Raw genomic sequence first — 56,674 nt, forward strand, 5'->3', positions numbered from 1 at the left:
GCCTCGTTTACGTTGCGCTGGTACACGCTGTTCGAGTTTCGTGCTGATTGGGACGGGCCATGGTGGGAGCAAATGACCTGGCGCCACATCAAGTCCTGGGACGTGGCGAAGCTATGAACCGCCGGGATGGACAGCCCTGGCTCAACAGAGCCACGTCAAAGGCCACCGGCCGGAGACGCATGGATACGAGCATCTGGTCTAAGGAGAACGCGACGTGAGCGACATCAGGTATGGAATCTTTCTCCGCCCTGACCCTGCCACCTGTTGGGCTGTCACCCAGATCACCTTGGCCCTAAAACACCAGTACGGGCTGGTCTCGGCGGCAGCATTCGCGCCCCACGCAACCCTCATCGGGAACCTCAAAACAGAAGCGAGTGAAGCAGAACTCACCTCCACGCTCGAGGAGGTCTTCAAGAAGCAGAAACCACTACCCGTGTACAACCGGGGTGTGGAACGCAGGGAAAGCGATGCGTTCGTCTACAACATCGACTGCGATGCAACGGGCGGTAACCGGAACGAACCACTGGCTGAAGTCGCTGCCAAAGTAAAAGCCGCGGTCCTTTCCTCTCTCGGTTCCGCACTCTGACTACCTGGTGCCGTCCGTAGTGGAATACGAGTTCGCCGCACATCTAAGCCTGGCCAACTTTGAGCTGACAATGGATAACCGCCTGGCCGACGAGGTCGGCGAGTTCATTGCAGGACTGCCCATCACGCCTCCGGCGTCCTTCGCCGCCCGTATCGAATTCGTCGACGGCGACCTGTCCGCAAGCCCGCAACGGGTAAGCACGGCCCTGGAGCGGGACATGGCCGGCCTCCACTCGGCCAGACGCGGCCCCTACCGCATCCTGTACTCCATCGACGAGGAACACCACAGCATCAGCATCCTGAGGGACGACCACCGCTCCGATGTGTACCGCCCCAGGTAGCTCCATCAGGACCCGCGTGCAAGCGCGGCCGGTAGGACCTCGATAACTCTGGAAGACAGAAACACCGGAGCCGCTGCCTTTGCTTTCTGGTGCAAAGCCCCGTTAGCGGCGTAGGTCATGAGCAGCAAGGCCTATTGGCAGACCGCGAAATCACCCATTCTTAGCAGGGCCTTAGCCAACGAGTACTGGGAACCCTCGGTCAAGTGTTTCTTCACCCGGGCACACGCATGAGGCGGGCACCCTGTGCGCGGTCGCATTCCGCCTGTCGACCCCGATGTTTTGTACGAGCATCCCGCATTGGGAGGGAATCCCTGCTTCTATTGCGATGGCACGGGGTGCGCGATGGCTGGTGCCCCAGCGGTCCGGCCGGGCACGAGGCTGCCGCGCAGGGCAACCAGCCGGTCTTGGTCGGTAAGGCCCTCGATCCGATCTACCAGAAGGCCGATCGCGGTTCGTCCTATCTCGCGCACGGGCTGTTCGAACGTGGTCAGCCCCAGGAATGGGACCGCCAGGGGCCCGAAGCCGTCGTACCCGGTCACGGCCATCTCGCTGCTGGAGATCCCTCTCTGGCGGAGCCGCTCAAGGAGGTTGACGGCGGAGGGGTCCGTCGGGCACATGATCGCTGTTACGTCGGCGCCGTCGAGGCGCGCGTCCACGTCGTCTGCTGCGACGAAGTCGCTTTCGACTTCCCAGACGACCGGGTTTCCTCCGGAAGCGCGGATGCGTTCGATCATGGCCTGGCCCCGCGCGTTCTGGCTGAGCGAGTATTCCCGGTTGACCAGGATGACCGCGATCTGCCTGTGGCCCAGCCCGAAGACGTGATCGGCCAGAATCTGGCCACCGTCGATGTCGTCGCAAAAGACGCTTGTGATGCCCCGGCTGGTCTCCCGCCGACCTGCTACGACGATGGGCACCCGCTCGATGAAGGGCACGATCTCTTCGGATGGCAACCGTGCCGAGGCGATGACAAGGCCGTCGACTTGCAGCGACACCAGGCTCCGTAGGGCGCGAAGAGCGTCGGCGACTTCGAGCTCGCCGGCGCTGGTCATGCTGATGACCTGATAGCCGCGGTTCTCGGCCTCCTGTTGCATCGCCGCCTGAAGCAAGGCATAGAACGGTCTGCTGACATCGCGCAGGACGACCCCGATCGTCTTCGTGCGCGAGTTCGCAAGGCCACGGGCCATGGCATTGGCGACGTAGCCGAGTTCGCGGGCCGCCTGTTCGATACGTTGGCGGGTGTCGGGGTTGACATCGCCTTGGCCAAGCAGGGCGCGGGACACCGCGGACTTCGAGACACCTGCTGCCTTGGCGACGTCGAGAATCGTCGGTGCCTTGCGCGGCTTAACCATCTGCTACTGCCTCCTTCTGCGGGAACCCGGCTGGGATGCCGTCACTCCGGGATCGTTCCTCCAATGACTATAGTTGGCCGCCACCGGGTGGCCTCCGGGTACGCGCGTCCAGCTTGACTGCCCTCCTTGCGCGGTCGCGGCGGCACTCGGGGGCGACGCCCGCGACGAACGCTCTGAAGGCAGATCACGTAGAACGCGCGGATCCGCCCCAAGAGCTCGTTCCGAAGGCAATCAGCGGGTGAACCTAGGGTGAACAAACCGGGAAGGTTCCCGGGTATCTCAGTAAACATTTTACCCTCCGTTGGAGCGAATACTCAAGAAAATCCCGAATATCCGGGGCCTATGGTGGCAGATTTTCTTAATTTTGGGGTCTTGCCGACGCCGCAGCCTCTTGTTACCTTGAGAAAGAACCGGGAACGCTCCCGCCAATGGCTCGTCCGAGAGTTGTGAGCCCTGTCATGGATTGTTTTCGCCGGTCACGTCCCTGCCTTGCGTCTAAATGCAAAGCAGGCGACCCACCCCATGAGAATCGTAAGGAAACCCAGAGATGTTTTCGATCAAGCCCGCAAGACGCACCTTCCTGGTTGCCGCCGTTGGCGCAGCACTGATCGCCGGCGCCGCTGGCTGCAGCACGGGCACAAGCTCGTCAGACAGCGCCGGTTCCGCCAACCTGAGTCTGATGATCTGGGACCCTGCCCAGAAAGCCGGTGTCCAGAAGGCTGTGGATGGATTCCAGGCCGCCAACCCCAACATCCATGTCACGCTCGAGCAGGTACCGGAAGACCAGTACTACACGAAACTCGATGCTTCCCTGGGCGCCGGCCAGGGGCCGGATGTCATGTGGCAGAGCTCAAAGGCTCCCACCTACGTCAACGGTGGCGCTCTCGAGCCGCTGGATGACTACATCAAGAAGGACAACGTGTCGATGGACGCGTACCCGAAGAAGCTAGCCGATCTGTACAAGATCAACGGCAAACAGTACGGCATGCCGAAAGACCAGGACGTCTGGAGCTTCATCTACAACGCCGATGTGTTCAAGAAGCTGGGCGTGACCGACCTGCCCACGGCCACCTGGACGTGGGATGACATGGTCCGGATCGCCGGAGAGATCAAGGCGAAGCAGGCTTCCTCCAAAGACTTCCCTATGTTCTACACCTATAGCTTCAACAACGGCGCGGCGAGCATCATCCACCAGCTCGGGGGGACCGTCGTCCAGGACAACAAGGGCACTGTGTCCTCCTCCGTGGCGACGGAGGCGCTGACAAGGATCAAGAGCCTGCAGGACCAGAAGCTCATTCCGGCCGTCAAGGACTCCACCGACTTCAACGCCGCGTCCTCGCTGATCTCCGGGACCATCGCGATGGCGAAGATCCCTTCATACCAGCTGTCGCTGCTGTCCAAGTCCAGCCTTCCCAGCGGAACGCTGCATGCTGTCCCGCAGCCTTCGATCAACGGCTCGCACGCCACGGACACCAACGGGTTATCGTACGTGATGAACTCGAACTCCACGCACAAGGACGCAGCATGGAAGCTGATCAAGTTCCTTACTTCGGATGAGGGCGCCAAGCTGCATGTCCAAGGCGGCGCGAGCCCTGCAGCCAACGTGTCAACCGACGTACAGGCGGCCTACTACCAGGCGAACGGCTCGATCGCCAGCCTGAAGGAGGCTTTCGCGCCGATGCTCGCCGAGAGCTACCTCCGCACCACCACCCAGTACCCGCCGGTCCGGGCGAACAACCCGCAGATCGAAAGCGCCGTGGGCGACTACTACGCCGGATCCATTTCCGCCGCCGACGTGGAGAAGAAGATAGACACGCTCCTGACAGGTTCATTCAAGTGACCCAAACCACCATCTCGCGCTCTGAGGGCGTCGAGTCGAGCCCGCGTCGCCGCCCGGGGCGGCGGCGCGGCCTCGGGCGGCGGGACGCCCGGACGGGCCTGCTGTTTCTGCTTCCCCTGTTCGCAGGCCTTCTGGTCTTCCGGTTCTACGGGTTTGGCTACAACGTCTGGCTTTCGTTCACCAAGGCCGGGGCCTTCGGGGCTCCGAAGTTCCTCGGCGTTGACAACTACGTGCGACTGTTCGCGGATGATCAGCTCGGTGTCGCCCTGATCAACACGTTCAAGTTCTGCGCTTTCATCGTTCCCGGCGTGGTCATCGTGTCGTTGCTGTGTGCCACACTCATGCAGCACCGGTTCCGGGGAGCGTCGGCGTTCCGGGCCGTCGTGTTCCTGCCCGCGGTGGCTCTCCCAACGGCCGCGATCATGCTTTTCGGGTGGCTGTTCCAGACCCAGTACGGGCTGATCAACGCCGCGATACAAGCGCTCGGCGGGCAGCCTGTCAGCTGGTTCGGCAGCGCGACCGGCGTCACGGCCGTCGTCACCGTCATCGTCGTGTTCCTGTCCTTCAGCGTTCCGACGATCATCTTGTACGCCGGGATGAAGGATATCCCCTCCGAGGTCTACGAAGCAGCCTCCATCGACGGGGCTGGCCCGGTGCGCCGGTTCTTCTCGATCACGCTCCCGCTCCTGAGCCCGTCGCTGTTCTTCGTCGTGCTCACGACAACCATCAGCACCCTCAAACTCTTCGACGTGGTCTACATCCTGCTTCCGCCGGAGTTGCCCGCGTCCGCCAAATACGGGCTCACAGCTGTCTACTACTACTACCAGCTCGCCTTCCTCAACACCGGCGACCGGGGCTACGCGTCTGCAGTCTCGATGTTGCTCTTCGTGATCATCCTGGCTGTCTCGCTCGTTTTGTTCCGGCTGCAACGACGATTCGTCCACTATGGAGAGGACGGCTGATGCTCAACCAATATCGGTCCCGTTGGTGGACCTATATCGCCATCGTGGCGGTAGGGCTCGTGATCCTGGCGCCATTCGCCTGGATGCTTGCCACCGCCTTGATGTCCGCGGGTCAGGCCCTTCAGGTTCCGCCGAACGTGATCCCGTCACCGGCGACCCTGGACGGCGTGAAGCAGGTATTCGACCGGCTGCCGTTCTTTACGCTGCTGGGCAACACGGTCCTGGCCTCGTTGGGGCGGGCGATCGGTACCTTGGTCGTGGCAACGCTCGGCGCCTACGCACTCGCCATCATCAAGGTGCCTGGCGCCCGGATCATCCTCGTCGTCGTCCTGACCTTGATCATGGTTCCCGGGGACATCTTCATCATCCCGAACTACGCGATCATTTCGGCGTTCCACCTCACCGACACCCTCGTGGCGCTGGTCCTTCCGTCGATCTTCGATGTGTTCAGCGTGTTCTTGATGTATCAGTTCTTCCGGGGTATCCCGCGGGAATTGATCGAGGCCGCGCGCATCGACGGCGCATCCCACATGCGCATTTTGGCGACGATCGTCGTTCCCATCGCGCGGAGCGGGCTCGTCACTGTGTCGCTCCTGGCGGTGCTCGCGGAGTGGAAGGAACTACTGTGGCCGATCGTCGTCAACAGGTCGGTCGAGAGACTCACTCTAGGGCCCGGGATCGCCTTGCTTCGCGGCGCCTACACCACGGACTGGAACGTCCTGATGTCCGCCGGCGTCCTTGCCGCTCTCCCGATGGTCCTGATCTTCCTCCTCCTTCAGAAGCAGTTCATCACCAGCGTCGCCCGGAGCGGGATGAAATAGGCGTCACAAGAACTAGGTGAGGCGCGCCACCAACCGTCGCGCTGTGCCTGAGCGTGAAGCCCACCGAGCACGGCTCGATTCGGCTTCGATCCAGCGTCAGATCTCACAGCACGCGGCGACTCATCGATCTGACATCACGGACCAAGAAAGAAAGAAAGTTTGAGGTCAAATTGACAACCATTGATCCCCTAAAGTTGCTGGCGATCGCTCGCGACATCGCTGTGGAGGCCGGCGGATTAGCTGCTACCATGCGTAACGCCGGAATCAGCGTGCAGTCGACAAAATCCAGCCAACTGGACATCGTCACGCAAGCTGACATCAGAGTGGAGGCGCTGATCCGGGAACGACTGAGGGCGCTCCGGCCCGAGGATGGGTTTCTCGGCGAAGAGAGCGGTGATGATGAGGCGGGAACGAGCGGTATCACCTGGGTTGTGGATCCCATCGACGGAACCGTCAACTACCTGTACGGCTCGCCGAACTACGCGGTGTCGATCGCAGCGACCGTCCTGGAGGAAAACGGAGTGCGCAAGGCCGTCGCCGGCTGTGTTTACGCGCCGGCACTTGGCGCTCAATACACTGCAGCCGTCGGCCACCACGCATACCTGAACGGTACGCAGATTCGCGTCAACAGCAATGTTCCGCTGGACCGTGCGTTGGTGGCGACCGGTTTCACCTACGATCTGGCCAAGCGTGAGCGGCAGAAGCAGACTGTCGCCGCGCTCGTACCGTACATCCGTGACTTCCGGATGGTCGGCACCGCGTCCTTGGACATTTGCGCGGTCGCGTCCGGAACCGTGGACGCCCATTACATGCGCGGGCTGCCGATCTGGGACTACGCCGCGGCGGCGCTGATCGCCGCCCAGGCCGGAGCCAAAGTGGGAGGTCTGGCCGAAGACCCGCCCAGCGCGGAACTCATCCTTGTCGCCGATCCGGAACTTACCCAGGCCCTTGAACCATTTTTGCGCTAGCCCCGGTACTTGCTTTTGCACTCTCACCATCAAAAAGGGACAGACAACATGACTACTGAACGCCGTTTCGTCCTCTGCGGACACCGCGGAAACATGGCGGACGCGCCAGAGAACACCCTGTCCTCGTTTGCCAGCGCAGAACGTGCCGGCGTCGACGAGATCGAGCTGGACATCAAGATGACCCGGGACGGTGTTCTCGTCGTCATCCACGATAGGACCGTTGCCCGAACCGCAGCGACGTCAACGCCGCATTTGCACACTCCCGTCGAAGAGCTGACGTTCGATGAGCTAAGGAGCGTGGACCTGGGCTCGGGGGAACGTGTCCCCACGTTCGAAGAAGTTCTCGACGCGACAACCGTCCTCCTTCAGGTCGAGATCAAGGATCCCGCTGCCGCACGACCACTCGCGGAGATGCTCCTCAACCGGCCCGAGCACGATCAGGCCAGATGCCTGGTGACGAGCTTCGACCCGCTGTCGCTGGCCGATTACACGGACGTCTGGGCCGACTCTCCTCGCGGAACTGCTTTGCACGTTCCGGATCTGGACAGCAACTGGCGCGAACACGCAAAGCGGCTTCGCGTCTCGACCATCCTGATTTCCCTGGCGATTCTGGAGCGTCCCTTGGTCGATGAACTGCACGATGCAGGCTACATCGTGGGCGCCTCGCTCATCGTGGGGCCAGGCCAGGTTCGAAAGATTCTCGAACTCAACGTCGACACGTCGGCGTCGGACACTCCGGAATACGCCCGCCGCATGCTGGTGGAAAGCGAGGAATTCACCTCTCGATTCCCTTCCTTCGCCCTGAACGACGCAGCTTTGGCCCCAGGAGCGGCCTGATCTGTCTTGCTTGACGCCGGCCCATCACGGCGTCAAGCAAGACAGCACACTGCCACGGCTGCAGCCGACGCCTGAAGCGATGTCCGGCCATCGGCGGCAGGGCGCTCACGAGCCGCGGCCGTCGGCATGTCGCGGCAGGCCGCCCCCGACGCCGTTCGCGGGGCCCCATCCAAACCGAGTAAGAAATGCAGGTGCCTGTCATCGCGAAGGTATCTGGCACCCCCGGAACCGTGGGCCTGGAACGGCTGGGAGTGGGCCACCGACGGACGGTTCCCGGGACCGTGGGATGACCTTCACGGCAACTTCCGAGTCGCCCTTTCAGCGAGCCTGCAGGACCAGAAAACGTTCCCGATCCGCCAAACTGGGCGCAGAGTCGCGCCAACCTCACCGGAAGCCTTGGCATCGCTCCGGCTGTAGAAGTCCACCGCGCGGCATTCGATCACACAGGTCGCTGGAACGCGGCGGGCCCGAACGCTAAACCGACGCACAAATACAGTGACGGACGATCCACCTCGGCATATTCCTTCCTATACAAGCGCCGACGGTCATCTTCCGCAAGGACCACGCTGCGCGCCTATCCAACAACGGTCATGGCGGGCGCAGGCTTCAACTGCCCAGCCCTTCGTGGCTGCTCATCAGATTAGATGGAAGACTTCTCACCAGTCCTGGGGTTTACCTTGTATGCGCGGATTTCGTCGTCCTCGCCGTCCCCTGGACAAAGGTCCGAGAGGCGGTGGCTAACTTACCTGCCCGCAAAGGGCGGATCGTCATTGATGCCACCAACCAATGGGCGAGTCTGACTCCCACGTTTGTCGCGGACAAGCTCGACATCGGAGGCAGTGAACTCGTCGCCTCACTGATCCCCGGGGCGCACGTCATCAAGGCCTTCGATAACATGTATGGCCCCTATATTGCTGCCGACCCCATCACCGCAGCCGGCCGCCGGATCCTTTTTTACGCTGGCGACGACCGGAACTCGAAGAAGCTCTTCCGCTCCGTCGTCGAGGGCTTCGGGTTCGCCCCCGTCGACCTCGGCCCGCTGCCGATGGGCCGCCTCATGCAAGTGGACGGCGGACCCCTGACCGGCCTGCACGCCATCCGGGAGGGTTGACAGCGAGTACGACACCCTCTCCGGAACGCCTCACATTCCGAAGCGGGTCAAGTATTCTCCGGCAGGAATTTGCCGAAATCAACCATCCCTGGGCCGATTCCGAATTCCTTGCCCGGATTGAGGTTACTTGTTGATGCGGGTCCGCTCGCAGCCGGACGGGTCTTCCAGTTGGGCACCGAGATTTTCAACGGCCTATATGAAAGAGCGTAGGTCGGCAGACGTGTGAGGGCCGGAGTTCAGAATGAAGTTGTGATGCTACATCCCTACTGCATCTAGGGTTTTGATCGAACACCAGGAAAGGCCCCTGCACGTGCTGAAGTGATCAGGCGTTGCAGAGCCCGTATGCCTTAGCAAGGGAGAGTATTTTTTGTGCCCGGAGGAGCCGCGGAAGATATGAACCGTCTCCAGGAGCAACGCCCGATTCGTGAGCCGCGAGCAGCTCCGTCGCCCATTGACGTTCAGCTTCGCTGGGGGAAAGCCCCTTGTTGATCGTTTCGGCCGCTGCAGGCGCCAAACAGAGCTTGCCTGTCATGCCCATTTCTGCGCTGAGTCGGCCCGCCTCGAACAGCTCACGTTCGGAGGCGTCGACGCTGGGGCCGTCTATCGGGCCAGGGAGACCCCCCACTCGGGACGCAATCACAAGGCGTGAGCGCGCGTATGCGAGGGCAGCCGGGGTATCTGCCGTCCCGGTGTCCCGACGAAAGTCTCCGACGCCAAAGGCCAGGCGGAACGTGCTGGGTGCGGTGGCGATCATGGCCGCATTTTCTATGCCTATCGCGGACTCAATCAAGGCGATGATCGGCGTTCCGGCGGGGAGCCTTGAGGCGGTAGCGGCGATTTGGTCGGCCGTTTCCGTCATGGCCAGCATGATGCCCCGCAGTCCTGGTGCCTGGGACAGCGCCGCCAAGTCATCGGCCCAGTACTCGGATTCCGGTCCGTTGACGCGCACCCAGGTGCTCGTTCCGGTGGACAGTGCCTCGGCCACTATTTGTCGTGCATGGGCTTTTTCCGTTGCCGGGACTGCGTCTTCCAGATCCAATATGACGGAGTCTGCTTCGGATGTAAGCGCAGCAGCGAAGGCAGTCTTTTTGGCGGCGGCGGTCAGCAGCCAGGATCGGGAGAGGTTGGCGGGAAGCTGCAGTGCTCTCCCGTTTCGATGGGGCAGGGGTGGTCCGCTCAGCTGTCTGCCGGGTTGTGGGGTGTTCGTCATAGTCGGCATGGGCTACTGCTCAACGTCGATTTGGGCTGAGGCCGCCTGAGGGTTGGCTAGGTGCTCCGGTCGAAGGATCGCGTCGAGTTCTGCGGCGTTGAGGAGCCCGCGCTCCAGGACGAGATCGGTGACACTCCGGCCGGTGGCGAGGGCCTGCCTGGCGATTGATGTCGAGGCGTCATAACCGATCAAGGGGTTGAGGATCGTTACCACCCCGATGCTGGCATCGACCTGAGCACGGAGGAATGCCTTATTGGCCGTGATCCCGTCAATGCAGTGATCTGCGAGAGTGGTGCAGGCAGCGGTCAAATGGGCCAGGCTGGCAAACATGGACCGGCCGATAATGGGTTCAAAGGCGTTGAGCTGTAGCTGTCCTGCTTCCGCAGCGATGGTGATTGTAAGGTCGTTTCCTATGACCTCGAAGGCCACCTGGTTGACGACTTCGGGGATGACGGGGTTGACCTTGCCGGGCATGATGCTGGAGCCGGCCTGCCGCGGGGGCAGATTGATCTCGGCAAATCCGGCGCGGGGTCCGGAGGAGAGAAGCCTCAGGTCGTTGCAGATCTTAGAGAGCTTGACGGCAACCCGCTTGAGTGTCCCTGAGAACAGGACGAAGGAACCGCAGTCTTGGGTCGCTTCCACGAGGTTCGCCGCGGTTGCCAGTGGCAGTCCCGTGATTCGCTGCAGATGTGCGCAGGAGGCAGCGGCGTAGTTCGGATGCGTATTGATGCCCGTTCCGATGGCTGTAGCTCCGAGGTTGATTTCGTGCAGGTGCACCATGGCCTCTTTGATCCTGAGCTCGTCTTCGCCCACCATGACGGCGTAGGTGCCGAACTCCTGTCCGAGGGTCATGGGCACGGCGTCCTGCAGCTGGGTCCTGCCTACCTTGACGACATCTTCGAACTCTTTGGCTTTGCGTGCGAAGGAGGCACGAAGGTAGGCCATTGCCTCGAGCAACTGGCCAGCGCCATTAATGGTCGCGATTTTCAGAGCGCTGGGATAAACGTCGTTCGTTGATTGTCCGAGATTGACGTCCCCATTCGGGTGAATCGCCGCGTAGTCACCCTTGTCGAGGCCAAGGTACTCCAGCGCCCTGTTGGCGATCACTTCGTTGGCGTTCATGTTCGTGGAGGTTCCCGCACCACCCTGGATCACGTCCACGACGAACTGATCCAGCAGTTGACCATCTTCAATGTGCTTGCAGGCCTGGACGATGGCATTCTTTTTGGTTTCGCTGATCAGCCCGAGGTCGTAGTTTGCGAGAACGGCGGCGTGCTTGACCTGCGCCAGAGCCTTGATCAGGACGGGGTAGGACGAGATCGGGACGCCCGTGATTGGGAAATTCTCCTTGGCCCGAAGAGTCTGAATACCCCAGTAGGCGGTGTCCGGAACCTGCCGGGTGCCCAAGAAGTCGGTCTCCGTGCGGCTAGCTGCTGCGACGGCGGGGGTAGTTGAAAACGTGGTGTGGTTCATTCCATGCTCAGTTCGGTTGTAAGCGGTGGCCGGTGAATTTGTGCTTTAGCGGCGGCTCGTGCTCGGGGCTACCGACAGAACTACGTTCTTAAGCACATGTAGTTCGCCAAAGTATTTATTCACGCCTTCGAACACGATCAACGGTTCGTTGCCGCGACGCAGGACAGACATGGGACACCTGGGCAGTCATTCAGTGGACGAGGTAGAAGACGGATGGCTGTGGTTTGCGTCCCATTCTATCTCAGTGTCCAATATATTGGATATCAGCGTCAAGAGTCCGGAGCTGGATACACCAAGCGGCTCAAACAACGCTCGAACCCCCCTTTACCCAATACGCAGTGTGCAATATATTGGAAGGAGGATAGAAATCCTTCCTCGTTACGAAACGACGCACATGAACACGCAGATTGAAAGGCCCGCCATCTTTTCCAGCGGTGCCAGCATTCACACACTTTCAAAAGCTAGGGCACTCCCGGGGGGCAGCCCGGACAGGAAGCGCAGCGTCGTCGGTATCCTCGGGGGGATGGGTCCGGCGGCTACAGCCGATTTCTATCTCAAGCTGGTGCAGGCGACGCCGGCCTCGTCGGACCAGGAGCACCTCCAAGTCCTCATCTGGTCCGATCCGACCATTCCTGACAGAACCGATGCGCTCCTGACCCACGGGGCCGATCCGACGCCAGCGTTGATTGCTGGCGCCCAACTGCTCCAGCAATCCGGAGCGGCGATGCTGGCGGTGCCATGCAACACGGCTCATGCATTCCTTGCTGCGGTCCAAGCAGCGGTCGATATCCCGATCGTTCACATGATTGAGGAGACGGCGAACCACGTACAGCTGCTCACACCCCATGTACACCGCGTAGGGCTGCTCTCGACCACCGGCACGCAGAAGGCCGGTCTTTACCAGGCATGGTTGGACAAGAAGGGTATTGAGGTTTTGTCTCCGGACGCTGAATCCCAAGAACATCTGGTCATGGCATCCATCCGGGACATTAAGGCTGGGAAAAGCGGAACTGCCGTAAGACCCCAATTCATAACCGCTGCCCGGAAGCTGATTGATGTCGGCGCCCAGGCCATCATTGCCGGATGCACGGAGGTTCCCGTGGGCCTGGCGGCGGGGGACATCGAAGTGCCGCTTATCGACCCAGCCCGAATACTGGCGGAATCGCTTGTACAACGGGTGCTCGCGTCCGGATGATGCAGAGTACAGTATCCAATATGCCACTAGCCCGCCAAAGCACAGTCGACCGCCCCAAAATGAGCGATGCCGCCTACGAGCGGCTGCGCGACGCAATTGTCCGCGGCGACCTGGCTCCCGGAGAAAAGATCAAAGACGCTGACCTGGCGGAAATGCTCGGGCTCAGCAGAACGCCCGTCCGTGAAGCGCTAACCCGGCTTGTTGAAAGCGGGCTCGTTGAATCCAAGCCCGGCGTCTACACCCGGGTCTCCACCCTTAACCAGCATGACGTTGCGGCCAATCTCTCCGTTCTGAAAGTCTTGGACTCCCTGGCAATGGAGTCGGCCGTTCCGCGATTGACCGAGCGGGACTTCCATTCCATGCGGCAGGCGAACAGGAACTTTGCCGCTGCAGTGCAAAGGCAGAACGTTTCGAAGGCTTTGGCCGCGGACGACGCCTTTCACCGCGTCATCATTGAGGCGGCGGGAAATCCCGTCATCGCCCGCGTCATCGAACAATTGCATCCCCAGTTGCACCGCATCCTTTACCGTAAGTTCTCCGGACTCCTCGGCGGCGAGGAAACCATCGACCACCACGAAGAACTCATAAAAGTCTGCGAACAAGGTGACGCCAAAGCCGCAGCCGCCATGTCCGGCGAACATTGGTCTCATCTCGCCGAGCTCATTAGCGGACTGTTCGACTCCAATGAACTTTCCGCCTAACCGGGGAGTAAGTATGTCTGGAACCATCGGTGTTGGCGCCGACGGCACCAACACCGCACGCTAGGCGGCGAGCTAGCAGGGGATTTCCCTTCGCTCCGCTCCTCGTCGTTTCGGCCGGTCTCTAACCGTCGCCCAGGTAAGCACGCTGAGGCACTCAGCCGGAAACTTTGTTGAGCTCTTGATACTCATCCCGTAAGGACAGGCCCAAAGCTCACGCATTCCACTTATTGTGCCGCACACGAATTAGGCCGTTACCTCGGTCGCACTGCGCCTTGGCCCTGCGGTGGACCCCCTGACTATCAATTCAGTTGGTAGCGTCCGGTTCATGAACGCGTCCGTGCTGCCGTCAATACGGTCGAGCAAAACTTCCGCGGCCATACGACCCAACTCAAGGACCGGCTGGGAGACGACGGTCAGGGGCGGGGTGACCAATCGCGTCCACTCCAGATCATCAAATCCCAAGAGAGAGACGTCGTCAGGTATCGCGAGTTCCAGGGCTTTCAAGCCCCGGAATGCACCGATGGTCATGACGTTATCAGTGGCAAAGAGGGCTGACGGTGCGCCATGCTGGAATCGTTTCGTGACAGCGCTAAAGGCGCGCTCGGCTGAGTAGCCATCACTTGAGAGAATATTTTCCCGGCGCCAGGGGATGCCGGCCTTTTGCAGGGCGCGCAGGTACCCGACTAGCCTGGCGCCACTTTGCCTTTGGGTTGCTGTTTCCAGGTCATGGATGGCCTCCGGGTCGGCCAGGAACGTTGCTTCGGTTGCGCGTGAAGCTTCGGAGACGATGGCAATTGATTCGTGACCCAAGCCGATGAGGTAGTCCACCGCAGCTTCTGCCGCCCGGGCACCGTCAACCATCACAGCGTCTGCTGGAACGTTGCGCATCGAATGGTCAACGAAGACGAGTGGAACGCCCTGCCGCTTCAGTCGGTGGAAATGCTCGATGTTGTTTCCTCTGGCCGGATAAACAATTAGACCATCGACCCGTTTGCCAAGGAGAACGTCCACCTTTTTCTGCTCACGTAGCTGATCCTCGTCCGTATTGGTGACGATCACTTCGACATCCCGTAGGGCGGCACCGTCGCTGATTCCCCGGACAAGCCTGGCAAAAAACGGGTTTTCGATGTCACCACAGACAACGCCGATCGTGCGGGTTCGGTTCTCTCGCATGCTCCGGGCTAAATCGTTTGGCCGGTAGCCGAGTTCTTGTGAAGCGTTTTCTACCTTGAGGCGAAGCTCCTCACCGACGTTGCCGTAGCCTGCCAACGCTCTTCCCGCTGTTGCGCGTGAGACTCCCGCACGCAAAGCAACGTCACGAATAGTTGGCTGACTGGATCCCGCTCTGTCTGTCACCCTATCTCCCCTTCAAACGACTAGTCGCGACTGTAACACCACCCTACAAGAGAACGATCTCTTGACAAGTCCGGCCGCGCCGAGGAGAGTTGGATCACCCCCGAGAGATCGTTCTCTCAAGTGGAAGTTCTGCACATCCCGTAAGTCCAAGGAGTTTCATGACTGTCCAAACAGTAGCCGTCCGCCCCAGCCCCGCTGACTTAAAGGAAACGTTTGACCGCATTCTGTCCTTCCGTCCCCAGTTGGACGCGATCGCAGAGGACGCCATCGCAAAGGGTCTGAAAAACGTGTTCTTCGTCGGCGCTGGGGGTTCCTACCTCGCTGCCTTTGGAGCGGTCTTCCTTCTCCAGAGCAAAACGAACCGATTCGAAACGCACCATATGACCAGCGCCGAATTCACCAGTCGCAATCCAGCTGGCCTGGGCTCACACAGCCTGGTGATCGCGGGCTCACACACCGGCGGCACGAAGGAGACACTGGAAGCAATCGAGCTCGCCAAGTCCGCTGGGGCTACGGTGATTGGCTGGTCCTACAACCCTGACAGCGCCCTCGCCTTGGCCTCGCCGCACTTCTTCGCCTACGAGTCAAAGACCACAGCGGCCGATGCGAAGCAGATGATTGTGGCCGTCGTGGCTTGGTCACTGCTGAAGGCGGCTGGCTACGAGGCTAACTACGATGCCGTGAACGCCACCTACGAGAACATGGCTACTGCTTTGTTGTCTGTCCACGAGCAGGTCGAGGACAGGTTTTACGAAATCGGCCAGCGCTACCACGCGGAACCTGTCACCTACGTTCTGGGTGCAGGGCCCGGAACTGCGGGCGCGTACAACCTCTCAATGTGCTATTTCCAGGAGATGCAGTGGATGCATTCGGCGTTCTGGAACACGGCAGAGTTCTTCCATGGCTCTATGGAAATCGTGGACGAAAACACCCCGTTCTTCGTCTTCCTTGGCGAAGACAGCACCCGGCCAATCGGCGAACGCGCCGTTGCTTTCCTGTCCGAATACACCAAGAAGCTGATCGTGATTGACACCAAGGATCTGGATTTGCCCGGGATCCCGGAAGACCACCGCGACCTTGCCACCTCCCACGTTCTCCTCACCATCTCGATCCGGCTTGCCAACTACTACGCTCACGCTTCGGGGCACGACCTGTCCCTGAGGCGGTACATGGGCAAGGTCGCATACTGATGCACCTTATTACCATCGGCGACAATGTCGTCGATCGTTACACCTCCCGGGGACTCATGTTCCCGGGAGGGAGCACCCTGAACGTAGCCGTATTTGCTGCTCGTGCGGGCATCAAATCCAGCTACATTGGAATCGTTGGAGACGATCGCGAAGGGCGTCTGATCCGGTCCGCCGCGGAAGCTGAAGGAGTGGACATCTCCCTCGTGGCTACGCTCCCGGGTGCCACCGCCTCCACCAACGTCAGCCTCGTAGAGGGGGACCGTTCATTCGCCGGTTCGTCCAAGGGAGTCTCGGTGTTTGTTCCCACAGCTTCACATCTGACGGCGGTTGAAAAGGCCCACGTCGTCCACACCGGCCATTCCAGCGTGATGGAGCATCACCTCAGCGATCTGGCCAAGAGAACTCCCTTGTCGTTTGATTTCTCGGACCGTCATGAGGATGCCTACCTGGAGCGGGTCATGCCGTACGTGCAATTTGCCCATTTCTCCGCTTCCGATCTTTCGCCCAAAGAGACAGCGAGGTTGATAGAACGCGCCCTGGCATTCGCTCCCAGGTCTCTTCTGGTAACTCAGGGAGCCAACGGCGCGGACTACTTCGAGGACGGCGAACACTGGCATCAGCCAGCCATGCCGACTCAGGTAACTGACACCCTGGGGGCCGGAGACACGATGATCGCAACCCTGCTTGCCCGGCGGGGGCAGGGCGTTCCGCCAGCCGCAGCGCTGGCCGACGCCGCAGCAGCAGCAGCGAAATCCTGCACGTATTTCGGCGCGTTCGGCTACGGGACACCCCTGGCCGAAGCCGTATCCGCTCAGGATCACGCAATTGAATACTCCATGGAATAATCGGAAGGACAAACGATGAAGGCTAGAAAATGGGCTATTGGAGCCCTTGCTGTAACAGTGTTGGCTGGAATGCTAGTTGGCTGTACGCCGACCGTTGCCGACACGCGTGGCTCGAAGTCGCACGACTTCGTCATAGGGCTCGCCTCGGAGCCGCCGACGTTCAATCTCGGACTCACGACAAATGGCGACTCTGAGATCATCGGATCAGCGGTGTTCGACACCCTGGTCAAGGTCGACCGCAGCTTCAAAATCCTCCCCGGTCTCGCGGAGTCGTGGAGCGCCAACAAAGACTCCACCGAATTCACCTTCCACCTTCGCAAGGGCGCGAAGTGGCACGACGGCGTGCCGTTCACCTCAGCGGACGTGAAGTTCTACTTCGACAAGATCATTCAGCTTCACCCGCTCGGGGGTCCCATCGCCGCGATCTACAGCAAGACCGAGACACCCGACGACCTCACCGCGATCATCAAACTGAAATCGCCCTACGGCCCGTTCTTCGAGGCAGTCACGGCGAACTACCTGATACCCAAGCATCTCTATGAGGGCACGGACATCGCAACCAACCCCTACAACGTCAAGCCTGTCGGCACGGGTCCGTTCGTGTTCAAGTCCTACACACCGGGCGACTCAGTAGTTCTCGTGAGGAACGACAACTACTGGGGCAAACAGGGTGACGTGGATCGAATCGTCGGCAAGATCCTGCCGGACGCGAACGCACGTTCGCTGTCGTTCGCAAGTGGCGAGGTCGACTTCACGGTGAACCCCGGACTCGAGCAGCTGCAGATCCTCAAGAAGAACCCGAATGTCCTCGCGCTCGACTGGACGCTGCCCGAGCACCTCGTCGGGTTCTTCAACACAGCGAATCCGATTCTCGCGAAGTTCGACGTGCGCCAGGCGCTGTACCAGGCGATCGACCGAAGCGAGATCGCCGACAAGGTGTACCAGGGAACCGGTGAGGCAGACCGCTCGGTGTTGCCGAACCAGATAACCTGGGCCAACGACGAGTCGATCGACTTCACGAAGAAGTTCAAGTTCGACCTTAAAGCTGCGGCAGATCTCCTCGACAAGGCCGGCTACCCGGCCGGCGCCGATGGCCGCCGGTTCTCGCTCAACGTCACCTACCGCACGGAAATCCCCACGTGGGGCAAGGCTGCCGAGCTGATCAAGGCGAACTTCGCCAAGATCGGGGTGGCCGTAAACCTCGTGGGTCTCGACCCGAGCATCTACCGCGATGCAATCTTCACGAACCACACATACGACCTCGTGCTGACGCAGCTGGCCGGCTACGCGGATCCCAGCATCGGAGTCGCGCGTGCTTACGAGTGCAACCCGGCCAAGGTCGCCTTCCGCAACCCGACGGGCATCTGCGACCCCGCGATCGACCATGCCTTCGCTGCTGCCGCATCCGTCGCCGACCGCGCCGAGCGCAAAGCGGCATTCACGGACGCCGCAGCCGCCGTGGCTCATTCGCTCGCGACACTTCCCCTCGTGTCCATCAACCAGATAGAGGTGCTTCGCGCCGACAAGTGGAATGGGCTCGAGGACTTCGCACGAGTGCACCACCAGGACTGGAGCGCCCTGGTAGCGAAGAACTAGCGAACCAATCAGCCCGGGTGGTGGACTTCTTGCCTCACAAGTCGTCCACCATCCACTCTCACGCAACCATGCCCAGGGAGATCCCATGAAGGCACCAGAATCATCGCCCTACCTCGCGCGACCAGCTACCGGAGCGACTCCAAAAGCCCTCGCCTCACCAGCCCTTCCCCGCTTCCTAGGCTTGCGCCATGTGGCGCGCTTGATCGGCTCGTCGCTACTACTCGTATTCGTCGTCATCTTAGTCATGTTCCTGCTTCTCGAACTCGCGCCCGGCGATCCGGTCCAGGCCATGGTCGGCGAGGCTCCGGTGCCTGAAGCGTTCCGACAGCAGATGGTCGCCACCTATGGACTAGATCGATCGCTGCCCGAGCGGTTCATCTCCTACATCGCGAACATCGCGACGGGCAATCTCGGGTATTCCTTTGCCAACCATCAGCCCGTGTCCGAACTCATCATCGGTCGACTGGGCAATACTCTCGTCCTGACCCTTCCGAGCCTGGTCATCTCGTCCATCGGCGGAATCCTGCTGGGCACGGCCGCAGCTCGCACCCGCTCCCGTCTGAAGGACGGGGCAATCTCGTTCATCGCGGTCGCCGGATTCTCCATCCCAAGCTTCTGGCTCGCTCTGCTCCTCATCATCCTGTTCGCCGTCACGCTCCACTGGCTGCCCGCTCAGGGCATGTCATCGTTCTCGTCCGGGGGGGTCCTTTCGATCCCCCACATGATCCTGCCGCTCATCGCACTCGCCACGGGCGAGCTCGCGTTCAAGGCCCGCATCATGAGGTCGACCATGATCGAGGTGCTCGGCCAGGACTACATCGACACCGCACGATCCAAGGGCCTGTCGAGCTTCCAGATCCTCCGCCATCACGGGCTCCTGAACTCGATGCTCCCCATGGTGTCGGTGATCGGCTACAGCTTGGGATTCACGTTGGCGGGTGCCGTCACGGTCGAGAAGGTGTTCGGCTGGCCTGGAATGGGGATGCTCCTGTACACGTCAATCCAGACCGGCGAGCACATGGTCGTCATGGGCATCCTGCTCATGATGACGGTCACCATCGTGATCGTGAACATCCTGACCGACGTGGTCTACGGGCTCGTCGATCCCCGCATCCGGGCCCGCTCGCGCGCCGCACAAGGAGTGAAATCATGACGTTACGTGCCCCCGTTCAGTTGGTCGACCCCGCGACCTACAGCTTCCAGAGACCGCTTCGTGAGTTCATCCGCAGGCCATCCACGATCGTGTACCTGTCGATCGTGGCGGCGGTAGCCCTCATCTGTTTCGTGGGACCAGCATTCGGTGATGACCCGAACTCCACCGGGTTCGCCGTACTGACCCCGCCCGATGCCCAGCACCTTGCGGGCACCGACGGACTGGGTCGGGATCTGCTCGCGCGGATGATGCTAGGTGGACGGAGCTCGCTTCTCGTCGGCGTGGCCGTCGCTGCCCTGTGTTTGACCGTCGCGGTGGTGGTCGGAGGTCTTGCCGGGTTCTACGGCGGTCTGGCGGATCGTCTGCTGACCAAGGTCTCAGAGTTCTTCCAGGTGGTTCCGAGCATCATCCTCGCCCTGGTGGCAGTCACGCTGTTGGGTTCCAGCCTGCCACTGATCATCCTGATCCTCAGCGCCACCATGTGGCCGCAGGTGGCAAGGATCGTGCGTGCAGAGTGCATGCGGATCGCCTTGCTCGGCTATGTCGAATCATCACGAGCTGCTGGATTCTCGTCACTCAGGATCTTCTGGTCGGATGTGCTTCCGAACGCCTTCCCGCCCGTGCTGGTCGCGACCACCATGACGGTAGGCCGAGCGATCCTTTCTGAATCGAGCCTGTCATTCCTGGGCCTGGGAGACGCAAACATACCCAGCTGGGGTGCGCTTCTCTACGACGCGCAGCCCTTCATGCAGATCGCATGGTGGCCCACGCTCTTCCCGGGGGCGGCGATTTTCATCGTCGTGCTCACGGCGAACATGCTGGGCGACCGCCTCAACGACAGCCTCAATCCGGCTCTCAGCAGGGTCAAGTGATCGAGATGGCATCCCAACCCACCACAAGCCCCCTGCTCGAGGTCCGCGACCTCAGCGTCTCGCTGCCGACGGGTCGCGGCCAGTCGGTGCAGGCCGTCACCTCGGTGAGCCTGACCGTCGCTCGCGGTGAGCGCGTCGGGATCGTCGGCGAATCCGGCTCCGGCAAGTCAGTGTCGGTACGCGCGATCTCCGGGCTCCTGCCCCAGTCGCCCCTCGTTCGAGTCGAAGGCTCGATCGAGTTCGCGGGCCACGAGCTCGTCGGCGCGAGGGAGAAGGTCTGGGACGACATCCGGTCCAAGCGCATCGGGATGGTCTTCCAGGATCCCTCGACATTCCTGAACCCGACAATGCGAATCGGCCAGCAGGTTCGAGAGGCGCTCGTGAACGGGCGGTCGGAGAACAAGGCCCGTTCGGAGGTCGTGCGCTTCCTAGAGCTCGCGGGTCTCTCGAAGGCGCGGGAGTTGGTCGCTTGCTATCCCTTCGAACTCAGCGGTGGCATGCGACAGCGCGTGCTCATCGCCATTGCGCTCGCCAAGGCGCCCGAGTTGATCATCGCTGACGAACCGACCACGGCTCTCGACGCCACCGTGCAGCGGCGGGTGCTTCGCTCACTTGACGCCAGCGTCGACGAGCTCGGCACTTCGCTACTACTCATCACCCATGATCTCGCGGTGATCGCGGGCCTGTGCGAACGCGTGTACGTGATGTTCCGCGGCGAGATCGTGGAGTCGGGCACCACCGACCAGATCTTCCACGATCCCCAGCACGATTACACGAAGGAGTTGCTGCGCTGTGTGCGCAGCCTCTCGGATGACACGCCCGATCTTTACGTCAGCGACTACTCGGCTCGCGCCTGACGCGTTCGAAAGGCACCCCATGATACTTCAAGCAACCAACGTCTCCAAGACCTTCGGTCGTCGGCGAGCCGGTGCACCCAAGGCGGTCGACGACATTACGATCTCGGTGGCTCCTGCTGACTTCATCGCAGTCGTCGGGGAGAGCGGCAGCGGCAAGAGCACTGTCGCCCGCATCCTGCTCGGGCTCATCGCACCGGATGAGGGAACCGTGACGTTCAACGGCGAGGACCTCTCGTCGATGTCGCGCGCCCAGCGTATGGAGTTCCGGTCGTCCGTGCAGTGTGTGCTGCAGGATCCGGCCGCAGCCCTCAACCCGCGCAAGTCGGTGAGCGACATCCTGGCCGAGGTCATCGTTCTGCACGGCATCGCACGCGGCCGCAAGCAGGTGCTCGAGAAAGTGCACGAGGCCCTGGAGATTGTCGATTTGCAGCCGGCGCAGATGTACGCGAATCGGTATCCGCACCAGCTCAGCGGGGGCCAGCGGCAGCGCGTGCTCATCGCGCGTGCGGTAATCCTCAGCCCATCGATCATCATCGCCGACGAGGCGGTTTCGGCGCTGGACGTCTCCGTTAAGGCGGGAGTCCTGAACCTGCTGAATCGCCTTGGCCGCGACCTGAACATCGGCTATCTCTTCATCACCCACGATCTGCCCGTGGTGAAGAAAGTCGCCCACGACATCTATGTCATGAAGGACGGCCGCGTCGTCGAGCACGCATCGAAAAAAGTCCTGTTCGAGCATCCGGCCACGGCGTACACCCGCGAACTGCTGGCCGCGGCACCGGTGCCCGATCCCCGCGTGGCGCGGGACTGGATCAAGGCGGCAGGATGAGATGGTCGCTAGAACCGGGGCCGCGCGCCCATATTGTAAGCGTGTCGGAACGCGAGGGCCTCTACTGATGCGAGCTTTAGTTGCTGACGGACGGGGCGGGCTGTCGGTCGAGTCTGTTCCGGACCCAGAAATCGGCCCTTTCGACGTTCTCTGCAGGATTCTGTATGGATCGGTGTGCGCCGGAACCGACACCCATGTCGTTCACGGAAGGCTCGGCGCGCAATATCCATCCATCATCGGCCACGAAAGCATCGGTGAAGTCATCGCGGTCGGCAGCGAGGTTCGAAGTTTCCGACAGGGAGATCACGTCACTCGTGTGTTCGCTCAGGCATCGTCCGCCGGCTTGGCTCTTAGTTGGGGAGGGATGTGTGAGTTCGGCGTCGCGCGCGATCACCGCGCAATGAGAATGGCCGGGCTGGCCGAAAGCGAGGGGGCACGATTCGCGGTCAACGAGGTCATGCCGCCTGGGCTAATGAGTGCTGTACATGAGCCGATCATGATCACGTGGCGCGAGACTTTCGATTACGTCCGACGCCTGGGGGTCTCCGAGCGTGATCGGGTGGTTGTGTCCGGCTCAGGGGCCAATGGATTGTCGCTTGCAGCGATGAGCGTGCTATTAGGAGCCGACGTGACGGTGGTGGGCTCTGCCTCGCGAGCACGCGAAGTCGACAGGATCGGGGCCGACGGCATCGACTACCGTGACGAGTCGAGGGTTTCGGAATTTGTGAATGTTAACAGAGGGCGTGTTGCAGTGCTCATCGACGCGACCGGACAGTCCGGCTCGATTGATGCCCTCCTCCCGACCCTGCGTGTGGAGGGGGTGTTGGGCGTATACGGACTAGACGACGCCCGTTCATACCAAATCCAACCGCTACGCACACAATCGTTTCGCGTCTACAACGGAGGCTATCGCGAGGCGGACGCTCATGAACCAGTGGTCGCCTTGGTGCGTGCTGGGAAATTGGATGCCTCGATCTGGATCGATGAGAGCATGGCGTTCGGCTGGCATGACATTCAGAATGCATTCGAGGCAGCAGAACAGCGCACGCTCCTCAAGCCGGTCGTGAAGCTCGGGGACCAAGCCGGACTACAAACAAAGAAGGAGCAGAAATGACCAAACAAGGAGCAGAAATGACGATTGACCGCACTGTCCTAGGTAGGACGGGTATCGAAGTGAGCCGTCTGGGCCTCGGTGGACTATATCTCCGTCGTGACACGATGTCCGACACACGAGCTGCGGTCAAGTTCGCGCTGCACGCGGGCGTCAACTTCATCGATACGGCACCTGGCTACGGCGAAAGTGAAGCGGTGCTCGGTGAAGTACTCCGAGACTTGCCGGACCAACCCCTGATCCTCTCGACGAAGCTCGGGGGACGCCCGGTTCCCTTCGACCCGAAGGATGAATCGGTGCTGCGTCGATCCTTTGAGATGAGCCTTGAGGCGCTGGGGCGGGACCATATCGATCTATTGATCGTGCACGAGCCTGACCGAAAGCGCGAGTACGACTGGTGGACAGACGACCTGACCTACGAAGGCCCGGTCCGCACTCTCCTTGAGACGCTGCGCTCCGAGGGGCTGATCCGGGCTACCGGAGTCGGCGGAACAACAGCTCACGAGTTGGCTCGGGTCTGCGACAGCGGGGCATTCGATGTTGTTCTCACCGCGTTCAACTACAGCCTCCTCTGGCGTGAGGCCGAACTCGAAATATTTCCCGCGGCGCGTCGGCACAACATGGGAGTCATCGCGGGATCCCCCCTGCAGGGAGGCCGGCTGGCGATTCGCCGAGACGAGGAGGTGGCCGCTGCCCCTTGGATCAGCGATGCGCGCAAGCACCAGTTTGCGGAGCTGTATCGCTTGTTGGATGACGAGGGATTGGACATCGCCGAGGTAGGGATGCGATTTGTCTACCACTCGGCGCACGTGCATACGACCCTGACCGGCGTGCGGTCGGAAGGAGAGGTGGAAGCGAACATCCGAGTCGTGCAACTTGGACCGCTAGAGCCACGTATTCTCGATCGGCTCGACGAAATTCGTCGAATGGTCCCCTTCCGGCCGACTCTGGAGCCGTTCAGCTTCCCACTTGGAACCTCGACACTGGGCAACGCGAAGTTCTACTAAATCGTCGGCGGTCAGGACGTTGGGGCTTTACCCGGCGTCCAAACAATGGACACCTGCGTGAGCCTGAGTATCCTGCGACGCTACTGGATGGACTGGGACGGCCCCCGCATCGGCTACCAAGTAGAGGAGCTACTCAGTGTCGAGGACGATGCGGTGACCGATAGTTGGGTCGTCGCAGCACGTGGCGCGAATGGCTGAGGGTAGAAACCCCGCCGACTGATTGCCGTGCTAAGCCTTCACTGAAGTGTGGCGCAACGAACCCGCTGTTCGGCCGTCGCGTGCAAACAGGTGGCCATATCCTGCACGGTACTCGAAGTTCTTTCCAGAGCCGGCACTCAGTGAGCACTCACACCACCGAACCGGATGCATTACCAGTTCGCTGCGCCCGCACGGCCGATACGAGAACTTTCTGGCGGCTGTGAGGGGAACTCTACGGCTTCCGTCGACTCGGACAAGCTTCTGCGTGGCGATCAACCACCTCGGCGCAACGTCGAACTCTTTGCCAACGAAGTTGCTGCAATGACGCTATTCCCGTACCTGCGTGAAGGCATCGCAAGCATTACAGCGGAGGTTTTCGGCACGCCGATTACCCTGCCCGTTGCTCAACGTGGGCAAATAGGTTTTGAGGTTGTTGAACCAGATACGTAATAAGGCCGGCACGGAACATGCGCACGATATAGCCAGCCTGTGCTCGCAAGCCTTAGTCAGGCCCGACGACTTCCGGAAACAGCGCTCTGCCTTAGCTGGGACCTGGTAACCCAGGCCTCGGGGAGAGATCACGACTGAACGGAGCGGACAACGGTCTCGACCCCTCACTCAACATCTCGTGCACAGAGCTCGTCTTTACTGAAGAGCTTCGGCTAACGCGGCTTGTAGATGTCGGAGCGGTGTTCGATGCGGTGGACGAACAGGGCGTGTTCTTCGATGTCGAGGGTGAACAGCACCCTGTAGTCGCCGCGCCGTGCGGTGCGCAGTCCGAGCAGTTCGTTCGTGAGGGGTTTGCTCAGCCGGTGGGGATTGTCCGCAAGTGCGCCGGTGACGAATTCAACGATCGCTGCTGCCGCTTTCTCCGGCAGCCGCCGGAAACCCCTCAGTGCCGGGCTGGTCACCTCAACGTTCCATTGTCCGGGACCATTGGATTCTGCGCCGGTCACCGCGGCGGCAGACCGAATTCACGGCGGAGGTCTGCGCCGCCGACCGTGTTGCCCCCGGCAATGTCGCGCCGGGCCTGGTCCAGGTCTTCGCGGATGCCCGGCTGTGAGAGCCAGTGGATGGTCTCCTGCAGGGATTCCAGGTCATCGGCGGACATCAGCACCGCCGACGGGTGCCCGTGCCGGGTGATCTGGATGATCTCGTGCGTCCTGTCTGCTTCCTCTACGAGGGCGGACAGCTTGTCCTTCGCTTCGCTGAGCGGTACCGTTTTCATGTCTGGAATTATAGCCTGATATCAGGCCATCAGCTAGCCCGACTTTTAGCCGATAACCTGCCTTATGTCAAGTAAATTGGTTGAAGCTTCAACTAAATTCCGTGAGGCCGAGCAGCAAGCCGTCCCCCGTTGTCCCGTCTCACTTAAAGTGACCCAATCTCACTACAGATGAGGCATTAGGCCAATCTGTCTCACTTTAGTTGGACCATTGGCCCCCATAATCCGCGGATTTCCGGGGATTCCGAACCACCGTACGTACTGCGATTCTGCGATTTGAGTCACCTAAAGTGAGACCAACCAACGCGATCCGTCTCACGAAACATGACCCAGCCGCGAGAAATCAGGGCCGGACGGTTCAACTTAGGTGAGACGGGACACCCGTCCCTAGTCGGCGGAAATATCCAACACCGGCAGATATGTTGCATGGATCACATTTCGTCTATGGTTGTCCGGGGCGCCACAGCGTTGTGGCACCCAACTGAGAGCGGAGAAATTTTCGTGACGACAGACAAGCTTCGAGCGCTGGTCCGCGTGGACCTCGACTGCGCAAAGGCCCAGGTTGCCACCCAGGGCCGCGTGACGTCCAGGAGCGTCCATGGCCTGTATGACGTGATGAAGCGTGCCAACTCGCTCACCGCGGGCATGACGCTGGAGCTCGATATGACCCGGGCCTGGATCGAGCCCGACGCGCTGGAAGAACTCCGGACTTGCTCGCGGTCCCACCATCTGCCTGCCCACGTCGATCCGCTCCAGTCCGAATACCGGTTGAGCATCCTCGCCCCCGATTACGCTGCGCTCCTGGGACCATTAGCTACCCAGGCGGCCTGACCCCAACAGCGATCCCCAACATAAGGGTGGAAAACCCACCAACGAATCTCCGCATGATTCGGCGAAACGGTCACCGCATGGTTCCTCACTCCCGTATTTTCCGGGGATTCTGGCAACGCCGATAGTAGCGACGTCCCCATTCAGCGTTGCTTGAGAGTACGGACTCCATGGATAAGTTTGCAGCCAGGAACATAGATGGATCGGACGCTGTCCTGGAGGTTCGTGTGGAGCTCGTCGGCAGCGTGCCGACAATTTGGCGTCAGTTTGAGATCCGGGGGTCCATGGCTCTGAAACAGGTACACAAGGTCCTGCAGGCAGTCTTTGGCTGGGAGGACGCGCACCTGCACAGGTTCACAACAGATGATCCTTTCGCCCCGCTGCGGCCGGTAAACGGCGAGATTCCGGAAGTCCTGCAGTGGCTACCAAGGCAGGAATGCGAAGAACCGGGAGACAGGCCTGAAGAGGGGTGCTCCCTGGACCAGCTGCTCGACCTGAGTTCAGGCGCAGCCTTCTACGAATACGACTTCGGCGACAGCTGGCTGCACCGGATCGAACTGATTTCCCGCCGGCCCGCAAACGACGACACTCCACCAGCTCTGCTGATTGACGGCGGCCGGCGCGGCCCGCTGGAAGACTCCGGAGGATTTCCCGGCTACGAGGAGATCATGGACGCCGTCGCCGACCCGTCCCATCCTGGCCACGCCGAACATTCCGCCTGGGCGGCCGACATGACCGGCTCCGATAAGCCTTTCGACCCTGCATTCCTGGACATCGCGGCGGTGAACCTGACGCTGGCCGAGGAGTTCTAACCCCCGGATTTTGCGGTGTAAAAGGCCTGGTCCTTAACGCCAGACACAGCGCCTTCCCCGCGCGCTCCCAACCGCTTCCCGCCGCATAAATGGACGTTACGTCAAGCAAATTGGTTGAAACTTTGTCGGGTTGATGTGCTCTCCGATCGTGCGGGCAGCAGCTGCGGTCCCCCGGGGTTGAACCATTGGCCCGCTACGCCAAGCGACGGTGATCCTTTGGTTCCGGGCTCCGGTTCCCAATTGTCCAGACACGTCTGGACAATTGGAGGCCGGTCCTTTCTGCCGTGCAGAAAGGACCGGCCGGCGGAAAAGTCCAAAGGACGACCGCCATATTCCTCGAGGACTGCAGCGTCAATGAGGCAAGCCGTTCAGGGCTGGACACCGATACCTGCTACGGACTCTATGTCAGCTGGTGCTACTTGAACCGGGAAGTCCCCTTCCCGATCACACCCTCGGCACGGCCCTCTGCCTCGCGGGCCCTCGTCCGGAGTGAAAAGGCAAAAAGGGCATATTCCAAGGACTGCGCATGACCGAGCCGGTCTTCCTCGCGGAGTTCCGTATCGGGGTTTGCCGGCCGGGCCCCGATCCGAAAACTCCTTCCAAAAGCCCAACCCCTTGTCTGCCGTCCCCACGGGATCCTATTGTTTGACCCATACAGCCGGTCTCTGCTGCCGTTCGTCCGGACGTCTTCGTGGCGTCTGCCACGGAAGAACCACGTCAGGCCTTCCGTTCCACGGGCGGGAGTTTCCTGCACGGAATTCGGGAGGCCAGGGATGCGTATAGGACTCATTGCAGGACCATGGATCACGGTCCCGCCGCTCACGTATGGCGGTACCGAGAGAGTTGTGGACTGCCTCGCACGGGGCTTTGCCGCGGCCGGGCACGACGTTGTCCTGGCCGCCCCCTCCGACAGCGAATGCCCGGTGCCGCTGGCCCCTGGCATGAGGAGCTCGGAGCCGGCCGGTCTGGGGTTCACACTATCGGAGCTGAGCCACGTGATACGCGCCTACCGCGGGATGGGCGGAATGGACATCATCCACGACCACACCCTCGCCGGCCCCCTGTACAAGAACCGTCCGTTATCGGTACCGGTCGTGGCAACCATTCACTGCCTTCTCGCGCCCCCGGCCGCCGATATTTACCGTGCCGCCGCAGAAACGGCGAGCATCGTGGCCATTTCCAACGACCAGGTCAGCCGCGTACCGGAGCTGCCGATCGCCAGGGTCATCCACCACGGAATGGACTTGTCCCTGGTCCCTCGGGGCGCCGGCAAAGGCGGATACGCGTGCTTTGTCGGGCGGATGTCCCCCGATAAGGGCCCTGCCGAGGCCATCCTCACTGCCCGGAAGGCAGGAATCCCACTGAAGCTTGCAGCGAAAATCCGTGCACCGGAGGAGATGCGCTACTTCAAAGATGCGGTACAGCCGCTGCTGGGACGCAACGAGGAATTCATCGGAGAGATCAGTGACGCCGACAAGTACGCACTGATGGGCGAAGCGAGCGTCTTCCTGAACCCGATCCGGTGGGCCGAGCCTTTCGGCCTGGTGATGATCGAGGCCTTGGCCACGGGAACCCCTGTGCTGGGCACCCCGATCGGCGCAGCGCCTGAAATCATCGAGCACGGCGTGACCGGGTACTTGGGCTCCCTTGATGACCTGCCGGACTTGCTGCCCCGTGCCGCAGCGCTGAGCCGGCAGGGCTGCCGCGCCGCCGTGGAACGAAGATTCAGCGCGGACCGCATGGTCTCCGATCATTTGAGCCTCTACGAAGAAATCCTGGAAAAAAGAGTGCCACCCGGCGTTGTCGAGGCGGAGCAGACGAACCAGATAACCCGTTAGGTGCCTCGGGAAGCTCGCACCGGGATCCACTGCAAATCGTTGGAGTAGTACTCCAGCGTCCTCGTCTACGAGACCGACGGGGAGCTGCAGCGTCGCTGCAGCACACCTGAATGGAGTGCCGGGCTGAACGACAGTCCCCCAGACCAAGGGAAACAGGTACACGCTACTCTGGCCAGCGCCCCTTGCGGCGATGTTGACTGGGGCAACACAACGGCCCTGAACAAGCGGCCGGGTTTTCCGGCCCGGCCGTCAGACGGGGCCAGCGGCGGGGAATCCTTCGAGCCCGGGGCCCGGGATTCCCAAACTCAGGCGCCGCTGGCCCCCGGGGATCTCCCCGGTCCGTTGAGTCTTGTGCGTCAGGCAGCTCTCTCCGTTGCCGAGGGTGCAACGTTTTTGGAGCCTCGCCACTAAACGTTGGAATGAAACTATGTGGACTCCGTACGGTTACTTCAGGTTCTTGCTCGGCAGGAGCCAACAGATCCCATGTGACCCTTAGGATGCCGGTGCCCCTACCGAAGATTTGATTGGCAAACTGCCCTCAAATCATCCGCCGTCTGGTGCATCGGTTCCGGCCGGCTACGACGCCTCACGACCTTCATGTTCTTTGTAGAAGGTCACCCAAGAACTATCGCGCAGCTGCTCTTGGAGGTCGTAGCGGTCTATTCCTTTACCAGCCATCAACTTGGCGGCAACCATGCTGGCACTGCCGAAATCGCTCGTGAAGTGTTCGTACTCCTCTTCGAAATCCAAGCTCGTGACCTTGTAATTGCGTACTGGATCTGGATCGTTGGAGTTGTGGACGACCTCAGCAGCTTGGGCGGCATCGGCTGCGTCTCTTGCTGCTTCAACAATGGCGAGATCATTTTGGGACCCGGATGCAATCACCCCATTGACGAAAGCCTCTTCTCCGCCTGGGATCAGGGCATAAAGCTCTTGGCGCCTCTTCTCCGACTCAGCTGCCAGGCGCTTCGAAATCTGGGTGTGTTGCTGAAGTTCTTCTGATGCTCTCAAGTTCATTCGGACATCGTACCTATTAACCACCACGCTCAACTTCTGTTGCACGTCGTTAGCTGGAAAGAACCCAACACGTTCTGATACGAGGACCGTGACCTTTGCAGGTTCTCCAACACGGCGGTGTCCCCGGCCCCGGGGGCCTCCTCGCCTCTATGCTGATTCAATGGCGGCAGAGGAAACCCAAGAAAAGGGTAGACGTGGGGTAGCTACGGTCAAACGATGGTTAGAGTCAACCACTTTTATCGAACTCCCATGGAATGCATATGAGAGAACAGCGATGTGCACGGTACCGCTGCTGGACGGAAAAAAGGTCTTTGACCTGGCAGGGCAGTTTCTCGGGAGTCAGAGCAGGCCAGTTGTTGTGGAAAATAAGAGCTACAGCTCCGATGGCGGTCAGTACACGCAGTACCAAGAGTTTCTTGCCACGGCCTATAGCGCTACAGCACGAGCTCTCCGAGATGTCGGGGATACAGGTCACGAGTTCATCTGGGTCACTTCTCACCCGTTTAAGCTCCCTAAGTGGTCAGTCCTTGACTCTCCTCAAGAGGTCCACGAAGCTCTTGCCGCCTTTCCCAAATGTCTGGGTGAGGGGCACGTTGTCGACTCAGAGCTTGTACGCACGGTTGCCTCGCGGGTCTGGGTCTTGGTTATGAATTCGAAACAAGAATCAATCTCGTTGACAGCCAAGGAACTGCAACAGGTCTTCACTGTTCTTCCACGAAAAGAAAGCACTCTGTGATGAGTTTCCTGACCAAATTGCATGTGGCAACCGATACCCATGACCCTGAGGCTTACATCGACCGCGTAAAGAATACGGTGCGTGATGAGTTGAGGGAGTTGGACGGTACGGCTCAGGTCGTTGATACCCACTACTTCAACCACAGCGCAATCCCGGACTTCATACTGACTTGGCCGAAGATCAAGTATCAGAGGGCGCTATACCTGCGAGACTCCTACGAATCGGTTATGGCTGCCCAGGACGTGAAGTCACTAGACTCCGCGGCCCCTATCCTCTTGTCCCTCAGTGACCTGAAGTCACCACAGGAGCGACCACGGGATCAGGTTGGTGAAAAGTCTCTGATTACCGACCCAAGCGCCGTCGATCTCATCGCCGAAACGTCACACTCAGGTTCGTCACCCATGGCCGCACTAGTCCGGGCGAATTTTGCTCGAGGTGCACGTGGTGTGGTTGACGCTCCGAGAGCCTCTCGGCTTGTCGAGCTTAGTGACAGTCCCGCCGCGGTCCAGTCAGCCAACTCGCCGTTGCCCGACTTCGTCCGAGACAATTTCCTAGAAGATACAGCCCGAGAAATGACTCGAACCGCTCAGCTGATGGAATTGGCTCTGGGTCATGAATTGTCAGATGCACAAGAAGCCCCATTTGGCCCGCTCTCAGCGGCGGAAGTCCGTCACCTCGTCCCATGGATTCTGCGGAACGCACGTATACCAAACTCGGATCCCCTGTGGAAAAAACTGGGAACAATGATGACTTTCGCTGACCTTGATGCAATAAAGAAGGACTTGGCCGGCATCAATCTTGATCCGCTGATCCGAGCCAACTCCGACGCTTGGCGGGCAAAGCGTGCTTACGTCGGGTTGGCCAGCTGGGACCATGACAACCCGGAGGCGGTCGCAAATTCCCATTGGGCCGTCGTCGGCTCCAGTATTGGGAGAAACGTGAAGGAAGAACGTCTCCATCTAGCTGACAGCGCAAGAACCCTCCGTGGCCGTTCAGCTCAATCGTCTGTGCTCTGGACCGATCTGGCAGAACCAGCTCGGGACTTTCGCTTGTCGAGGGTTGAACTACGAGGTGTCACCCGTTCGGTCGCCATAAATGCGGAGGAAAGCTCAGACGTACGGGAAGACGTTGAACGAGTGTCGGAATCATTTGACGAAAGATTCTTCGTCTCTGAGGTGGGAATCAGGTTTCCGTCCGAGGCAGAGGGCGAGGAGGTGGAAGCTCAGGTGCTTCTGGGTGACAGCTTGGTCGTGTCCGACGTTGGGGTAGCGCTCTCGGACTTGGCGGGCGTTGCGCTGCGGCTCATCTCGAGAAACGGGATAAACGCGAAACAGGTTCAGGACTTCATCGGAGCCCCTGAACAACACAAGTAGTCAGATAGTGCAAGGCTGCGCTGCCAGATGGCACGTGCAAAGAGAGATGACTGGGCGCCCCCGCTACAGGTCGGCCGTTGCGTCACTGTGAGCGGTCGTTAAGGACCCGCGCTCAGCGCCATCTGTTTCGGAGCCGGAACGGGACGCCGCGCGTCTGACCTCGATCCCAGCCTCGGCTAGACCCTAAACGGGATCTCGGAAACAAGCACTTCGACGCCGTGGTAACCGCAGGATGCCAGCTGCACCTCGAGACTCTGCTTAGCGTGGGCCCGATCTCCTGCAGGAAGAGGTGATATACGAATCTTCTCAATAGGGAGTACGTGTGGCTCCGGGACGACTGGAGAATCTACTGTCTTCGCTGCCCCAGTTAACACTATGTAAGGCACCTTGCCTCCGCGCCCCGGACGCAGACGAAGCAGCGGGAGATTAGCGACAGCCATGATGCGGACCTCCCGCTCGTCTTCGAACCCATGATGCTTTATTCGATCGCGCATCTCCTCCGTCACGTCTAAGGCCCCATCAAAGACCTCCCCGGCGTCGGACTCCCCGTTGTTTCCCAACCAGTGCAGGTACCGAACAGCCGTTGTGGCTAGTTGAGAAGATGCCGCTTGCGAATAGACGACAGGAAACCATCGAGAGACCTTCGGCTCAATGGTCCAGCCTCTCTCGTCTACATCGTCTGGCCAAACTTTAGGATGTGCCGCGTTGGGGTGAAGAATCCGCAGAGCTTTGGATGCATTCAGTCCAATGGCATACGACTGCGTCTCGATACCTGCGTACCCTCTCCACATTGTGAGAGCGTCGCCCTCTCGCGAGGCGCTGAGAAGGAACCGCCGAGGTTCCTGCTCGGCCCAGATACCATTGGCGCCCAGGCCATAGGGAAGCCTGATCTTCTTTCTTTCTCTCTCCGAGGCAAAAGCGGCTAAGAGGTACTTGTCCGCCAGTTCTCGTTCTTCGCGGTCATTCATTGACAACGTGGTGCTGGCCCAAAGCTCGTGCCTACTTAAGATGTTGTCGAGAGCAATCTGGTTTGTGTAATGCCAAACCAAACCGTCTGCGAAAGTCCACCCACCGCCGAGAGCTGGTGGCCATGTGCTATCCCCGCCCGTTGCACTGTCCATGTCAAAAATCTAACTTTCCCTAACGACGATCATGGTCAGCGGCGCGCTGGCATCAACGAACCAGGCAAGGATGCCGGGTCGGTTTGTGCCGGCCACATCCTGGTGGCAACTGACATCCTTCCCTCCAAGCATCACCCTCAAGCGGGTAGCGGTAGAGGCCAGCGGTCGGCCTGACCCCTATCCCGGCAGAAGCGCTCCCGCGCCGGCTGCCACAGCCTCATGCCGGATCATGAGCCTGAAAAGCGATTTCTACATAGGAGGCTGTACGCTTGCCGCGGGCTAGCTAACGGCTAGTCCTCGTCATCACCAGCGGCTATGGCCATGGCCACTTGCTCTAGTGCTTCTTCTTTCGAGACACCCGCGAGTTCACCGATCATAGAGACCATGGCCTCGCTGACGCGCCCTAAGGCGGCCACGGCTTCAGCACAACCGCCAGGCAGCTCATTTGTGATTACCATAAATGCCTCCCGGTCGTCACGAACGAAGCTGGTCAGGATAGCAACGCCGGCGCTTGTCCTTGGATCGTTAGTCAAAGTAATGCTCCTTCTTTAGGCTGTGTTGAAGTTCGGATCACAGCTGTAGGTCGTAAATCTTCGGTTACCAACCCTTCGACAGGCAATCCATTAGGAATGAACTCGGCTCGCCAGATCCCCGGCAACGAGCCAACCATTGCGAACCTCGGGCTGTCGGCGCTCGAACCAAGGACTCATGGCCAGAGCCTTCCACCAACTACTGCTCAAGGCAAGGAATTGCTTCCCTTGACGTCCTCCGGATCGGCATCCGTACGCGTATCTGGTTCCGCCCATTCCAGGGCGGCCACGAGGTGCCCTTCGTCAGGCAACGCCCGCTGCTCGGCAGCCGGGAGTTTGTCGTAGGTGTAGGCCGCGACTGCCATAGGTGAACCCGATCGTCCCAAGCTGTAGCGGACGCTTCGGTCGTTCTTGGTGCCGCAGATCAGGATGCCGACGGTTTCATTGTGGTATTCCCGGCGGAGCACGTCATCGACGAGGGCCACGTAGAAATTGAGTTTGCCGGCATGCTCCGGCTGAAACCGGCCTGTCTTAAGTTCTATGACAACGTACCGAAGCTGTTCTATGTGGAAGAACAGCAAGTCGACATAGTAGTCGTCACCGTCGACGTCGAAATGTACCTGCCGGCCGACGAAGGAAAAGCCTGGCCCGAGCTCCCGCAGGGTTTCGGTGATTCGGCTGGTCAGAGCATTTTCGAGATCTCGTTCGGCGACTTCACCGGACAGACCCAGAAACTCGAAGTTGTAGGGGTCCTTTGCCATTTGCTGTGCCAGTTCGGAATCCGGTGTGGCGAGCTGGCTGGTGAAGTTCGATGGTGCCGCACCGTTGCGTTCCATCGAACGGCTCATCATCATATTCAGCAGTACGTTCCGGGACCAGCCGTACTGGACGGCGGCGCCGGCGTACCAGTCGCGCTCCTCGGCCGTTCCGGACTTGTCCAAAATCGTCCTGATGTGGCCCCACGGCAAATGTGCCACAAGCTGTGGCACATTTGATCCTTCGCCCCAGGCTCGAACCATCGAGGTCATGTATTGCAGGTTGCGCGCGGAGAGCCCTTTCATGTCCGGAAAGGCCAGACGCAGGTCTGCGGCGAGCCGAGTAATGACCCCGCTCCCCCACCCATGCTGGTCCTGGCGGGCCAGGATGTCCTTTCCGAGTGACCAGTAGAGTTCAATGACCAGCGTGTTGACGGTCCGCTGCGCTTGGACCCTGGCGCCACGGACACGGCTCTTTAGCGAATCCAACAGCTCTGCGTAGTCTGCCGGTAGGTCAATCTCTGAAGAGAAATTCATGACTCCACCCTATCGATCTCGAATTGTGCCACAGCTTGTGGCGCAATTGAGGGTGGAGTCTCAATTGCCAGTAGGTTGACCCCAATGCCGCCCATCCCGAGGCCGGCAGCGCCAAGCTCAACAGCGCAGGCCTTGCAGCATCTTCACGCATCCTCATCGGCAGATCCACTACCGTCTAGGCGTCCTGAATCACATCCAAACGGCTGATTTGGAGATTACATCAACCTAAAAAGGCTGATGTTCGTGCTCGGAAGTGGTTACGGTTGTCTCATTCAGTGTTGGTTTGGGTGTCTATCTGGCCGGGGGGAGATTTTCGGTGGTCACGGTGGGTCAGCCACGCGGGTGTCGGGGCAGTGCTCCAGGGTGCGGGCGACTCGCTTTTCGATCTTCCGGATCCGGGCATGCAGTGGAGGGTGCGAGGCCAGGTACAGGGCGCGCAGGCCGCGGGGGCGGTGGTCGTCGAAGCCGAGGTACTGCCAGTCCTGGAAGACGTCGATCAACGCGGGACCATAGCCCAGCTGGACAGCGGTCCGGTCGGCCCGGTACTCGGCCTGGCGGTTCATCACCGGGGCCAGGATCCAGGCCAGGGCCAGGAGGACGACGGCGGGCCAGGACGTCTCCCACGCCCAGAAGATGCCGCGTCCGATGCTGATCAACGCGAACAGATACACGCTGCCGATGAAGAGGTACCCGACGAGGGCAACCAGGGCGTTGAGGTAGGAAATGAACCGCAGAATGGCCAGTGCGATGCGCAGCACCAGCCGGGCCAGGCGCCGAATCCAGTTCAGGGGCCGGCTGAACCACCAGGCCAACAGGCTCGGGTAGGTGTGTCCGTTCAGGTGGTGACCGAGCTCGTGGGCGAGGACCGCGCCCAGATGATCCCTGCTGTATCGCAACGCGCCCCGGGTGACCGAGACGATGCTTCCGCCCGCGGCGCTGGCGTTCAGATCGTCCGTGTCCTGGATCCAAAGCCGGAACTTTGCCCGGTCGCCGATTCCGGCCCGCCTCAGGACCTCATGCCAGGAGTACTCCATGTGGCGCAGCTCGGCGAGGACCGGCGGCCTGAACAGGAAGAAGGACTGGGCGAGAAAGGACTGCAGGAACGGCGCGAACCACACGAATCCGAGGAGGAACCACAGCGCAGCGGCCCCGAACGGCGCCCACTGCGTCCACGCCGGCTTGTTGGGGACGTATCCCAGGACCAGGGAGATCACCAGGACGACGATTCCCAGACCCACCAGAAGGGAGGGCACCATGGCCACCAGCTGCACCAGTACTGTCCAGTCGACGCCGCGGCGCCGGCGTTTCACCGCCGCCGGTGTTTCGGAGCTGTTGTTCATGTTCATCCGGGCCCCCAATAAGCCACGTGGTTTCGTAGTCCCGTCGTGACGGGCACCCTGGTACCCGGTGCCGACATTGCTTCTTCCGTGGTCAGCCGCCGAGGTGGTGTTCGTGATGGTTCCTTTGCTCTTCCTGTCCGAGGGTGTTGAGGAATTCGTCGAATCCGTTGTCGGTGGAGGGTGTCTGTTGGGGGCGGGGGTTTTTGTGGCCGTTGATGCAGTTCACCATTCCCCATTGCCTTTTGGTGATCCGGTCGAAGGTGGGCCAGAGGATCCGTTCGTGCCAGTACGCCGGGGCATCCAACGGAGTCGTGTGGCCGTAGTATGCGGCACGCCAGGCGACCCAGACGCCGGTGAGTTCTTCCACGACGGGCGCGTGCCGGTACCAGCAGCCGGGGATCCTTGAATCGACTGCGACGCCGTACCGGTCGTTGTACCAGTCCACCCATTCGCGCAGCTCGGTCAGGAGTTTCGCCGCGGCGGAACCGTTGAGGTGCTTCCAGTTCCACGGGGCCGGCTTGCCCTTGGGTGGGTTCGCCAGCAGGTCCGCCACGACCCCGGCGAGTTCGTTGACGTCCGTACGGAGAACGCCGATCCTCTCGTCGTGCTCCAGGAGCAGTTCTTCCGGGGACGGGAGCACCCCGTCAGCGTCGACGCCGGCCGGACCGTCCTCCACAGGACGCCGGTCCGGCGGGGTTCCCGGCCCTGAGCCCGGGACTTCGTCGTTAAAGGGCGGTGTCGTCTCGTCCGGTGCCGGTTCGTCATCAGGGACGGGAACGCCGTCGTACGGGTCCTGACTCACGCGCTGATCCTTCCGGTCATCCGCTCGACGGCTTTGCGGTCCTGGGCGATCTGCTCACCGTCCGGCCGGTCCCAGTACGGGATCAGGTCAACGACGGCGGGCCGGAGGTTGGAGTAATGCATGAACCCCTGGCCCCTGTCGAGCTGCTGGATCTGGTGGGCCAGGATCACCGGACGCTCTTCCTCGCTGATGGTCGTGGAGGTGCCCGTGCGGCCCCTGGACGTGGACGTACGGGTCTTCGTGGTGGGGCCGGCCGCTTTGGCAATGGATTCGAGCTCGTCGATTTCCTCCAGCCCGGGAAGGAACATCCGGATCGAGGAGGTCCCGCGGATGGCCTTGGCGCCTTCGACGCCCCAGCGCGCCCGGTTCTGTGCGAAGGACTGGCTGAAGCCGACGATCCGGATCCCGCGGCCGCCGGAGTCCGACAGCGCCGCTGCCATCTTCGGGAACGCGGCCACGTTCGGCGCTTCGTCCAGGACCATGGTGAACACCGGCCAGAGCCGGCCACCGGCACGGCCCTGGGAGATCTTCTGGGCCTTGCGGAAGATGTGGTCGGCGAACATGGTCACGAGCGGGGCCACCGGGGAGTCTTCCCCGTCGGTGATCAGATGCAGGGTGTTCGCGCCGGACAGGAACGTTTCCACGTCGAACCCTTCGCCCGGTTCCGGGGTGAGGAAGCGCAGCGCCTTGGGCGAAGACAACGGCTCCAGCAGCCCGGCCAGGGTTTCCTGGATCGAGTCCACGGTTTCCCCGGCCCGGGAAGAGGTCAGCGCCTGCAAACGGGCGGCGAACGCGGCCGGTGCTCCGTGCTCGCGCAGGATCTCCATCGGCTCAGGGTCGGAGAAGTTGTTGGACCAGCGCACGACGTCTTCGATGTCCCCGCCGTCCAATGCCGCAGCATGCAGGAAACGGCCGAGCACGGCCGCGGCCTTGCTGTTGAACCAGTCGCCGTTCTTCACCTCCCCCATGGGCTGCGCCCCGGCCCAGGCCTTGCCGCGGAACAGGGCTTCATCAGGATCCTGGGAGCCAGCCACCGGATCCCAGCTGATCGACTGAGGCCACCCGGAAATGTCCTGCAGGTCGAACACTTCGACGGTGCCCTGCTCCCGGCGGCGCAGCGCCGTGAGCTGGAGCAGGTCGATCTTCGTCGAGGTGGTCAGCACCGGACCGGGGGCATCCACGACGATGCCGACTGCCAGCCACAGGGTCTTGCCTGATCGCTGGGGCGCGTAGACCCACATCGAGTCTTCGTGCTGGACGTACAGGACTTCCCCGTCCAGCTTGCACAGGGCCACGATGATGTCTTCCTCGGAGGCGTCCTCGGGCAAGGTGAGAGCCTGCCGGGCCTGCTTCAGGGCTGCTTTGCGGCCCATCCGGTGCTCCAGGTCCTTGTACCGGGGAAGGCCGGTCTCTTCAGGCTTCGCGCCGAAGACTGTCATGGACAACCAGAGGGCCCCAAGGAACGCGGCCAGGAGAAGGACAACCAGGATCCAGGTGGACGCCGCCGGCCATTGGAAGCGGCCGGCCCTGATGGTTGTGCCCAGCTCCGCCGGGTTCCAGGAGATCGTGCCGGTGGGTGTGAAGAACTCCCCGAGCTCCAAGGCCAGAAACGCGCAGAGCAGCAGCACGGCGGCACTGCCGGCCAGGATCCTGATCAGAATCGTTTCGGACGAAACCGGCTTGCTCATGCGACGTTCTCCTCTTCCCGTTCGGTGAGTGCCTGGACGAGGTCCAGGGTGGCTCCGGACTTCATGGCCTTGTCCGTGTCGGTCAGGGCCACCTCGAGGGGGCTGCGCAGGTGAATGGCCACGAACGGATCCAAGGACCCGATCTTCATCAGGCACGTGGCCTTCTGCAGCTTGCCGATGTCGTCCGCGGACCCGGGCGGGAGGTTGAACAGCCTGGCACAGGCCACGGCGTCTTCGCGCTTGCCCTGCTTGTAGAGGAACACCGTTCCGCATTCCTTGAGCATCGCGATCGCCGGACTGTCCTGGGGAATGTCGGAGATGTGGTGGAACGCGAACTGGCAGGAGAGCGACAAGGCGCGGGAGAGCTTGGTGTTGCGGCGGGTGACTTTCGCGACCGAGCCCTGCACGGTGTGCCAGGCTTCCTCGATCAGCAGGGTGGTAGGTACCGGTGTCTTTTGCCGGTAGAGGGTGTTCGCCAGCCAGGTGTTGATGATCGTCATGACCAAGGGCAGGGCCGGGCCGTCTTCGGGCAGCAGGGACACGTCAAAGACCGTGAGCCCGCCACTGAGTTCGATGTCCGGGCTGGTCGGCCCGTCGATCAGCCCGGCCAGGTCATCCTCGATCATGCGTTCGAGCTCGAATGCCGGGTCAAGTCCCCACTCCTTGAGCTGCTCGACCGTCAGGTTCGCGTCCCCGGCCGCCGACGCATCGGGGGCGTAGAGGGCCGCCAGCACATCCCGGATGTCCGCGTCCCGTCCCGTTCCGCGGACGGAGGCCAGCGCCTGCCGGTGTGCCATGCGCACGGCCTTGCCCTCCTTGGGCGTCAGACGGCGTTCCAGGGCTTCCTCGGTGACGGCCCGCAGCAGCATCGACTGTCCGGCCGGGTTCTCGGCCGCCGTCCCGCTGTCGTGGTCCTCTTCATCCAGGCGGGCCGCGATCCGTGGATCCAGGATGTTGATCCGGGATCCGCCGCCGCCGATGCGGAACTTCACGGGCGTCACGCCCAGGGCCCTGGCCAGCGGCGTGTATTCACCGGCCCTGGTGTCCAGCTGGTACTTCTTGTCGATTACCACGATGCGCCGGCCCAGGATCAGCTGGCGCAGCACGCCCCAGGTCTTCATCGCCGAGGACTTTCCCTGCCCCAGATCGCCGATGTAGCAGACGTTGGGGGACTCCAGGGTTTCGCCGTAGGAGCTGAAGACGTCGTGGACGATCATCCATCCGGACCCGGCGTCCACCCCGAACAGCAACCCCCGGTGCGATGTCGGGGGCGAGGCGATGGCCATGTGCGCGAATTCCATCTGCCGGGTCGAGGACAGGATCCCCGGGGCGGCCGGATCGTAGTACCCGAGCGTGGAAGCGAACTTCCACCCCCGCTCATGGTGCCACCGGAGAGGATTGTTGGACGCGTCCAGCTCGGCCCGCTCCGTAGCGGCGGCCTCCTTCCGGGCGCGCTTCTTCGCCGCCTTGCCGCTCTGTGTCGTCTTGTCGTTCCGGGCCCGTTCCAGACCCTCGGCGGTCACGTGCGCGGCACGGTTCTGCCCGGACTGGGTTTCGGCCCGGGCGGCCGCGCGGATGCTGCGCCGGGACTTCCGGGCAACGGCCCACGGCAGCGGGAACCGCTTGACCGCGGTGGTGGTTCCCGCGTCCGGCCGGGGTGTGGTGTCGGTGGTGTTCATCGGATCCCCCTGGTGAAAGGCATGGTGGTGATCAGGGCCAGATCATTGCGTTGATCCAGCCAGTCGATCTGTTCGATCCCGGCATCCGCGGCCGTGGCCTCGATGATGTCGGCGGTGCCCAGGATCTCTTCTTCGTGCTCGACCGAGTAGGAGATGTACAGGCCGTAGGCGGCGCCGTGGTGCCCGGAGCCGGGTTTCAGGTCCAGCAGACGCTGGTGGGAGGCGTTGAGCAGGACCTCCTCGCTGCCGTCGGTCACGACACCGGATTTGGCGACCTGTTTGCCCCGGGCCCGGTCCATGGCCGCGTGTGAGCGCGCCTTTCCGCGGGCCGCGCGCGCATCCTGGAGTTCAATGACCACGGACACGCTGTGGACCACGGCCGGCTGGATTCCGCTGATCACGGCCTTCAAGGCCTGGACGGGGATCGCCTCGGGGCTGAACGCGGCGGCCGGGACATACCCGGTGCGGGTGTGCCAGGAACCGTTCACGATGACCGAATTGGGCGAGGACGTGCCGTCCAGGTGCTGCCAGCAGTCCATCAGGTCAGCACCGGTGGTGTCGTCAATGTCGAAGCCCGGGTCCTGCAGGTGACGCAGCAACGCGGCCATGTTTTCAGGCCCCAACGGCCGGAAGGCCTGAACGGAGCCCATCATCTCGGCCTGGGACATCGCCGAGCGGACTTCCTGGTAAATGGCCTTGCCGTATCCGAGATCGCCCGGGCCAAGGGCGCGGGCCTTGCGGGAGAGTTTCTCCGAGACCGGGATCCGGAACGTCTCGTAGCTGCGGTGCTGCTCAGCCCTGGACTGCACAAGATCGCACAACTCTCCATAGGAGTTCAACAAAACCTTCGGGACCCCGGCAGGGATGCGCCGGTGGATCCACAACAGGTGATCCGCGGAGTCCACCGGCACCGCCCGGGCAAGGGACTGGACATGGCTGATAAGGTGCTGCCGGCGTGCCAGACGGGAGAGCATCAGCCCGTGAGCGATGTGCCCGGCATCTTCGCGGTGTTCTTCGCGGATCCCCGAGCTCGTGCCCAGCGTCTCCAAGGTCACCGTGTAGTAGGGCTTCTTGATCTTGCCCTGGTGACGGAAAATCACCATCGGCCCCTCCGGAGAGTCGTACACGAAATGCCGGACGTTACCGACCATCAACGGGGCGTTGTTCCGGTGCCGGAGAGGTACCTCGATCATGCCGCGTTCGTCGGCCTCTTCCCGCCGGGACTTCGGGGCCTTCGCACGCCGGGTCTGCGGGCGGTCCTTCACCGGGGTGAAGTTCACGGTGCCCTTGCGCCGGCGATGCTTCCGGTGCCGGGCCTCCACGAACAACGCCCCCAGGGACCGGTCTCCGGAGAACTTGTTCGGCGTCGTCAACACGACACCGGTCAGCAGCACCGCTGCCGCGCCCAGCAGCGACAGGACCGAGATCGGCCCGGCCGAGAGCAACACCATGACCGTGAGGAGGACAGCGACTCCCAGGCCCGCCCATTCCGGAGGCGTCCGTTTGCCGCCGAACAATCCGCGGCCGCCGACCTCACCGCCGATAACCACCATCCGTGCCATGACCTACCCGCTTCCCGCTCGAAAAAGAGTCTTTCTTGGCCGCTGTCAGCGGCCGCTGATGTGGTCGGTATCCGGGACCATCGAGCCCGTGGACCGCTTCCCGCGCAGCCCCGCCTGGCGGGCCGTTTCCCGGCCTGCCAGCAGGAACGCCGCCGCCCCTCCGGCCGCGATCTTCCCGGACCCCCGGACCACAGCCCCGGCACCGGACCTCCGCCCCTGCCCGGCACCGTCCTGTCCGGCACCGTCCTGTCCGGAGCCGCTCCTGCCGGTCCTGGCATCGCGCTGCAGCTGGCCGAGGTTCCGGCCGTCCGCGCCAGGCTCTGTTCCCTGCCCAGAGCTGCCGGAGTTCCGGGAGGGGGTGGGCGGCGTCGAGGATCCCCTGTTGGTCCCGGGATCGGCGGAACGGTTGTGGGCGATCCGGCGGTTCCGGATTAGCGCATCAACCCCGGCACCTGCCCCGGCAACCATCGCCGCGCCGGCCACGGACTCACGACCGGCGCCCAGACCCGTCGCAGACGAAGGCAGCAGCGGAACGAACTTGAATAGCAGCGCCGGCGAGAAGGCCAGGAGTAGCATCGCTGATCCGGCCATGAAGACACTGGCCGCGTTGACCATGGCATCGTCGGTGCCGCCGCCCTGGAAGGCCGGGCGGGTGGAAATGAAGGTGAAGACCGCGCCCATCAGCAGCACCAGGACCGGTTTGGACAAGCCGATGGCAATCCACAAGGTGCCCGTCTTGGCCACCCGCTGCCGGTACTCGGGATGGATCATGAAGCCGATCATCACCGCGATACCGACACCCATCAGGTACAGGGCAAAGGGCTGCAGGAAGAACATCGCCAGCAGCCCCCACGCGCCCAGGAACAACAGTCCATAGACGACGACCGCGACCAAGGGACCGAACACGCCGTTGGACTGGTACGAAGCGAAGCGGGCAATGACCTCCATGAACGTGGCAATATGCCCTGCGGTCCAGCCGGTGAAAGCCTTGGTCAACCCGCTGATCCAGGAATTGAGCTGGTACCCGATCGCCGGCCCGAACAGCACCAGGATGATGGACAAGGGCCCGTACCAGAACAACGATTTCTGGGCTTCCTCAAGGTCCACGTCCTCGTTGGAGACGTCTTTCCAGAGCTTGAAGTACATCAGTGCCAGAACGACGATGCCGACGGCCGCGAACGCTGCCCAGGTATTGCGGAACTCGTCATCCATCGACAGTGCCGAGGTCTTCAGGAGGTTGTTCATCACCTCGTTCGTGGACTTCACCGCCTCGGCTTTGACCGTGTTCGCGAACTTCTCAAACCCGTCCTTCGCATTCGCGACGAAAGCGACAGTGTCCACCGCGCCCAGCACGAATTGGCCGCCCGGGGACTGCTGCAACGCCACCCGCGTCGCAGCACCCAACACCGGAGCGTACTGTTTCCACATCTCAGCGGCCGTGCATGTGAGGATTGCCGCCTGGGGGGCCTTGACTTGAGCCAAGCCGGCACAGAACGGCTTTCCGTCCTTCGTTTGGTCGAAGGCCATCGATTGCTCAGGTGTGGTTAGGAACGTTCCGTATGCGTCGGCGGACACCTTCTCGCAATCAGCCCCGGTCATGGACGCATTGAAAGCGAAAACACCACAAACCTGCTTGGCGAGTTGCTTGTTCATGTCGTCGCGGATCGTGTTGCGTTGCTCCGTTGGCAGACCAGCGAGTCGTTTGGCCTGGTCTGCGTTCAACGTCTGGCCCGCGGTGGGCTGGCCATCGTCGGCGTAGGCTGCCTGGGCACTCACCACCCCGAGACTCAGGAACACCACAAGGAACGACGCGATGGCCCTGATGCGGCTAGCGCGTAGCATTCGCATACTCAATCCACCCCTCACGACCCTTGCCCTGGAACAAAGCATTGAGATCCTTGGCCGTCAGAACCGGCAGGGTCTGGGAAAAACCCTCTAGCTGCATGGCAGGACCTGCGTCCTTAAGCCGGCCCCCCATCGTCGGATCCCCAGAGGGTTGGAAGGCGTTCGCAAACTTCCAGTCCCCGTCCCACGCCAACTCGACTTCCACTGTCGAGAACGCCGGCCGAGGAGCGGTGTTGACCTGCGCGGTCAGGCTCCCAGAAAACACCTGAATGAGGGCGCTATTTTTCGCCTCACACGATGCCAAACGGTAGAGTCCGCCGGCCTTCACATCGGAGCGGTCTATCCAGCCCCCGTCGAATCCACCCTCTTGCATCGCCTTGTTCATGGCATTCGAGTCGTTCAGTTGAAGTGTGAGATCTTTTTGCGGGCCGGGGAGGCTGACCTGCAGGAGGGCTTTCTTCTGGGTCTCCCAGGTCTTCGCATTGAAATCAGCCCGTAGGGGGAGGTAGTTGGCGGCTGCCTGGGCTGCGGACTCACAGGACCCGTCGTAACCGATGGGGGTTTTCCCGTCGGCGGCGGTCTTCGTCCCTCCCTGGCCGACTGCGAGCTGGGAGACCGGGAAGCCAAGCTTCCCGGACGGCCCAAGAGCGGACTGTGAGCCTCCCGGGTCCGGGGAGCCGGGGCGCAGGCTCATGACCAGCGCCGACGCGACAGCGGCGACGATGACAACGGCCACGGCGATCAGGACTTTCCAACGTGCGCGCATCGGCTATCCTCCGATCGCGCCGACGAGCGCCAGGATGAAGCCCAGGATCACGCCGGCCCCGGCCGTGCAGCCAAACGAGATCGCGGTCTTCTTGGCCCCGTCGGCCCCATCGGCAATGTCATCGGTGTGCCCGCGCTTGCGGGCGATGCCCCACTTGGCCAGGTTCCACAGGAACGCTCCGGCGACCAGGACCAAGGCAAGGCCCCAGATGCCGCCGATGATGAGGGAAGCGGCGTTTTTGAACTTCACGCCGAACACGTCGAAGTTCGGCTTCGTCCAATCCAGGGGGTTGTCTACGAAGGGCACCGCGGAGCGGATGATGATTTCGGATTTCAAGGCGGTGAACATGGGCTTCTTTCCTAGCGGGCGGTGGGGGCGGTAGCGGCATCGACGGCAAGGAGGCCGTTGGCGATCTCGGCGGAGGCCCGCTCGAACGCCCGCCGGGCCGGGTCGCCGACCAGTTGCCAGTCGATGATGGACCCTGTATCCAGGGCCGTGTCGTAGGGGATGTCAACAACGGTCCGGACCGCAGCGCCGAGTGCTTCGCGCAGCTTCTTCTGCTCCGCGGTGGCTTCCTTCCAGCCCGCGCCCTGGGTGACCAGAACGACGGCATTGGCCACCAGGTCCTTGTAACGGGGATTGCCGGTGTTGTCGGACATCGATTCCAGCTGCTCGATCATCCTCAGGGCCGAGACGACGGCGTTGCGTTTGAGGGTGGTCGGGATGACCAGCTGGTCCGTCACCTCGACGGCTGCCAGCCAGTTCGCCGAACGGGTGTTGTTGCCCGTGTCCACGATGATGGTGTCGTAGAACCTCGCCACCACCGTGTGGAGGCGGTTGAACTCTTCCACGCCGATGGACTTCATGCGGTCCGGGTCTTCGTCCGAGACCAGAACGTGGAAGCCGTTGTTGCCCTGGTGCCGGGTGTAGTAGCTCAGTTCGCCCTTGCGGGCCTGTACGGTCTCGAAGGACTCCAGCACCCGCAGTAAATCCCAGACCGTGCGGGTCGAGTCGTTGGAATTCGTCCTGACACCGGCCGTTCCCATGGTCTCGTTGTTGTCCCACACCAGAGTCTGCAGCGCGGAGTGGATCCCGAAGGTCGAGCCCAGGCCGATGCTGCACGTGGTCTTCCCGACACCGCCCAAGGGTTGGGCGACCATGATATTCATCGGGCGGGAGTAAATCCGCTGGATCGCGGCGATATCGGAACGGCGGGCTAGTTCCGCGGCTCCGACCTTCGGGCTGATCAATCCGAAGCTCATCGCCCGCAGGAATGCCTGCCAGCCGGTGGTGGGCGGCAATTGGTCATCGACGTTCTCCTTGCGCAGGATCGCCGCACTGCGCCGGCCGCGCACCAGCGGTTCGGTCTCGGACCGGTCAACCATCGTTGACGGGATTCCCTCAGCAGCGGGGGCTTGATCGGCCGAAGGCGCAACAACCTTCAGCGCCGGCTCCGGAACAGCAGCAGCGGCCTCGGTCTCGGTGTAGGGCTCGGTCAGATTAATGGGAGAACGGCTGGACCGCTCACTCCCCTGCCAGTTCGTGCTCATCGAATGGTTCCTTTCGTGGATGCGTGATGGTGGGTTGCCGGCGCCGTGCTCATTTGGGACCTTCCGGGACGATGAAACGGACGACCTTGAACGGGGCGTCCTTGCCGGTGCGGTGCAGCTGCACCGCGTAGGTCCCGGCTGGGGATCCGAACCGTGCCAGGGCGGCGTACCCGTTGCTTTCGTCGATCGAGAGATCCCCGGCGCCGAAGGTGCTGATCGGGATCAGCGACGGGTCAACATAGGCGTAGTCCTCCACCGCGGCCGGGGTGAACAGCGGCTTCAAATCGGCCAACCACTTCTCCTCCCCCACCGACGGGCGGGCGTACAGGGTCATGGCTTTGGTGGCCACGTCCAAAGCTGCGGTCTTGGACGACTGGTCCCAGGCAACCGAAGACGCAGCGGGGGCATCCGGGACGACCTGCGGGTGTTCGCCCACCGTCGGAGCGGATGAAGCCTGGGCCTGTCGGGTAGGTGTCGAGTCGCTGGCCGGTGCCGTGGAAGCGCACCCGGCCAAAACGACGGCCACGGCAACCGCGGCAGCGACCCTGTAGCTTGTGTGCAGCATGGTGATTACCTCTGATCTGCTTTGATCGGGATGTACAGGTAGGCGCTGGCGAAGCCAGCAGGAACCTCGATCGTGGAATACCGGTGGTCATTGGGCGGGGCCATGCCGTTGTACTGCTCGATGACGATCCGGTCCCCCATGACTGCTTTCACCACACCCACGTGCCCCATGGGCCCGGTGTAAAGATTCGGAGACTGGAAACCTGCATCGAACCAGGCAATCGCCCCGACGACGGGCGTCTTGCTCGTGGGCCAGCCCTGCCGGTCCCAGGCGGCCTTCCACGTCACCGCGTTCCCGGCCCCGATGGATCCCGGCGTGAACTTCGCACCCGGGCCCACCTGCTGCATCAGCCGATACCAGGCAAAGTCCACGCACTCCCGGAAATAGAACGAGGTCGCAGTGTTCAAGCTGCCGTCAGGGCAGGTGTAACCGGCTTCGATGATGCAGTGAGGATTACCCGCGTCCGGGTAGTCATCGCCCTCCCCCACCGTGCCGGCATTGCTCGTGCAGCCGGATGCCGGGACGGCGCCCCCGGCCCTTGCCGAATACACTTCGGTTGCCGGTCCCCAGAACGGGGCGTAGTGATACGGGTCCGCGTTGCGCTGGGTACGGTTCGCCGCGATTGTCGGAGGCAGCGACTCCCACCCAGAAACCCGTTGGAGTGCTTTGAAGAAATTCGTTGCACTGATCCTCGGGTCCATGCGGTCCGCATACGAACCCCACGAGCCGTTGGCCCGCTGCTGGAACAAACCCCGCGAATCAGGACCAGGGCCATCCCCGTAGTCCAGGATCTTCAAGGAGGACTCGCCCATCGCGGTCATCACCCCAATGGTCTGGCCCGTCGCGGACAGGCCCAGCGCTTTGCCGGCGGTGATGATCTTGTCCGCGTTCTCCAGCTGCACCCCGGAATAGCCGGCAATGTTCCCATCCGGCACCGGGGATCCCGTCACCCGTCCGGCTGCATCAACGAGCGGTGAGCAGGCACCGGCAGCAACAGGGGTATCGCTGTTGCCGTCATCGAGCACGACAACAACACCAACGACAAGAACCAGAACCGCTCCGAGCGCAGCACCAACAGCCTTAAGCATTGCCGGCCCGCTCCCTGGCAAGGGCACGCGTCACCAACACGGCAGCACTCCGTCGGGGCCAGGCATCAGCGAGCCATAACTGCCCGGCCGACTCGACCGTCAGGACCACATCAGTGCGGAGGTGGAACATGATCCCGGGGTGCTTGTCTTTGAAGACTTCCGACGCCGGGTGCAGGCTCAGGTGCCCGGCAGCCTCCAGTCCGTGGAGTATCCCCTCCACGGTGTCGACGTCGTCGAGGGCGCCGGCACGGCGGCCGACCTCGGCGGCGTGCCTCACTCCGGCGCAGCGGCCATCCACCAGCTCGCTGTCATCGACCATCCCCAACAGGACGGTCAGGACATTCCGTTGGTCTTCCGGGACGTCCAGGTCGTGGATCCACGCTACGAAAGACTCGCGCTCACGGGCGCGACGATCCATCAACGCGGCCGGCGCCGGCCACCTCACCCCAAAAGGCATAGAACCTGCCATTTCCATCACTCCCCCTCTCAAACCGGTCAACCTCAATGTTTCTCTGGGAAAAGTTCTCCCTTTCGTTGGACAGTCGATAATGATCCGCTCCAGCAGTACCGGCAGGCACGGACATAACTCCACCGTCTGGACCAGCCGTGGCCGATTGTCCTTCATTGCACCGCGGTTCGCTTGTCAACCGGATCCGCCATGACCGTGGTCGTCATGTGGTCAACCCCTCCCCCGCAACGGCGCCTACGATTTGACTGTAGACCAAAGATGATCATTTAGCGATACACTGAGCCCTCGGACTAAGGGTCGGCCCAGTTGATCGGGCAAGATAGACGCATGCCGCGCCTCATCCAGCCCAATCACCCGCAGGAGGTTGAGGCAGCCATTGAAGTTCTCGGAAACCGCGCCCACGCGGCCATCCTGCGCTACCTGCACCAGGCGGGACCGTCGACGACAGGAGAAATTCTTAGAGGAATAGTCCTGGACGGCGATAAGAAGCTCACGCGGCCGAGCCTCCAGCATCACCTGGAAGCACTCGAAAGCACCGGCGCCGTCACGGCGGACTGCCCTCCAGGCCAGCGCCACGGCAAGCGGGTGAAGTACGAAGCCAATATTGACGCCGTCGAGTTCGAGATGCTCCCGGCGTACGTCAATTACCTGCGAGGCAAATGAGTCTGCAAAGCTTCACTTTCTCATGTTGTTCGTGACAAGCTTGTCAAAGAGCAATAATTTCTTGACTCAAGATATCATTACATCAGGCAATTATGCTTTTGTCCCACGCTCGCCTGTGGTGAGCTCCACCACCTCAAACCCCAACACGCCCCGGAAGCAGATCGATGGCCCTTAGTGCACAGGAATTCAATGACTGGCTGCTGGCCCATCACCTGCCCAACGGGACCTCCGACCTGAGCAAGCTTCTTGGCCTGAACAGGGCAACGCTGAACAAACAAAGGCTTCGCGGGCGTGTGAGTGAAACCGTGGTGGTTGGAATAGCCAGGGCAGCCAAGATGAGCCCCGTGACCGCGTTGGCTGAGTTCGAGCAGTACCGCGGGATCGTATCCGGTATCCAGCCGCCGACGGATGCGGAGCTGCTTAGCCAGATGACCTACGTAGATGTCACGGTGGAGCTTCTCAAGCGGTCCAGTGCAGATATCGCCCGGCGGCTCGCAGGCTTTGAGATGAGCGACGTCCCGCACGATGACGCTGTGCGCGAATGGATAGACGCAGTGGACCCGGGCGATCTCCGGCGTCAGCTTGCGACCCGAGCCGGCCTCCAGCTCAGTAATCTCTCGGCCCTCCTGACGGATAACCGCCTACCTCCCGAGATTGCAGTGGCCGCAGCGAAACTGGCCGGTACCTCCCCGGTCAGCGGGCTCGTGGCCATCGGCCTCATCACGCCAGAGGAAGCAGGCTGGCCCCTTTACTGCCGAGAGAACTGTCTTGGCCAAATGAATGACCTGGCATTGATCGACGCCGCCGAGGCGAAACTGAAGCAGCTGCGACGCAAGACGAAGAAGAAAGTCGACGCCGAAGCTACTTTGCAGAGTTTTTGGGAGACATTGGGCTAATGGAAATACTTTTCTGGGTAGTACTTGCACTGGCAGCGGGGCTCAGCCTCACCCGGATACCCGGGCTGAGCCGCAGCCGGAACCAAGCGATCTTCCTGTGTGGCGTCGCTTTTTGTGCCTCGTTCGCCATCATGCTTCCACCCGTCTATGCGGTGATCGACAGCCTGTTCGTCCGAACCAATTTCACCGACCTGTTCGCGAAGCTCGGACTCTTCCTCGCGGTCAATATCCTCATCGCACAGGTTGCCAAGCCGCTCAAAGCTACAAGGGCCTTGCAGCTGACGGCAGGCATCCCTGGCCGGCTGATATTGGTGCTCGTGTACGGGCTGGACATGGTCCTCTTTGCTCTGACCACCACGGATAAGCCCTCCCCCGGGCTGGGAGCCTACATGGGGGATCCCGTGGTCTTCGGCTATAACGCGGTGACGGTCCTCTACATCGCGTTCCTCTGCAGCTGGCTCATCGGTCCGTTGTCCCACCAGGTGCGTAAGGCCGGTCATCCTCTCCAACGCTGGTCCTCCGGACTGGTCCTGGCGGGCTTCTCGTTGGCTATCCTGCGTGCCATCGTCCTTCTCGTTGGCTGGATCGTGCCGGGCCTGTACGAAGCCGGCCAGAGCATCAGCGCTTTGTCTGCCCTGTCCGTCGTGGCCGGCCTCGCGTGCGCGTGGTTTGCGCTGCGGAAGTACAGCGCCCCGACCATCCGGCAGAGTCATCTGCGGGAGGAATCGGCATGAAGACCAACATCGTGGGCGACCGCTCAGCCGGACAGAATTCCCGAACCGGACCCATTTTAGGGGGCGACACGCTGAGCCGTTTTCTGTAAACAAATCCCATGAAGCCCTAGCGAGCAGTGCTAGTTTCGATGCAGTCGATAGCTGTAAACAGAAACCTCACATCGATCGACTGCACGTGGCACCAACGATGAAGCAGTCACAACTATTAGTTGTGCGAGATTCAAAGGACCTGACAATGAGCGCAGTAATCAATCGTGGAGGCGGTCGGCCTAGCAAGGGCCTCCGCAAATACATTGGCTTCCGCACACCGGCCAAGACCGCGGAGGACGTTCAAATGATCGCCGCCGCAAAAGGCATGACTGTCACCGATTACGTTTCCTCTGCCGTCGACCGGTCGCTGCGCGAAGATTTGGCTTTGCTGGATCAGTTCACGCACCAAGATGAACTGCCGATCCGCATGGCCTCATAGAAACAAAGAAGGCCCGCACGTAGCGGGCCTTCGAAGCTGAAGATTCACGATCCGGAGCTTGCCGGCGTACAGATCGTAAATCGTATGGAAGACCTCGACAGGCCTTCATTTGTGTTACAAAACCGATCTTGCAGGATCGGCCCTTAGCCATTCCTTGGACAGGAACAAAATCATCGTACAACAGCACGCTCTCGTGCTGCCAGCAGCAAAGCACGCTGGCGTGTCTCGCGAGCCATCCCCCACTGATAGCGCTGCTCAGGCGTGGGCTGCCCTGACGCCTCTTCTCGCAGGCCAGCCCCGTATCCGGCTCTCCCGTGACGGCGGAAAAACCTACCCTCTTAAGCATGAGCGCGCTCTGACTGAGATCCTCCCCACACTTCCTGCTGCCGTCCGTATCTTCGGCAAGGACGGCACCTGTTCTGCAATCTTCCTGGACTTCGACTCATCCGTGGCCGGTATTGACTGGGTCGAAGCCGATGTGAGAGCCGTTCAGAACTGGCTGCACAACTGCGGGGCCCGATGGATTGAGGACTACTCCCCCAACGGTGGCAGGCACGTCTACATCCCGCTGGCGAAGCGCGTGACCTTCTCGGAAGCGCGTGACCTTGTTGAGGCTTTGGGCACACGTCACCGTAGCCTGGACAAATCCCCTCACCAGAACCTTTTGCACGGCTGTATGCGTACGCCAGGTTCCCCTCACAAGCGTGGTGGCTATCAAGAGCTCGCCATGAGCCTCAGTATGGCTTACGACGTTGCTCGCAGACCGAATGATGCCGGAGTGTGGGCAGCGATGAACGCGGACCTGGCAAGGGAAATTGCCGGCGTCCGCACCCTTCGGCTGGAGCAGCCTTTTACGCCGGCGCCAGGGGATGCCCCCAAGGGGCTGCACCTGACAGGCCGGATGTCGCGGACCATGCAGCAGATGGCCATGTCAGGTCTCTATGACGCTAACCGGTATGCATCAGACTCGGAGGCACGCCAGGCAATTGTCACAGCCGCCGCGGCCGCCGGAATGGAGCTGACGGACGTCGAGCGAAGGATCCTGCAAGGAGTCTGGCCCGGCCTGGCATCTTTCTACGCGCGGTATCCCGCGCGTCACCGGCTTCCAGCCATGAAACGCGACTGGACCAACGCCGTTGGCTACTTGCAGAAAAAACCAAGTTCAAAGGGGCTGAATGACAACGCACGTATATCCCCCACAAGCCAGCCAAATACACAGCGCCTGGGGCTGGTAGGAAACCTAATCTCGTCCGACCCGCAAGTCGAGCACCGTTTCATTCGAACCTGGAGGAGCGCACTGGCTCTAAGGGAACATAAGTACGCCGATTCCAGGACCGGACTGGCACGACGCATGGTTCTGAGGGCACTGGGAGAGGCGGCACACATGACAGCGTCCCGCTTTATTGAGTTCGGGGACAGATCGATCGCTGTGGCGGCGGGACTGGATCACACGACAGTGGGCTCGCACCTCAGAGCTCTTCGGTCTGAGGTGGATCCGTTGGTGACTCTCGTTGAGGCTGGGCGGGGCACCAAGGGAGACCTCTACATGCTGACTATTCCCGAGGACATACGTGCGGCAGCGGAAGATTTGTCCTGGCGGAAGGGCAAAATCCATGCCCTCCGACCGGTTTTTCGGGAACTCGGCTTGCCGGCCGCCTTCGTCTACGAGGCACTCGAGCGCTCCCCCGGGCTCACAACTGCGGAACTGGTACGACAAACGGGACTATCTCGCAGCGCTGTCAGCGAGAGCCTCGAAGTCCTCGCAGCCTGGAATATGGCGGCACGCGATGGCAGACGCGCCTGGTCGGTGGTACCAGCGACCTCACTGAAGGAACTTGCCGAGCGTTTCGGAGTCATGGAAGCCGTAGCGGAGCAGCTGCAAAGGTACCGCATCGAGCGGATCTTGTGGCGCGAATGGCTGTCGAAGAACGTCGACACAGCCGCCGAGTTGCTCTCCCCCGGCGAGGACTATCCATGGGAGGACTACGAAGGCCCACCGGACGAATGGGCCCTCGCGGACATGGCGTTCACCAGGGCTGGATGAGGCAGACCTGCTCCCCTACCCCGGAGTGCTCAGCATAGGCCCGGTGGTTTATCGGCCCGTTGCGGGTGGGCAGCGGTTCGGAACGTAGGTGCCAGCTTCTCGAGCTTCCGTTTTCATGCCATAACTAGCACCATAAGTACGGTGGGATGTCATGCCATAGATATGAATACTGCGGTGGAACGTCCGACGGTTACTTTCCCGCCTCCGCTGCTTAGAGGCTCATTCTTTTGCAAGGTGCAGCTTGTAGGCCGTCGATACCAGGGCGCTGCGTGAAGGCGCGTTGAAGTCAACGACCTTTTCATCAAGCCATGCGATCTGCTCGTCGTCGAGACGCACCTGGATCTGAATCCCAGCTGAGCCACGGCGACGTACAGCGCGGCGCGGCATTCCCGAGGACGACAGGACGGTCTCGGGCCTGAACTCACGGGCTATGACGTCCTCATGCAATGCGTCGAAGGCATCCAGCAGAAGATCCGCGTACGTAATTCGCTGCAGGTGGACTGCCTCTTTCACATCGGCCAACAGTTCCGGCGCCAAATACACGCCCACATTGCGCGGTGCACCGGGAACACTCTCGGAAGCCTTCTCACTTGAGTTCGCGGGTTTCTTGGCGGTCTGCCCAGATTTGGTCGGGCTCGACGTGACTGTCCTCGTGGCTATTGCTTTCTCCCGCGCTTTGCTGCCATCGTCGGTCTCAGATGGGACGGGAAGTGCCGGGGCATCACTGGGTTCAACCTCGGTGGTTGGTTCCGGTAAGACGACGAGTAGAGCAGGTTCTGCGGGAGCCGTCGCGGCCATGTCACCCGATTGTCCGTCAGTGTTCCTGCGCTTTGGCGCAAGCATGCCCTCCAGCTTTGCTCCACGTTGGGTAACGGGCGCGAAGGCGTCAGCCAGACTCGGTCGGTTCCCACTCATACGAGGTTCTCACTTTCCATGGTGTTCAGGCGGGAAAGAATTTCGCCCGTAAGCTGCTCGAACTCCTCCGCCAGCCCTCCCGCGTTGCGCGAGAAGAATCCATCTGCTGGTTTCTCCCCCGCCCTGAGCGCTCTGAGTCGACTTTTCTGTGCGTCGGTTACGGCCCCCTCAAGCTCCTGGAAGAGCAGCCCTTTCTTTCTGGCATCGGCGCTGGCGCTTTCGAGATTACGGATTCTGGTCTCGAAGACGGGTGCGACGGTTCCGAGCATCTCTGCGAGTGTCTCTCGCACGCTACGCTCGAGACGCAGGGACCGTGGGCCGACACCGAACAACACGATGCCGGCAAGTTGAAGTGAAGGGTTTCGATCTCTCACAGCCATGAATCGCCGGGCGATACGTTCAACCCCGTCGATGCTCGCATCGTCGGATTTGGTCGGGATGACCACAGCACTGGAGATTGCAAAGGCGCCCTCGACGAGGATCCTCTCCCCCGGCGGCGTGTCAATCAGGATCAGGTCGTAGTCATCCGCAATCGGAGCAAGCACCGTATAGAGCATGTCTCCGAAGTCGCTTGCATCGGACCGGCTCGATCTGGAAACCATGAGCCCCTGGATGTCCTCAAGATCTTGGCCGCCAGGGATGACGTCGAGATTCTCCCTGACGTCGCGGAGTATCAATGGAGTGGTGCCGGCGATGAGAGCGTGAAACAGCTCGCGGCCCGTTTGCCTTTCGTAGCCAAGATCCCTGGCGAGGTCACCCTGCGGGTCGAGATCGACGATTAGTACGCGTAAGCCAGCAAGGGCCGCGTATCCGCCGACGTTAGCGGTGGTCGTTGTCTTGCCTACGCCGCCTTTACCGTTCGCAAAGGAGACGACGCGGTCGATCGCGCGGGCTCGGTTCGTTTGTGGGCTGGCTGGTGCTTGCAATGATCGTGCCATCGATATGACTCCCCTGCTGGTGTGATGCTCTGCGTTCCACCCTATGTTCTCTATTCCATGATCCATGGCAGTGACACGCATAGAGAGCACCATGTGAGGACTGGCTGTTGCATCTGTTTGTATGTGTGCAGGATAGACGGTGGTTATTGCCATTGTAGTGGTGGTTTGAGTACCTATTGGGAAGCTCGCGTTATTGAATGCGGGAGACAACGCACTTGTTCATATTTGAAGTTTTGTGGTAGTCCAAATTAGAACTCAACTTGAATCAAATATTGGTGTTTATGTTGAGCGATACGTTGGAATCTCAGTTAGTAGACATGGCGGAACAGCAACTATGGCTCCAATAGGGGTTATGGCGTGCGTTATGGCATGACGGGAGACGGTAAAGACTATTGGAGAGCCAAAGAGCTGCCCGGGCTCGATCTACCGTTTCGCGCAAAGGCATCACCTTCTGGTCCCACCCGTAACGGGTTGGGGGGTCCACCGGCTCCACCGGGGGGGTGGGGACGCTTCGCGGAGCGGAGGAGTGGGCTCCCTGCGTCGCCGCGATGGGGCCCGCCCAATAGGAAGCCCTGCCGGGCCAAGCACAATACACGACATGCCAGGGGACCGAGCAGCTTGCCTCGGAGCTCTCCCAGGCCAAAGCTGAGGCCGCGACCGAGCGGGAGCAGGCTCAGGCCGAAACCGCGGAGCTGCGGGCCGGCATTGAGTCCACACGCGTGCAGCTAAGGCAGGCACAGCAGGAACGAGATGACGCAAGGTCGGCTTGCGAGTGCACAGGCTGACCTCGAGCAGACCCGTGAGGCGTCCGTCGTCCTGCAAGGCAAACTGGCAACGCTGACTGCCCGAGCGCGAGGCCGCCAGAACAAATGTGGAGCTCGAATGTGCCCACGGAGAGCAACGCGTCCACGACACCTGCCGCCGCCAAATCGACCAGCTCCGCGCCGAACTAGCCCAGGCCCGCGAGACGCCGGCCAAGGAACGCCGAACCTCTCGCCCACGAACAGCTGGAGCCGGGCAAGACAAGACAGCACAAGCCCCCCCCGGACCCGAGCCGCTTTAGAACCTGGGCCCCTTCTGGGTTTCCGGTTCCGTGTCAGTCGGACCGGCACGGCCCCCGCACCGAAGAGTGCAGTCGTCCGGTTGGGCTATACCCCAAACAGACGTAAGCAAGATGTAACACGATCCCAATGAACACGTGTCAACTTGAGGTCTATAGCGACCATTCTTGACACTTAGACAGCAGGCTCTTAGAGTTGCCCTGACACTATTGAGCGGGGAACAGTGACTGGTCAAACTTTCGGTTACATCAGGGTCAGCACGCTGGACCAGAACACGATCCGGCAACTCGACAGCGAGCAGCTCGACCGGGTTTTCACCGACCAGGCGTCCGGGAAAGACCAAAACCGCCCGCAGCTGGAAGCATTGATCGATTTCGCCCGCGACGGCGACACCGTCCTGGTGCACTCAATGGACCGCCTG

General features: G+C 61.5%; 55 protein-coding genes (1 of these 55 cut by a window edge). 31 read left to right on the plus strand and 24 right to left on the minus strand.

Features of this window, described 5'->3' with window-relative positions:
- The first annotated feature begins 214 nt into the window (after positions 1-214).
- The gene (locus tag AB4Z38_RS16815) at positions 215-586 is read left to right on the plus strand and encodes a hypothetical protein (protein ID WP_441430759.1); all 372 of its coding nucleotides are present in this window, start codon (positions 215-217) and stop codon (positions 584-586) included.
- 7 nt (positions 587-593) lie between these two features.
- Positions 594-926: a type II toxin-antitoxin system RelE family toxin gene (locus tag AB4Z38_RS16820; protein WP_441430760.1), complete on the plus strand. Its 333-nt coding sequence runs from the start codon at positions 594-596 to the stop codon at positions 924-926.
- 317 nt (positions 927-1,243) lie between these two features.
- Here the strand turns inward: AB4Z38_RS16820 and AB4Z38_RS16825 are convergent, their stop codons facing one another.
- On the minus strand, positions 1,244-2,275 hold the full coding sequence (locus AB4Z38_RS16825; RefSeq protein WP_441430761.1) for a LacI family DNA-binding transcriptional regulator: 1,032 nt from the start codon (positions 2,273-2,275) through the stop codon (positions 1,244-1,246).
- 547 nt (positions 2,276-2,822) lie between these two features.
- Here AB4Z38_RS16825 and AB4Z38_RS16830 point away from each other — a divergent pair.
- From AB4Z38_RS16830 to AB4Z38_RS16855, 6 genes are all read left to right on the plus strand, one after another.
- Positions 2,823-4,115 carry an ABC transporter substrate-binding protein gene (locus AB4Z38_RS16830; protein WP_441430762.1) on the plus strand — a complete coding sequence of 431 codons (1,293 nt, stop codon included), beginning with the start codon at positions 2,823-2,825 and terminating at the stop codon, positions 4,113-4,115.
- A complete protein-coding gene (locus tag AB4Z38_RS16835; RefSeq protein ID WP_441430763.1) occupies positions 4,112-5,077 on the plus strand; it encodes a carbohydrate ABC transporter permease in 966 nt (321 codons plus the stop codon). Before AB4Z38_RS16830 ends, AB4Z38_RS16835 begins: the two co-directional genes overlap by 4 nt.
- Positions 5,077-5,898 carry a carbohydrate ABC transporter permease gene (locus AB4Z38_RS16840; protein ID WP_441430764.1) on the plus strand — a complete coding sequence of 274 codons (822 nt, stop codon included), beginning with the start codon at positions 5,077-5,079 and terminating at the stop codon, positions 5,896-5,898. The genes AB4Z38_RS16835 and AB4Z38_RS16840 overlap by 1 nt, the downstream gene beginning before the upstream one ends.
- A 170-nt stretch (positions 5,899-6,068) precedes the next feature.
- On the plus strand, positions 6,069-6,866 hold the full coding sequence (locus AB4Z38_RS16845) for an inositol monophosphatase family protein (RefSeq protein ID WP_441430765.1): 798 nt from the start codon (positions 6,069-6,071) through the stop codon (positions 6,864-6,866).
- Between the two features lie 48 nt (positions 6,867-6,914).
- Positions 6,915-7,703, plus strand: a complete 789-nt coding sequence (locus tag AB4Z38_RS16850) for a glycerophosphodiester phosphodiesterase (protein WP_441430766.1) — start codon at positions 6,915-6,917, stop codon at positions 7,701-7,703.
- A gap of 634 nt (positions 7,704-8,337) precedes the next feature.
- Positions 8,338-8,814 carry an NADPH-dependent F420 reductase gene (locus tag AB4Z38_RS16855; protein WP_441430817.1) on the plus strand — a complete coding sequence of 159 codons (477 nt, stop codon included), beginning with the start codon at positions 8,338-8,340 and terminating at the stop codon, positions 8,812-8,814.
- A gap of 322 nt (positions 8,815-9,136) precedes the next feature.
- Here AB4Z38_RS16855 and AB4Z38_RS16860 read toward each other — a convergent pair whose 3' ends face one another.
- Both AB4Z38_RS16860 and aspA read right to left on the minus strand, forming a co-directional pair.
- Entirely contained in the window at positions 9,137-10,024 is an 888-nt protein-coding gene (locus tag AB4Z38_RS16860) for an HpcH/HpaI aldolase/citrate lyase family protein (protein WP_441430818.1), read from the minus strand.
- A gap of 12 nt (positions 10,025-10,036) precedes the next feature.
- Entirely contained in the window at positions 10,037-11,497 is a 1,461-nt protein-coding gene (aspA, locus tag AB4Z38_RS16865) for an aspartate ammonia-lyase (protein WP_441430767.1), read from the minus strand.
- Between the two features lie 169 nt (positions 11,498-11,666).
- Between aspA and AB4Z38_RS16870 the strand changes: the two genes are divergently transcribed.
- Positions 11,667-12,692 carry an aspartate/glutamate racemase family protein gene (locus tag AB4Z38_RS16870; RefSeq protein ID WP_441430768.1) on the plus strand — a complete coding sequence of 342 codons (1,026 nt, stop codon included), beginning with the start codon at positions 11,667-11,669 and terminating at the stop codon, positions 12,690-12,692.
- 20 nt (positions 12,693-12,712) lie between these two features.
- Positions 12,713-13,393 (plus strand): GntR family transcriptional regulator, encoded by a 681-nt coding sequence (locus tag AB4Z38_RS16875; protein WP_441430769.1) that lies wholly within the window; start codon positions 12,713-12,715, stop codon positions 13,391-13,393.
- A gap of 243 nt (positions 13,394-13,636) precedes the next feature.
- Here the strand turns inward: AB4Z38_RS16875 and AB4Z38_RS16880 are convergent, their stop codons facing one another.
- Positions 13,637-14,749 (minus strand): LacI family DNA-binding transcriptional regulator, encoded by a 1,113-nt coding sequence (locus tag AB4Z38_RS16880; RefSeq protein WP_441430770.1) that lies wholly within the window; start codon positions 14,747-14,749, stop codon positions 13,637-13,639.
- A 158-nt stretch (positions 14,750-14,907) separates the two neighbouring features.
- Here AB4Z38_RS16880 and AB4Z38_RS16885 point away from each other — a divergent pair, with 158 nt between their 5' ends.
- The 10 genes from AB4Z38_RS16885 (at position 14,908) to AB4Z38_RS16930 (ending at position 24,407) form a co-directional block, all read left to right on the plus strand.
- Complete coding sequence (locus tag AB4Z38_RS16885; protein ID WP_441430771.1) at positions 14,908-15,939, plus strand: SIS domain-containing protein; 1,032 nt, start codon at positions 14,908-14,910, stop codon at positions 15,937-15,939.
- Positions 15,939-16,784 carry a PfkB family carbohydrate kinase gene (locus AB4Z38_RS16890; RefSeq protein ID WP_441430772.1) on the plus strand — a complete coding sequence of 282 codons (846 nt, stop codon included), beginning with the start codon at positions 15,939-15,941 and terminating at the stop codon, positions 16,782-16,784. The genes AB4Z38_RS16885 and AB4Z38_RS16890 overlap by 1 nt, the downstream gene beginning before the upstream one ends.
- Positions 16,785-16,799: 15 nt before the next feature.
- Entirely contained in the window at positions 16,800-18,380 is a 1,581-nt protein-coding gene (locus AB4Z38_RS16895; RefSeq protein WP_441430773.1) for an ABC transporter substrate-binding protein, read from the plus strand.
- A gap of 85 nt (positions 18,381-18,465) precedes the next feature.
- Positions 18,466-19,533, plus strand: a complete 1,068-nt coding sequence (locus AB4Z38_RS16900) for an ABC transporter permease (RefSeq protein ID WP_441430774.1) — start codon at positions 18,466-18,468, stop codon at positions 19,531-19,533.
- A complete protein-coding gene (locus AB4Z38_RS16905) occupies positions 19,530-20,405 on the plus strand; it encodes an ABC transporter permease (protein WP_441430775.1) in 876 nt (291 codons plus the stop codon). Before AB4Z38_RS16900 ends, AB4Z38_RS16905 begins: the two co-directional genes overlap by 4 nt.
- A gap of 5 nt (positions 20,406-20,410) precedes the next feature.
- Positions 20,411-21,262: an ABC transporter ATP-binding protein gene (locus AB4Z38_RS16910; protein WP_441430776.1), complete on the plus strand. Its 852-nt coding sequence runs from the start codon at positions 20,411-20,413 to the stop codon at positions 21,260-21,262.
- A 19-nt stretch (positions 21,263-21,281) separates the two neighbouring features.
- Positions 21,282-22,091, plus strand: coding sequence for an ATP-binding cassette domain-containing protein (locus tag AB4Z38_RS16915; RefSeq protein ID WP_441430777.1), 810 nt, complete (start codon positions 21,282-21,284; stop codon positions 22,089-22,091).
- A 67-nt stretch (positions 22,092-22,158) separates the two neighbouring features.
- Complete coding sequence (locus tag AB4Z38_RS16920) at positions 22,159-23,205, plus strand: alcohol dehydrogenase catalytic domain-containing protein (protein ID WP_441430778.1); 1,047 nt, start codon at positions 22,159-22,161, stop codon at positions 23,203-23,205.
- Entirely contained in the window at positions 23,202-24,209 is a 1,008-nt protein-coding gene (locus AB4Z38_RS16925) for an aldo/keto reductase (protein ID WP_441430779.1), read from the plus strand. Before AB4Z38_RS16920 ends, AB4Z38_RS16925 begins: the two co-directional genes overlap by 4 nt.
- 57 nt (positions 24,210-24,266) lie before the next feature.
- Positions 24,267-24,407, plus strand: a complete 141-nt coding sequence (locus AB4Z38_RS16930; protein ID WP_441430780.1) for a hypothetical protein — start codon at positions 24,267-24,269, stop codon at positions 24,405-24,407.
- Between the two features lie 662 nt (positions 24,408-25,069).
- Here the strand turns inward: AB4Z38_RS16930 and AB4Z38_RS16935 are convergent.
- Together AB4Z38_RS16935 and AB4Z38_RS16940 are read right to left on the minus strand one after the other, a co-directional pair.
- Positions 25,070-25,318 (minus strand): type II toxin-antitoxin system RelE family toxin, encoded by a 249-nt coding sequence (locus AB4Z38_RS16935; protein WP_441430781.1) that lies wholly within the window; start codon positions 25,316-25,318, stop codon positions 25,070-25,072.
- Positions 25,319-25,359: 41 nt separating this feature from the next.
- The gene (locus AB4Z38_RS16940) at positions 25,360-25,635 is read right to left on the minus strand and encodes a type II toxin-antitoxin system Phd/YefM family antitoxin (protein ID WP_441430782.1); all 276 of its coding nucleotides are present in this window, start codon (positions 25,633-25,635) and stop codon (positions 25,360-25,362) included.
- 498 nt (positions 25,636-26,133) lie between these two features.
- On the opposite strand from AB4Z38_RS16940, the gene AB4Z38_RS16945 reads away from it, so the two are divergent.
- The 3 genes from AB4Z38_RS16945 (at position 26,134) to AB4Z38_RS16955 (ending at position 29,110) form a co-directional block, all read left to right on the plus strand.
- On the plus strand, positions 26,134-26,463 hold the full coding sequence (locus AB4Z38_RS16945) for a hypothetical protein (protein ID WP_441430783.1): 330 nt from the start codon (positions 26,134-26,136) through the stop codon (positions 26,461-26,463).
- A 167-nt stretch (positions 26,464-26,630) separates the two neighbouring features.
- Positions 26,631-27,272, plus strand: coding sequence for a plasmid pRiA4b ORF-3 family protein (locus AB4Z38_RS16950; RefSeq protein WP_441430784.1), 642 nt, complete (start codon positions 26,631-26,633; stop codon positions 27,270-27,272).
- 773 nt (positions 27,273-28,045) lie between these two features.
- Positions 28,046-29,110: a glycosyltransferase family 4 protein gene (locus AB4Z38_RS16955; RefSeq protein WP_441430785.1), complete on the plus strand. Its 1,065-nt coding sequence runs from the start codon at positions 28,046-28,048 to the stop codon at positions 29,108-29,110.
- A gap of 576 nt (positions 29,111-29,686) precedes the next feature.
- Here AB4Z38_RS16955 and AB4Z38_RS16960 read toward each other — a convergent pair.
- A complete protein-coding gene (locus tag AB4Z38_RS16960; RefSeq protein ID WP_441430786.1) occupies positions 29,687-30,127 on the minus strand; it encodes a hypothetical protein in 441 nt (146 codons plus the stop codon).
- A 160-nt stretch (positions 30,128-30,287) separates the two neighbouring features.
- Here AB4Z38_RS16960 and AB4Z38_RS16965 point away from each other — a divergent pair, with 160 nt between their 5' ends.
- Both AB4Z38_RS16965 and AB4Z38_RS16970 read left to right on the plus strand, forming a co-directional pair.
- Positions 30,288-30,863, plus strand: a complete 576-nt coding sequence (locus tag AB4Z38_RS16965) for a hypothetical protein (RefSeq protein WP_441430787.1) — start codon at positions 30,288-30,290, stop codon at positions 30,861-30,863.
- Complete coding sequence (locus AB4Z38_RS16970) at positions 30,863-32,236, plus strand: hypothetical protein (protein ID WP_441430788.1); 1,374 nt, start codon at positions 30,863-30,865, stop codon at positions 32,234-32,236. Before AB4Z38_RS16965 ends, AB4Z38_RS16970 begins: the two co-directional genes overlap by 1 nt.
- Before the next feature lie 176 nt (positions 32,237-32,412).
- Here AB4Z38_RS16970 and AB4Z38_RS16975 read toward each other — a convergent pair whose 3' ends face one another.
- From AB4Z38_RS16975 to AB4Z38_RS17045, 15 genes are all read right to left on the minus strand, one after another.
- Positions 32,413-33,204, minus strand: coding sequence for a hypothetical protein (locus AB4Z38_RS16975; RefSeq protein WP_441430789.1), 792 nt, complete (start codon positions 33,202-33,204; stop codon positions 32,413-32,415).
- A 443-nt stretch (positions 33,205-33,647) separates the two neighbouring features.
- A complete protein-coding gene (locus tag AB4Z38_RS16980; RefSeq protein ID WP_441430790.1) occupies positions 33,648-33,890 on the minus strand; it encodes a hypothetical protein in 243 nt (80 codons plus the stop codon).
- A 203-nt stretch (positions 33,891-34,093) separates the two neighbouring features.
- The gene (locus AB4Z38_RS16985) at positions 34,094-35,179 is read right to left on the minus strand and encodes a PDDEXK nuclease domain-containing protein (protein ID WP_441430791.1); all 1,086 of its coding nucleotides are present in this window, start codon (positions 35,177-35,179) and stop codon (positions 34,094-34,096) included.
- A 320-nt stretch (positions 35,180-35,499) separates the two neighbouring features.
- On the minus strand, positions 35,500-36,525 hold the full coding sequence (locus AB4Z38_RS16990; RefSeq protein WP_441430792.1) for a M48 family metalloprotease: 1,026 nt from the start codon (positions 36,523-36,525) through the stop codon (positions 35,500-35,502).
- Positions 36,526-36,610: 85 nt separating this feature from the next.
- Positions 36,611-37,321 carry a hypothetical protein gene (locus AB4Z38_RS16995; protein ID WP_441430793.1) on the minus strand — a complete coding sequence of 237 codons (711 nt, stop codon included), beginning with the start codon at positions 37,319-37,321 and terminating at the stop codon, positions 36,611-36,613.
- On the minus strand, positions 37,318-39,009 hold the full coding sequence (locus tag AB4Z38_RS17000) for a type IV secretory system conjugative DNA transfer family protein (RefSeq protein ID WP_441430794.1): 1,692 nt from the start codon (positions 39,007-39,009) through the stop codon (positions 37,318-37,320). The genes AB4Z38_RS16995 and AB4Z38_RS17000 overlap by 4 nt, the downstream gene beginning before the upstream one ends.
- Positions 39,006-40,688 (minus strand): ATP/GTP-binding protein, encoded by a 1,683-nt coding sequence (locus AB4Z38_RS17005; RefSeq protein WP_441430795.1) that lies wholly within the window; start codon positions 40,686-40,688, stop codon positions 39,006-39,008. Before AB4Z38_RS17005 ends, AB4Z38_RS17000 begins: the two co-directional genes overlap by 4 nt.
- Positions 40,685-42,250: a hypothetical protein gene (locus tag AB4Z38_RS17010; protein WP_441430796.1), complete on the minus strand. Its 1,566-nt coding sequence runs from the start codon at positions 42,248-42,250 to the stop codon at positions 40,685-40,687. Before AB4Z38_RS17010 ends, AB4Z38_RS17005 begins: the two co-directional genes overlap by 4 nt.
- Before the next feature lie 45 nt (positions 42,251-42,295).
- Entirely contained in the window at positions 42,296-44,092 is a 1,797-nt protein-coding gene (locus AB4Z38_RS17015) for a hypothetical protein (RefSeq protein WP_441430797.1), read from the minus strand.
- A complete protein-coding gene (locus AB4Z38_RS17020; protein ID WP_441430798.1) occupies positions 44,079-44,861 on the minus strand; it encodes a hypothetical protein in 783 nt (260 codons plus the stop codon). Before AB4Z38_RS17020 ends, AB4Z38_RS17015 begins: the two co-directional genes overlap by 14 nt.
- A gap of 3 nt (positions 44,862-44,864) precedes the next feature.
- Positions 44,865-45,209, minus strand: a complete 345-nt coding sequence (locus AB4Z38_RS17025) for a hypothetical protein (RefSeq protein ID WP_284762029.1) — start codon at positions 45,207-45,209, stop codon at positions 44,865-44,867.
- Positions 45,210-45,220: 11 nt separating this feature from the next.
- Positions 45,221-46,411, minus strand: a complete 1,191-nt coding sequence (locus AB4Z38_RS17030; protein WP_441430799.1) for a MinD/ParA family ATP-binding protein — start codon at positions 46,409-46,411, stop codon at positions 45,221-45,223.
- Between the two features lie 49 nt (positions 46,412-46,460).
- Positions 46,461-46,976: a hypothetical protein gene (locus AB4Z38_RS17035; protein WP_441430800.1), complete on the minus strand. Its 516-nt coding sequence runs from the start codon at positions 46,974-46,976 to the stop codon at positions 46,461-46,463.
- A 5-nt stretch (positions 46,977-46,981) separates the two neighbouring features.
- Complete coding sequence (locus AB4Z38_RS17040) at positions 46,982-48,064, minus strand: CHAP domain-containing protein (protein ID WP_441430801.1); 1,083 nt, start codon at positions 48,062-48,064, stop codon at positions 46,982-46,984.
- Positions 48,057-48,482 carry a hypothetical protein gene (locus AB4Z38_RS17045; protein WP_441430802.1) on the minus strand — a complete coding sequence of 142 codons (426 nt, stop codon included), beginning with the start codon at positions 48,480-48,482 and terminating at the stop codon, positions 48,057-48,059. Before AB4Z38_RS17045 ends, AB4Z38_RS17040 begins: the two co-directional genes overlap by 8 nt.
- Positions 48,483-48,860: 378 nt before the next feature.
- Between AB4Z38_RS17045 and AB4Z38_RS17050 the strand changes: the two genes are divergently transcribed.
- The 5 genes from AB4Z38_RS17050 (at position 48,861) to AB4Z38_RS17070 (ending at position 53,339) form a co-directional block, all read left to right on the plus strand.
- Positions 48,861-49,196, plus strand: a complete 336-nt coding sequence (locus AB4Z38_RS17050) for a winged helix-turn-helix domain-containing protein (RefSeq protein ID WP_306874182.1) — start codon at positions 48,861-48,863, stop codon at positions 49,194-49,196.
- A 164-nt stretch (positions 49,197-49,360) separates the two neighbouring features.
- Positions 49,361-50,092 carry a hypothetical protein gene (locus AB4Z38_RS17055; protein ID WP_441430803.1) on the plus strand — a complete coding sequence of 244 codons (732 nt, stop codon included), beginning with the start codon at positions 49,361-49,363 and terminating at the stop codon, positions 50,090-50,092.
- On the plus strand, positions 50,092-50,826 hold the full coding sequence (locus tag AB4Z38_RS17060) for a hypothetical protein (RefSeq protein ID WP_441430804.1): 735 nt from the start codon (positions 50,092-50,094) through the stop codon (positions 50,824-50,826). Before AB4Z38_RS17055 ends, AB4Z38_RS17060 begins: the two co-directional genes overlap by 1 nt.
- A gap of 235 nt (positions 50,827-51,061) precedes the next feature.
- The gene (locus AB4Z38_RS17065) at positions 51,062-51,295 is read left to right on the plus strand and encodes a hypothetical protein (RefSeq protein ID WP_441430805.1); all 234 of its coding nucleotides are present in this window, start codon (positions 51,062-51,064) and stop codon (positions 51,293-51,295) included.
- Positions 51,296-51,515: 220 nt separating this feature from the next.
- Entirely contained in the window at positions 51,516-53,339 is a 1,824-nt protein-coding gene (locus AB4Z38_RS17070; RefSeq protein WP_441430806.1) for a MarR family transcriptional regulator, read from the plus strand.
- 219 nt (positions 53,340-53,558) lie between these two features.
- Here AB4Z38_RS17070 and AB4Z38_RS17075 read toward each other — a convergent pair whose 3' ends face one another.
- The gene (locus AB4Z38_RS17075) at positions 53,559-54,182 is read right to left on the minus strand and encodes a hypothetical protein (protein WP_441430807.1); all 624 of its coding nucleotides are present in this window, start codon (positions 54,180-54,182) and stop codon (positions 53,559-53,561) included.
- 68 nt (positions 54,183-54,250) lie between these two features.
- Complete coding sequence (locus AB4Z38_RS17080; protein WP_441430808.1) at positions 54,251-55,273, minus strand: ParA family protein; 1,023 nt, start codon at positions 55,271-55,273, stop codon at positions 54,251-54,253.
- Positions 55,274-56,476: 1,203 nt separating this feature from the next.
- On the opposite strand from AB4Z38_RS17080, the gene AB4Z38_RS17085 reads away from it, so the two are divergent.
- Positions 56,477-56,674: the beginning of a recombinase family protein gene (locus tag AB4Z38_RS17085; protein WP_441430809.1), read on the plus strand. It continues 366 nt past the right edge of the window; 198 of the gene's 564 nt are visible here — the first part of the coding sequence; it begins with the start codon at positions 56,477-56,479; the stop codon falls past the right edge of the window.

This window comes from Arthrobacter sp. 2RAF6 (genome assembly GCF_052115205.1).
GTDB lineage: Bacteria > Actinomycetota > Actinomycetes > Actinomycetales > Micrococcaceae > Arthrobacter.

Excerpts from the sequence above, each read along its gene's own strand:
- AB4Z38_RS16825 (WP_441430761.1), bottom strand. The coding sequence starts at position 2,275 with ATGGTTAAGCCGCGCAAGGCACCGACGATTCTCGACGTCGCCAAGGCA.
- AB4Z38_RS16830 (WP_441430762.1), top strand. The coding sequence starts at position 2,823 with ATGTTTTCGATCAAGCCCGCAAGACGCACCTTCCTGGTTGCCGCCGTT.
- AB4Z38_RS16840 (WP_441430764.1), top strand. The coding sequence starts at position 5,077 with ATGCTCAACCAATATCGGTCCCGTTGGTGGACCTATATCGCCATCGTG.
- AB4Z38_RS16850 (WP_441430766.1), top strand. The coding sequence starts at position 6,915 with ATGACTACTGAACGCCGTTTCGTCCTCTGCGGACACCGCGGAAACATG.
- AB4Z38_RS16860 (WP_441430818.1), bottom strand. The coding sequence starts at position 10,024 with ATGACGAACACCCCACAACCCGGCAGACAGCTGAGCGGACCACCCCTG.
- aspA (WP_441430767.1), bottom strand. The coding sequence starts at position 11,497 with ATGAACCACACCACGTTTTCAACTACCCCCGCCGTCGCAGCAGCTAGC.
- AB4Z38_RS16870 (WP_441430768.1), top strand. The coding sequence starts at position 11,667 with ATGGGACACCTGGGCAGTCATTCAGTGGACGAGGTAGAAGACGGATGG.
- AB4Z38_RS16875 (WP_441430769.1), top strand. The coding sequence starts at position 12,713 with ATGCCACTAGCCCGCCAAAGCACAGTCGACCGCCCCAAAATGAGCGAT.
- AB4Z38_RS16885 (WP_441430771.1), top strand. The coding sequence starts at position 14,908 with ATGACTGTCCAAACAGTAGCCGTCCGCCCCAGCCCCGCTGACTTAAAG.
- AB4Z38_RS16890 (WP_441430772.1), top strand. The coding sequence starts at position 15,939 with ATGCACCTTATTACCATCGGCGACAATGTCGTCGATCGTTACACCTCC.
- AB4Z38_RS16895 (WP_441430773.1), top strand. The coding sequence starts at position 16,800 with ATGAAGGCTAGAAAATGGGCTATTGGAGCCCTTGCTGTAACAGTGTTG.
- AB4Z38_RS16900 (WP_441430774.1), top strand. The coding sequence starts at position 18,466 with ATGAAGGCACCAGAATCATCGCCCTACCTCGCGCGACCAGCTACCGGA.
- AB4Z38_RS16905 (WP_441430775.1), top strand. The coding sequence starts at position 19,530 with ATGACGTTACGTGCCCCCGTTCAGTTGGTCGACCCCGCGACCTACAGC.
- AB4Z38_RS16910 (WP_441430776.1), top strand. The coding sequence starts at position 20,411 with ATGGCATCCCAACCCACCACAAGCCCCCTGCTCGAGGTCCGCGACCTC.
- AB4Z38_RS16915 (WP_441430777.1), top strand. The coding sequence starts at position 21,282 with ATGATACTTCAAGCAACCAACGTCTCCAAGACCTTCGGTCGTCGGCGA.
- AB4Z38_RS16920 (WP_441430778.1), top strand. The coding sequence starts at position 22,159 with ATGCGAGCTTTAGTTGCTGACGGACGGGGCGGGCTGTCGGTCGAGTCT.
- AB4Z38_RS16925 (WP_441430779.1), top strand. The coding sequence starts at position 23,202 with ATGACCAAACAAGGAGCAGAAATGACGATTGACCGCACTGTCCTAGGT.
- AB4Z38_RS16940 (WP_441430782.1), bottom strand. The coding sequence starts at position 25,635 with ATGAAAACGGTACCGCTCAGCGAAGCGAAGGACAAGCTGTCCGCCCTC.
- AB4Z38_RS16950 (WP_441430784.1), top strand. The coding sequence starts at position 26,631 with ATGGATAAGTTTGCAGCCAGGAACATAGATGGATCGGACGCTGTCCTG.
- AB4Z38_RS16955 (WP_441430785.1), top strand. The coding sequence starts at position 28,046 with ATGCGTATAGGACTCATTGCAGGACCATGGATCACGGTCCCGCCGCTC.
- AB4Z38_RS16960 (WP_441430786.1), bottom strand. The coding sequence starts at position 30,127 with ATGAACTTGAGAGCATCAGAAGAACTTCAGCAACACACCCAGATTTCG.
- AB4Z38_RS16965 (WP_441430787.1), top strand. The coding sequence starts at position 30,288 with ATGGCGGCAGAGGAAACCCAAGAAAAGGGTAGACGTGGGGTAGCTACG.
- AB4Z38_RS16970 (WP_441430788.1), top strand. The coding sequence starts at position 30,863 with ATGAGTTTCCTGACCAAATTGCATGTGGCAACCGATACCCATGACCCT.
- AB4Z38_RS16975 (WP_441430789.1), bottom strand. The coding sequence starts at position 33,204 with ATGAATGACCGCGAAGAACGAGAACTGGCGGACAAGTACCTCTTAGCC.
- AB4Z38_RS16985 (WP_441430791.1), bottom strand. The coding sequence starts at position 35,179 with ATGAATTTCTCTTCAGAGATTGACCTACCGGCAGACTACGCAGAGCTG.
- AB4Z38_RS16990 (WP_441430792.1), bottom strand. The coding sequence starts at position 36,525 with ATGAACATGAACAACAGCTCCGAAACACCGGCGGCGGTGAAACGCCGG.
- AB4Z38_RS17000 (WP_441430794.1), bottom strand. The coding sequence starts at position 39,009 with ATGAGCAAGCCGGTTTCGTCCGAAACGATTCTGATCAGGATCCTGGCC.
- AB4Z38_RS17005 (WP_441430795.1), bottom strand. The coding sequence starts at position 40,688 with ATGAACACCACCGACACCACACCCCGGCCGGACGCGGGAACCACCACC.
- AB4Z38_RS17010 (WP_441430796.1), bottom strand. The coding sequence starts at position 42,250 with ATGGCACGGATGGTGGTTATCGGCGGTGAGGTCGGCGGCCGCGGATTG.
- AB4Z38_RS17015 (WP_441430797.1), bottom strand. The coding sequence starts at position 44,092 with ATGCTACGCGCTAGCCGCATCAGGGCCATCGCGTCGTTCCTTGTGGTG.
- AB4Z38_RS17020 (WP_441430798.1), bottom strand. The coding sequence starts at position 44,861 with ATGCGCGCACGTTGGAAAGTCCTGATCGCCGTGGCCGTTGTCATCGTC.
- AB4Z38_RS17025 (WP_284762029.1), bottom strand. The coding sequence starts at position 45,209 with ATGTTCACCGCCTTGAAATCCGAAATCATCATCCGCTCCGCGGTGCCC.
- AB4Z38_RS17030 (WP_441430799.1), bottom strand. The coding sequence starts at position 46,411 with ATGAGCACGAACTGGCAGGGGAGTGAGCGGTCCAGCCGTTCTCCCATT.
- AB4Z38_RS17035 (WP_441430800.1), bottom strand. The coding sequence starts at position 46,976 with ATGCTGCACACAAGCTACAGGGTCGCTGCCGCGGTTGCCGTGGCCGTC.
- AB4Z38_RS17040 (WP_441430801.1), bottom strand. The coding sequence starts at position 48,064 with ATGCTTAAGGCTGTTGGTGCTGCGCTCGGAGCGGTTCTGGTTCTTGTC.
- AB4Z38_RS17045 (WP_441430802.1), bottom strand. The coding sequence starts at position 48,482 with ATGGATCGTCGCGCCCGTGAGCGCGAGTCTTTCGTAGCGTGGATCCAC.
- AB4Z38_RS17050 (WP_306874182.1), top strand. The coding sequence starts at position 48,861 with ATGCCGCGCCTCATCCAGCCCAATCACCCGCAGGAGGTTGAGGCAGCC.
- AB4Z38_RS17055 (WP_441430803.1), top strand. The coding sequence starts at position 49,361 with ATGGCCCTTAGTGCACAGGAATTCAATGACTGGCTGCTGGCCCATCAC.
- AB4Z38_RS17060 (WP_441430804.1), top strand. The coding sequence starts at position 50,092 with ATGGAAATACTTTTCTGGGTAGTACTTGCACTGGCAGCGGGGCTCAGC.
- AB4Z38_RS17065 (WP_441430805.1), top strand. The coding sequence starts at position 51,062 with ATGAGCGCAGTAATCAATCGTGGAGGCGGTCGGCCTAGCAAGGGCCTC.
- AB4Z38_RS17075 (WP_441430807.1), bottom strand. The coding sequence starts at position 54,182 with ATGCTTGCGCCAAAGCGCAGGAACACTGACGGACAATCGGGTGACATG.
- AB4Z38_RS17080 (WP_441430808.1), bottom strand. The coding sequence starts at position 55,273 with ATGCGTGTCACTGCCATGGATCATGGAATAGAGAACATAGGGTGGAAC.